Genomic DNA, 56,181 nt, shown 5'->3' on the forward strand with positions numbered 1-56,181 from the left:
GGTTGATGGAAGGGTCGGGCCCCGAGGTTGGCTTGTGCTTTGATACCGGCCACTTGCTGTTTGGTGGCGGCAACGTGATGGCGACCCTCAATCGGTGGGGCGACCGCGTGCATCACGTCCATTTCAAGGATATCCGTCCGGCGGTCGTACAGGATGTGCGCGAAAACAACCGCAGCTTCCTGGATGCTGTCGTCGCGGGCGCGTTCACCGTGCCTGGCGATGGTTGCATTGATTTTCAAGCCGTGGCGAATGCGTTGAAATCTACGGGGTATAGCGGCTGGATCGTGGTCGAGGCCGAACAGGACCCCGCCAAGGCCCCACCCCAAGAGTATTCCAAGATGGGCTACGACCACATTGTCGATGTCTGCGCTCAGGCAAGATTGGAGATCACCAACTAACAAACCGCCCCAAGGGGCAACACCAAGGCCATGAAGAAGGAGAAAATCATGGTAAGTCAAAGAATTGGATATGTCGGGTATTTTGACCGGGAATCCTGTGATCTGGACGAATTCAAGGTGTTGACCTCTCGGAAACTGACCTCGGACATGGTTCCGCAGGCCGCGATGATCGAAAAGAACGTCCCCGTCTATGACATGAATGCCCTGCGTCCCGCGCTGGAAGATACAGGGCAACGGCGCGCTTTGATGGCGGAATGGGGCCATGTGCTGAACCAATCCGCCGGGGTGATCGCGCTGAAAGGGGCCTATCAGGATCTGTCGGTGATCGACCGGGCGACCGAGGTTTTTCGGCAGATCATCGACGAGGAACGCCAAAGCGGCGAAGGCGAGGGTGATCATTTTGCCGCCTCGGGTGCGAATGACCGGATCTGGAATGCGCTGCAAAAGCACTGCCTGCGCGATCCGGAAGGTTTTTCAAAATACTTCGGCAACGCTGCTGTTGCCACCGCCGGCGAGGCATGGCTGGGGCCGAACTATCAGGTCACGGCTCAGGTCAATCAGGTCCGCCCCGGCGGTAATGCACAGCAGGCGCATAGGGACTACCATCTGGGCTTTCAGACCGCTGAAAGCGCTGCCCGGTACCCGGTGCATGCACATCTGCTGACGGCGGCGCTGACCTTGCAGGGGGCAGTGGCACATTGTGACATGCCGGTGGAAAGCGGGCCCACCAAACTGTTGCCGTTTTCACAGCTATATCCAGCCGGATATATTGGCTTTCACGACCCCGCGCACAGGGACCACTTTGAGAAGAGCTATGTTCAGGTGCCGTTGAACAAAGGCGACGCGGTGTTCTTCAACCCCGCACTGTTCCACTCGGCCGGCGAGAACCGCAGCGCGGATATCGACCGTATGGCGAACTTGCTGCAGATCTCATCCGCTTTTGGTCGTGCGATGGAGGCCATCGACCGCCGGTCCATGGCGCAGGCCGTACTGCCGTCACTGGTGGCCTTGAAGCGAAGCGGCGAGCTGACTGGGTCCGAGCTGGACGCGGCCATCGCGGCGACTGCCGAAGGCTATCCGTTTCCGACAAATCTGGACACAGATCCCCCGATTGGCGGTAATGCTCCGGAAAGCCAGGCGGATATCTTGCGGCGTGCGGTCGCCGAAGAATGGACGTCAGAGCAACTGACCTCGGCACTTTCGGCGTTGAAAACCCGACAATCCGCCTGATGTTACGAACCGGGCCAGCGCGCCCAGAAAGGAGGCCCCATGGCCAACCTGCTCAGGAAACCACGCGGCCCCTATGGCAAGGTGCATGACATCACCCCTGCCTCTGCGGGATGGCGCTATGTCGGGTTCGGTCTTTACCACCTACGCGCAGGCGACAGGGCGACCGAAGAAACCGGTGACAATGAGGTCATACTGGTCATGGTCGAGGGCAAGGCGCATATCACCGGGGCCGGGCAGGATTGGGGTGTGCTGGGTGACCGCATGGATGTCTTTGAAAAGACGCCGCCGCATTGTCTGTACCTGCCCAACGGAACCGATTGGCAGGCCGTGGCGGAAACCGATTGTGTTGTGGCCGTGTGTTCGGCCCCCGGCACAGGTGGCCACCCGGCGCGACGGATCGGGCCGGGTGGCATCACACTGACCGAACGCGGGAAGGGTGTGAATACCCGCTATATCAACAATATCGCGATGGAGGCCGAAGACGTCGCTGACAGCCTGCTGGTGACCGAGGTCTTCACGCCCAATGGCCACTGGTCCTCCTACCCCAGCCATCGCCATGATGAGGATGACTTTCCTCGCATAACCTATCTGGAAGAGACCTATTACCACCGTCTGAACCCCTCGAACGGGTTCGGCATTCAAAGAGTCTATACCGATGATGGCGATCTGGACGAGGCTATGGCTGTGTCGGATGGCGATGTCGTGATCGTCCCGCGCGGGCATCATCCCTGCGGTGCGCCCTATGGGTTTGAGATGTACTACCTGAACGTCATGGCCGGCCCATTGCGGAAATGGCGCTTTGTTGCCGCCCCCGAAGTTGAATGGATCATGGAGCGTGACGCATGAGCGCGAATTTTGCGAATTATCCCGGTCTTGCGGGAAAAACAGTTTTTATCACCGGCGGGGCCGGTGGGATCGGCGCCGAAACGGTTCGCGCCTTTGCCGCCCAGGGGGCCAGGGTCGGGTTTGTTGATCTGAACGCAGATGCGGGCCAAGCGCTGCTGGCAGAACTGGATGGGCAGCATGCCTTTGCCCAATGCGATTTGCGCGACATTGAGGCATTGCAGGCCGCCTTCGAGCGGCTTGTCGCCGCGCTGGGCGAGGCGGATGTTCTGGTCAACAACGCTGCCCATGACGAACGCCACGACTGGCGCGAGGTAACGCCGGAGTATTGGGATGACCGAATGGCAACCAATATCCGCCATATGTTCTTTGCCATCCAGTCGGTGGCCCCGGGCATGATCGCTAAGGGCAAGGGGGCCATCGTCAACCTAGGCTCGAATTCCTGGTGGGAATGCGGGGCGGGGTTCCCGGCCTATGCCACCGCCAAATCTGCCGTTCATGGCCTGACCCGCACCATGGCGCGCGAGCTGGGCGACCATCGCATCAGGGTGAACACGGTAGTTCCGGGCTGGATCATGACGGAGAGGCAAAAAGAGTTATGGGTGACACCCGAGGCGCTGGCCAAGCAGGTGGATCGTCAATGTCTGCCGGACCCGATTGAGCCGGTCTATGTGGCGCGCATGGTCCTGTTTCTGGCCTCGGACGACGCGGCCATGTGCAGCGCGGGGAACTTCATGGTCGAAGGCGGCTCGATCTGAGGTGATGCCGCTTGGCGATGCGCTCCCGGTCGACTGGTAGCATGACGACCTAGCGCTGCGGCGGGGCGCCAAAGGCACGGATCACGGTGCGGGCAGCAGCCTCAACCGGGTCGTGCGTTTCCTTCAGGATCGTGACGCGGTCAAACCGTTCAGGATCACGATTGACGGCTTCACGCATGGCATTTCCGAATGCCATACGCAGCTCGGTTCCTATGTTGAACTTGCAGATCGAGGTCTCGCGCGCCAGCTTCATACGCTGCTCTACCGGCACACCGGACCCGCCATGAATGACCAAAGGCACTTCGGTCACGGCATCGATTTCGGCGATACGCGCCTCATCCAGGCCACCTTCTTTGTTTTGCTGCAAGTGAACATTGCCAACCGAAATCGCCATCGCGTCGACGCCGCTTTCGCGTGCAAACTTCGCGGCTTCCTCGGGGTCGGTGCCATTTGAGCCTTCGCCACCGGAATACCCCACAAAGCCGATCTCCCCCTCGCATGAAATCCCTGCTGCATGGGCCATTTCGGCAATGGCCGCGGTCTCATCGATGTTTTGCTGCAGTGGCTTGCGCGACCCGTCGAACATCAGCGAGGTAAAGCCGCTGTCCAACGCGATTTTGCAGTCCTCGAACGTGTACCCATGGTCCAGGTGGGCGACGACGGGGACAGAGGCGTTTTCGGCCAGATAGCGGAACATCTTTCCCAGAATGGGCAGGGGTGTGTGCTCGCGACAACTGGGACCGGCCTGCAGGATCACGGGCGCGTTCTCAGCTTCGGCAGCGGCCACATAAGCGCGCATGTCTTCCCAGCCCAGGGTCACCAGACCACCGACGGCATAGCCCTGATCATAGGCAGGTTGCAGAACGTCTTTCAGTGTGGCGAGGGTCATTTGAATTTTGCAATCATGTCTTTGATGCCCGGTATGGTTTCGATCTGATAGGCATGGGTGGGCTGGAAATACTGGACCAGCGAGCGTTGGGTCAGGCCGCCGAGGATCGTGAAATAATACATCTCATACCCCGGCAGGACGCAGCAGGGGTGATAACCCTTGTCGATACAGACGGTCGATCCGTCCATGATATGATAGGCGTCGCCCGGTTCGTTATCCTCGCGCTGCAGCATCTGCAGGCCAGAGCCCCAGTTGGGTTTGAAACGGAAATTGTAGGTCTCGTCGTGCCGCGTCTCGTCGGGCAGACGGTTCGTGTCATGCTTGTGGCTGGGGAAGCCGGACCAGCCGCCTTGACCAACAGTGAACAGCTCACTGACCAGCAGGCGACCGACTTTGTCGTGCTGTTTCTGGCCCAGGATGTGCTTGATCTTGCGGTGGGTTTTGGTGTCGTCGCTGCCGTATTGTACCAGATCATGCTGGCGGACATCGAACGGGTCCAGAACCTTGTCGTATCTGGCGCCTGCGATGAAGACTTCGGTATGATCCGAGATGCAGACGATCTGCACCTTGGCGCCAACGGGTGCATAAACGCCCTCTGGCTCTCCATCCCAGACATCCTCTCCTCGGTTACCCAGCATGGCAAATTGCACGCTTTCGACATCCACATCGACCGAACCTGTGGCCGGGACGATGCAGGTCTCATACCCCGGCACTTGATATTCGAACGCTTCGCCCTGTTTCAGTTTGACGATGTTGAAATAGTTCAGGGGCACCATTGGGTCATCGACATCCACGATGGGTTTGTTCTGGTTGTCATAGGGGGCGATATGCATTGGGATCTCCTATGCCGTTGGGCCGGGATGGGTGGCCAGAAACGCGTCCAGCTGTTCGGTGGTCGGCATCGCGGGCGCGCAGCCGGGTTGAGACACGACGATCGAGGCGCAGGCCGAACCGCGCATCACCGCGTCCTTCAGCGAGTACCCCGCTGCAACCGAGGCCAGTAACCCGGCCATGAAACTGTCACCTGCGCCATTCGGCTTGACGGCAGTCACCGGATAGATGCCTGTCTGAAATTCCTGCCCGTCCATCAGCGTGATGGCGCCTTTTTCACCCATTTTATAGATCACCACGCGGCCTGGTTTGGCCGCCAGTTCCTGCGCCTTGGCAAACCCTTTGTTTATCCCGCCCGCCATGAAACCGAATTCTTCGTCATTGCCTACGATCAGATCACTGGCGTCACCGGCGCGGGACAGGACCTCGGACGCGACTTCGGTTGAGGGCCAACTGTAAGGGCGATAGTCTATGTCAAATATTACGGGCACACCGGCCTTACGGGCCGTGTCGATGGCCCGGAATGTGGCGCTGCGCGAAGGCTCGGCCGCAAAGACGGTTCCGGCCGAGATCACAGCCGAGAAGGAGCTGAAATCGACCTGGTCCATATCCTCTTCGGTGACTTGGAAATCGACTGCGCCATTGCGGTAGATGACATTCTGGAAATCTTCTGTCCGGCTTTCGTAGATTGCCAGCGACATGCGGTATTCGCCCCTTACAACCCGTATGTTGGACGTATCGACGCCGTAATGCGCCAGCCGATTCAGGCAGAACCGCGCGACCGCGTCGTCAGATACCGAGGTGATCAGCGACGCTCGACTGCCCAGCTTGACCAGACCCACACATATATTTGCCGATGAACCGCCCAGATCGGCCCGGAACGCGTCGGCATCCTCACTTTTCTCGCCGATGGGATCGGCAAACAGGTCCATGCCCGCACGACCCAAGACGCCAAAGCGGTTTCCTTTGATACCGTCCATCAAAGCGGTCACGTCATTTCCTCCGGCGAAAAGGGTCGGCAAGGTGTGTTGATCCTTGCGTTGAATCGATTCACACGATACTGATTTTGCAACCGGTTGCAAATGATATGTGCGAGGCCGCGGCAGATGCCTGAAATTGGAATTGGAATTGTTGGCGGCGGCTATATGGGCAAGGCCCACTCCGTCGCGATGTCAGCGGTAGGTGCGGTGTTCGACACCGCGCTGCGCCCGCGGCTTGAGGTGATCTGTGCCTCGACATCTGCAAGCGCGGAAGTCTATCGCGCCGCCTACGGGTTCCAGCGCGCCACCGATGACTGGCGCATGCTGGTCGAGGATCCAAAGGTCGAGGCCATTGTGATCGCCTCACCTCAATCGACACACCGTCAAATCGCTGAGGCGGCGTTTGCCCTTGGTAAACCGGTGCTGTGCGAAAAACCCTTGGGGGCGTCCTTGGACGACAGCCGCGCGATGGTGGCGGCAGCCGAGGCCACAGGTGCAATCAACATGGTCGGGTTCAACTATATCCGTACGCCCGCTAGCCAATATGCGCGTCAGCTTATTGCTGAAGGGGAAATCGGTCAGGTCACATGGTTCCGTGGCGAACATACCGAGGATTTCTATGCCGACCCCGAGGCCCCAGCAACCTGGCGCACTACGGGAATGGCCAATGGAACCATCGGCGATCTTGCTCCGCATATGGTGAATGGTGCGTTGGCGCTGATCGGGCCGATCACTCAGGTTATGGCCGATGTGGAGACGGTGCACCGGCATCGCCCCGGCGGCGAAGTTACCAATGATGATCACGCGCAGATGATGTGCCGTTTTGAAAGCGGGGTCATGGGCAACCTCTATTTCAGCCGTGTCGCAACGGGTCGCAAGATGGGCTACGCCTATGAAGTCTCGGGTACCAAAGGTGCGATCCGGTTCGATCAGGAGGACCAGAATGCCTTGTGGCTGTATCGCCGCGAAGGTCCCGAAGCTGCACGCGGTTTTACCAAGATCCTGACAGGCCCTGCGCACCCGGATTACGAACCTTTTTGCCAGGGTCCGGGGCACGGCACAGGATATCAGGATCAGATCATTATCGAGGCCAAGGATTTCCTGCAGGCCATCCATTCTGGGCAGAATATCTGGCCCACCTTCCGCGATGGGCACGAGGTGAACCGCGTTCTGGCGGCTGCATTGGCATCGTCAGACGGGCGGCAATGGACAGATATCAGCGATTTCTGAAAGCTCACCACCCAATTTCCAAAGAGAGACTAAGACCATGACTAAGCTGAAATGGGGCATGATCGGTGGCGGTGAAGGCAGCCAGATTGGCCCTGCGCACCGCCTTGGCGCACAGGCCGATGGGCTGTTTGAGTTCGCTGCCGGAGCGTTGGACCACCGCCCCGACGTGGGACGTGAATATGCACAGCGTTTGGGCGTTGCAACTGATCGCGCCTATGGCAACTGGCAAGAGATGCTAGCCGGTGAAAAAGACCGTAGCGACCGCATCGATCTGGTTACCATCGCGACACCGAACTCGACCCATTTTGAAATTGCCAAGGCCTATCTCGAGGCGGGTTTTAACGTTCTGTGCGAAAAGCCGATGACGATGACCGTGGACGAAGGCGAAGAGATCGTGCGCATCGCCGAAGCATCGGGCAAGCTATGCGCCGTGAATTATTGCTATTCGGCTTATCCGATGGTGCGCCAGGCACGTGCAATGGTGAGGGTCGGGGATATCGGCAAGGTGCGTCTGGTCGTGACGAATTTCAGCCACGGCCACCACGGGGATGCCACTGACGCCGACAATCCACGCGTGCGCTGGCGGTATGATCCGGCGATGGCCGGTGTCTCGGGGCAGTTCGCGGATTGCGGTATACACGCGCTGCATATGGCCAGCTTCATTTGCGATGATGAGGTCACGTCGCTGTCCGCCGACATGGCCTCGACCATCTCAAGCCGCGTGCTGGAGGATGATGCCATGGTCAACTTCCGGACAGAGCGTGGCACCGTCGGGCGCTTGTGGACTTCGTCCGTTGCGATCGGGCGCCAACATGGGTTCGACATTCAGGTCTTCGGTGAAACCGGCGGTCTGCGCTGGACCTCGGAACAGCCCAACCAGTTGCTCTATACACCGGTCGGCGGCCGCACACAGATCATTGAAAAGGGCGAAGGTGGCTTGTACGAGGACGCCCAGCGCCTGTCGCGGGTGGCCATCGCACATCCTGAAGGGTTTCCCTTGGCTGTGGCCAACATCTATTGCGATCTGGCCGATGCCATTCGTGGCGAAACCCGCGACGGGTTGCCAGGCGCAGCGGATGGGGTGCGGTCTATCGCAGCGGTCCATGCTGCCGTTGCGTCGGGCAATGAAGACGGAGCCTGGAAGGATGCGCGCCCCCCTATGTTCCGCTGACTAGGCGCGGGGGCGCAGCGTGCCCCTTTCGACTACGCGGCAGGGGAAAATGCGGGCCTCGGGATAACGCTCGGGGTCTTTCAGCATTTCTTCCAACAGATCCACAGACGAGGTGATGATTTGCTTGATCGGTTGGTGGATGGTTGTCAGATTTACGCTTTCCCAACGCGACATCTCCATGTCATTCAGGCCGATGATCCCGATATCCTTGCCCGGTTTAAGCCCGTGATCCGACAGGGCGGACAGCGCACCGACGGACAGAATGTCATCGCCGCAGAAATAGCTTTCGGCTGGTTGACCCTTTAGCAGATCCAGCATTTCCGCGCGCCCCGCCTCAAATGAATAGGCCCCGGCGAAAGAGTATGTGACCTCAAGACCAGGGTGCTTTTCGGCCTCTTCCATAAAGCCCTGATAGCGATCCATGGCCGAGGTCGCATCCTTTGGCCCGCCCAGATATCCAACACGCCGATAGCCCCGCGCCTGCAGCTCGCGGGCTGCCATGCGACCACATTCGACATTGTCGATCCCGACGACATGTACCTCTGGTGAGGTCGCCGAGCGCCCGAACGTATGCACAACCGGAACACCGGCATCGTGAAACGCCTTGGCGAAACTTGGCGGCAGGGTCGAAGAGGCCACGATGGCAGCGTCAACAGAATACTGGCGCAGCATCCGAACGGAATTGGCAGGCTCGGTCTCATCGGTCAGGTTCACGATCAACGGGCGCAAACCGCGTTCCTGCAAGGCGCGCGTGAATTGATCGAAGACTTCAAGGAAAATCGGGTTGTGAAAGTTGTTCGAGATCAACCCAATCAGTTTTGTCCGCCCCGTGGTCAGGGACGAGGCCAGGGCGTTTGGGCTGTAACCCAGTTCCGCCGCGGCCTTTTCCACCTTGCTTCGGGTTTTTGCCGAAACCGAGGCACCCTCGGTAAAGGTGCGCGACACGGCAGAGCGCGACACCCCGGCCAGAGCTGCGACGTCTTTTAGGGTGACGCTCATGTTTCGTACCTGCAGAAGAAAGGTGGGATGACAGACATTTTCATGTCGTGATACTAAGCCAGTTAGTCTGGTGGCTGCAATCGGTTGCAAATGATTGCTCGTTTGACGCGGGGCCCGGTTTATTGACCCCGAGCAGCTTCTCAACAGTCGATTCTTTCTGATGGGAGATCAGGTAAATCTGCTGCCGCGCACCGTAAATCGGTCCGCGATTTTACACATTTCCGCCCAAAATGATCGAAAATTCGCCCTAAGCGGGAATTTCTTTTCGTTTGTGGGGAGGTTTCGGCACCGCCTCATCAGTAACGATTTAGTTAACGGGGGTGTGTTCCTCGTGTCAGTGCGGGATTTCGCACTTTGGTAAAACAGTCTGGAGTTCAAGTAATGTTGAATGGAATTCGCAAAGTATTTCTGAAGCTGCGCAAAGACGAGCGCGGCGCGACCCTTGTTGAATATGGCATCGCGCTGTTTGTTGCGATTGTCGTCGGCGGGACAATTCTGACCAATTTGGCTGGCACGACCAGCAGCAACTTTAGTGATGCAAACTCGGCAGCCAAGCGGACAACAACCCCTTAAACGGCGGGCCGATTTTTCTAGCATTAAAAATCTGACTTCCCACTCGCAAGCGTGGGGCGTCAGTTTCCTACCAGACCACCTTTGATTTGCATAAGCGGTCTGTTTGGCCAGTCAGGCCCAATTAAGTAATTATCCTGAGTTTTCCCGGGAATTGGAGGATACCATGCGTATTAAATCATTTTTGATGACTTTCCTGGGAATAGGTTTGGCGGGTGGCGCAGTCATTCTGGCACAGGATCAGATCCGAAGGAATCAGTCAGCGGGTGAACCAACCATAGTTCGTGTTGTGGCCGTGGCCGAAGATATCGCGTTCGGAACGCCGATCGAAGGGCACAAGCTGACGACCATTGATTGGCCTACTGCATCTGTGCCTGCAGGTGTTTTTACAAGTTTTGATGATGTCCTGCCTGCCGCAGGCATAGAACCTCGCCGGGCCAAGCGCGCTTTGGCGCAGGGCGAAATTCTTTTGACCTCGAAAGTTTCCGATTTTGGTGAAAAAGTGACAATCGTTCAGACGATTGGCGAGAATAACCGCGCGATGGCGATCAATGTCGACGCGCAGACAGGGGTAGGCGGATTTGTTACGCCTGGCGACTTTGTCGACATTGTTCTGACCCGCGGCACCAATGATACACTGCGTGCAGTGACGATCCTGCAGAATATCCGGGTCATCGGCGTGGACCAAACCGCGGATGAAGAGCTTGACCAACCCGGCATTGCCCGCACGGTTACGATCGAGGTCACCCCGGATGAAGGTCAGAAGTTGGCTCTGGCGCAGAAGGCTGGGCAGCTCAGCCTGTCTCTGCGGTCTCTGCAAACAGAAGAGGATAAGCCGCTGGAAGCGGTTCGCCTCAGCGACATCCTCCTTGAAAAATCACCGCTAGAAGAGGGCACGCCCAGGCCGATTGTGAAAGTTCGCCGTGGGGCAACCGACGTTCAGGAAATTCAGGTCTTTGGGAACACCAGTGCAACAACTGAGCCGGTGAACTGAGGTCAGGTTGGTCTTTCGAGGGAGGTTGATATGACTTCGCTACGCAAAATCAGGGACAAAGAAGACGGCACAATTCTGGTTTTTGTCGGCATGTTCATGGTCGTCATGATCGGAATGGCTGCACTGACTTTTGATCTGGGGCGTATCGCCTCTACCCAAACTGACATGCAAGCCTATACCGACCACGTGGCGCTTGCCGCCGCAGGAGAGCTGGATGGCAATGCTGACGCCATTACACGTGCAACAGCTGCGGCATCCGGCATGATCGACGACGAACAGTTTTTCGCTGATGGCAGCCAAAGCCTTGGAACTTCTGCGGATTTTTCGCTTCGTTTTCTGACCGGATTGCCTGCTCCGGGGGCAGACCCAGACGATAACGACTCGGTTACGCCCTTTGTGACGACAGACCCGGCGCGTGCTGTCTTGGTCGAGGTGACCGCGACACCACGGACTGTTTTCCTGCCTTTTGGCCGATCGCTGGCCAGCTTGCTGGGCGTCGCCAGCCCGTCCGGAGAGGTGAATTCAGTCTCGATCGCTGGGTATTCAGCATATGCCTGTGACGTAACGCCGTTGATGTTCTGCATCCCGTCGGGCTGGACCTCCAGCGCCAATATCGGCGCTTCCATCAAATTGCGTACTGGCGGCAACAACTCGGCCTGGGGGCCGGGGAATTTCGGATTTCTGGATCCAACGGATATCGGGATCAATCCAAACGGGCCATGCGCCGGTCTGACTGGTTCAAAGCTGTATATCTGCCTCATTGCTGCGAATGGGAACCTGACCAAATGCGTGTCTCAGCGCGGTGTCGACACCGAACCCGGTCAGCGGAACGGGATTGGCAGCGCGATCTACAATTCGCGGTTCGATATGTTCCAGGCGACCATGAACCAACTGAAGAACGATCCAGACTATGCACCGGGCCCAAATGTGATCTCGGGCTGGGACCATACTGGTGGGGGATGTTTGAACAACAATCCGACCCTGTCGACCAATACTATTCCAATGCCGCCGGATGATTGCTTTGACCCGGTGAGTGGTCTTTGCAATGGCAGCCGTTTTGGCGATGGCAACTGGACGTCAGGGCAAGCAGCTTACAACCTTATGAATTATGGCGTTGGACCGGACGGTACGCTGACACCGCATGCGCAGGGTGCACCGACAGGAAACACCCGGTATCAGGTATATCTGGACGAGGTCAGCCGGGCCGGGTCAGGCGATATCGTCACCGGACGGGACGAGACCGGCCGCGCCCAATGTTCAAGCCAGCCCAGCACCGACCCCGACCGCCGGACATTTATCGCCGCAGCGATTGACTGCACCGCGAACCCGGTTTCCGGGCGGGCCACCGATGTGCCGGTGAAGGAGTTCGTAAAAGTCTTTCTGTTTCAGCCACTTGAAGAATCCACAGGCTCGGATTTCGACATCTTCGTCGAGGTGGTCAAACAGGTTGGCGGCGGAGTTGGTGGCAGTGCCGTTGATGGCATTTTCCGCGATGTCGTGAGGCTGTACCGATGAAGCCGCTGGGTCGCTTCCTCTCACGCTTTCAGCGCTGCGAGTCTGGCGCGCCGATGGTCGAGTTCGCCATGGTTCTGCCGGTTATCTTGCTGTTCTTTGTTGTGATCATCGAGGGCAGCCGGATCACCTGGATACATCAGGCGACATCTGCCGGCGTACGGGATGCGTCGCGCATGATCGCTCGCATCGCACCGCTGGATCTATGCAGCGCGGGCGGCGTCGCAAGCTATGATGCAATGGCCACAGATATTGTCGCCAACCGACTGGGCGGTGGGGCGCATTTGCCGGTCGGAACAACGCTGGTGGATGTAACCCCGACCTGCATCTCGCGGTCTGGCAGCTATCGTATTGACCCGACCTCAGTGGTCGAAGTGACCGCGAAAATCCAGATTGATTTTATCCTAGGCAATGTTCTGGGCCTGTTCGGCGGGGCTGTTAGCACGCTTGACACGGTGATTTCGGATCAGAGCCGGGTGTTCGGCGTATGACCCGGGTGTCGCATATCCTGCGGACCTTCCGGCGTCAGGAGCGTGGCGCCGCCCTGGTCGAATTGGGGATGGTCATTCCACTGTTCCTGTTGCTGATGTTCGGCATTGTGGATTATGGCCGGTTGTTCTGGTCGACAACCATGGCGCAGAAGGCGATGCAAAAAGCATCCAGGCTGGCAACTCTTGGGCCTCCGCTTTGCGGTGCGTTGCCGACCGAGCACACGCTGGCAAGCGGCGCTCCTACAAGTACGAAATTTGGGGTGCTCTGCCGCAGTGGCAATGTCTGTGCCGTGCCTGCCCTGCCTGCGCCCTGCCCTTTGAATACCGCGACGGATTACGGCGCACGTGTCTGGAATGATATCCGCATGTTGCTGCCACCGGGAACGACTGCCGCCAACGTACAGATCGGATATTCGCATGACGCGCGCCTTGGATTTTTAGGGGGGCCATATACGCCGGTCGTTACCGCCGAACTTGTTAACGTAAACTTTAACTTCATGATGCCAATCGCCGGTCTGGCCGCTCTTGCGTCGAACGGCACAACACCTGCGTCAAATACCCCCAACAGTATTTCTCTTCCCGCGATGAGCACATCGGTTCCCGCCGAAGATCTGGCGGCCGGGGCGAGTGAGTAAGGAGAAACATAATGAGTGCCAAGCAGATTTCAGTATTGTTGATTTCACCGGACGAGCAGATTTACTCGGCCATCGAAGGCTCTTTGCGGGGGCAGGCGAACTGCCGGTTCACCGGTCGTCAGGACACCGTTGCGGGGGTAAACGGCTCTGCGATCTCGCTGACTGCAGAGCATGATGTTGTTCTGTTCGATGTGGATGAGAATTCCGGGGACCTACTGCAAACCGCACGGAAAATCTGTGATGCCCGTATGCCAAATGCGATCATCATTGCGTTGGCCCACGAGGATCTGCCCTTGGAAAAGGCGCGCCAGCTGAAAAAGCTTGGTGTCGACGACGTTCTTCCGAGAAAGTGGATCGACGAGGAAATTGTGCCGCAGGTGGACGCAATCCGGGCCCGCCGTCAGGCGCAGTTGCCGGCCGTGTGGGGCGGTCAGGCAACCCTGGGCAAAGTAATCGCCGTGGCGAAATCCCGTGGTGGGGTTGGATCGTCTATCGTCGCTGCCAATCTGGCCAACGAGCTACAGGCCAAGGAAGGGTTCTTCAAGAAGAAAGCCGCCAACGAAGTCGCGGTTGTCGATTTGGATTTTCAGTTCGGATCTATTGCCGCCCTGATGGATGTTGAGGAAAGTGACGCCATGTGGCGGATGGCGATGGATGAGAGCATTCCCGATGGCGCCTTTCTGGAACAGGCCATGACCAAATCCCCCTGTGGGGTTGATGTTCTGGCTGCACCGTCGCGCTTTGGTCCTCTCAGTGCCATTAATGAAGAACAGATCTCGGCCATTTTGGACAGCCTTAAGCGCAGCCATGATTATGTGATTATTGATCTGCCGCGAGCTCTGGTCGAGTGGATCACGCCGGTGTTGTCGCAAGCCGACCGGCTGCTTTTGGTAACGGATGTCGCAGTGCCTTCGATCCGGTCAGCGCGGAAATTGATGGATTTCTATCACGCCGAAAACCCGGCCTTGGAAATCCAGCTGGTTGCGAGCCTGGAAAAGAAACCCCTGATCCCGGCCGCGCACCACCGCGCAGCGGCAAAGCTGTTGGAACAGGATTTCGCCCACTGGATCCCCAAGGATGAGCGAACCGTTCGTGAATGCGTGGATCGGGGCGTACCTCTGCAAGAGGTCTCAAACCGGGCGCCTCTGACACGGGCCATCCGCCGCATCGCGCAGGAAACCACAGTTTCTCTGCCGCCACGCGTGGGCAAACAGTAAATCGAAGTCCGAAGATGTGAAGATCAGTTAAGTAAAAGGTAAAGCAGAATGTTTCGTGAATTTGACAGAACGGGTCGCACAACATCCCAATCCCCAAAAGTTGTGCCGTTGGACACGAAACAGCCGAACGGAAATGTTGCTGATATCGAGGTCAAGAACGCCGAACGCCGTGCCATGGAGCGCGAGCGCGAGATGGACCGTATCGACCTCAAGGCCCGGATGCACAACTCGTTGCTTGATAAGCTGAATCTGGCTGTGATCGACAAGGTCGAAGAAGACACATTGCGGGGCGAAATCGGCAAACACGCAACTGATCTGTTGCGGTCCGAGGGCCGGGCCATGCGGTCTGAGGAAATCAAGCTTTTGGTCGAAGAACTGATGCACGAGGTGCTTGGGCTTGGGCCACTGGAGCCTTTGCTGGCCGACCCTTCGATCAACGATATTCTGGTGAACGGTCACAAGCAGATTTTCGTCGAACGTTCAGGTATTCTGGAAAAAACCTCGGCGCGTTTTCGGGATGAACGTCATTTGCTTCGGATCATCGACAAGATTGTCAGTCGTGTCGGCCGTCGTATTGATGAACGCCAACCCTGGGTGGATGCGCGGCTTGAGGATGGCAGCCGTGTAAACGCGATCATTCGGCCCTGCGCGCTGGACGGGCCGGCCTTGTCGATCCGTAAATTCGCGCGCGTACCGCTGACGATGGAGCGGTTAGTTAAGAACGATGCATTGAATGACAGTGCTGCGGCGTTGTTGCGCGGTCTGGTCGAGGCAAAGATGAATGTCCTGATTTCCGGAGGAACCGGATCAGGTAAAACGACAATGCTGAATGCCCTGTCTTCCTATATCGGCGGCAACGAACGGGTCGTGACCATCGAAGACGCTGCTGAACTGCAACTGCAGCAGGAACATGTTCTCCGCATGGAGACCCGCCCAGCCGGTTTGGACGGGACCGGCGCTGTGGCCCAGCGTGATCTTGTCCGCAACGCGCTGCGGATGCGCCCTGACCGTATTGTGGTCGGCGAGGTGCGCGGATCAGAGGCCTTCGACATGCTGCAGGCGATGAATACCGGCCATGACGGTTCGATGACGACCGTTCATGCCAACAGTCCCCGCGATGCGCTGTCTCGGGTCGAACAGATGGTACAGATGGGCGGGATGGAGCTGCCGCATTCGGCGATCCGGGCCACCATCGCTTCGGCCATCCACTTTGTGCTTCAGTTGAACCGACTGTCAGACGGGACGCGCCGGGTTACTTCGATCTCGGAAGTGACTGGAATGGAAGGCGACATCATCACCATGCAGGACATCTTTGTCTTCAAGCGCGAAGGCAAGGATGAAGACGGCAAGGTTCTGGGCCGGTTCATGCCCACGGGAATTCGGCCAAAATCCAGTGATGCACTGGCGGCTGCCGGGGTCGACCTGTCCACGGTCAAGTTCAACTAAGGAGGTCCGGGATGTTCGAGAAAATCAGGTCATATCTGACCAACCTGAACATCAACAACCTGATCGGCCCGGAAATGGAAGTTGCCGGGTTCGATGTCAGGTTTGTTCTGGCGCTTGCGGTTTTCCTGGGTGCGCTGATTGCTTTTGAAGGGCTGCGTCAGTTTATGCGGCGTGGCGAAAACCGCGAAGAGGCGATCAACCGCCGAATTCAGATGCTGTCCGAGGGGAAGTCGGGTGAGGATGTCCTCAGCCTGTTGAAACCGCAGGAAGCCAAGCCACTGTTGCGGAGTTTCCCGCTGGTGGGGGATTTGCCTCTGGCGTTGAAGGTTTCGGGCCTGAACATGGTTCCCGAAATGTTTCTGGCCGGTTGTGGCGCAGCCTTTCTGATCTCGGCCATTGGTGGGTCTATGGTGGCTGAACCGTTGAAAGTGGTCCCCACCTGCGCCCTTGTTTTCCTGATCGCGCCACTGGTTGCGTTGGGGGTGACGTTGCGCAAGCGCAAGGCGGCGTTGATCAAGCAGTTGCCCGATGCGCTGGACCTGATGTCCCGTGGATTGAAGGTGGGGCACCCACTGAACACAACCTTACAAAGTGTCGCCGAAGAAATGCCTGACCCAATTGGAACTGAGTTTGGGCTGGTCGTTGATCAGGTCTCTTATGGCGAAGAACTGACGACTGCGATCAAAAGCATGGCTGACCGCATCGATGAAGAAGATATCCAGTATCTAGCTGTTGCGCTGATGATGCAGCACGGCACAGGTGGTGACCTGGCCGGCATCTTGCGCACGCTGGCCCGCGTGATCCGAGCGCGAATGTCATTGCGTCGCAAGGTCAAGGCCATCTCGGCCGAAGGCCGCATGACGGCTTATATCCTGTCATCCATTCCCGTTGGCATTGCCGTGTTCATGACCATCATGACGCCGACATATTATGGCGATGTCGCGGACTCTCCGGCCTTTGTGCCAGTCATGAGCGTTATCGCAGTGACCATCGTCCTGAACGCGATTGTGATGTTCAAGCTTGTGAATTTCCGGATTTGAAGAGGCGTATTCGATGGAGTATTTGAGTTCGATTTTTGATAGCGAATTATCAACGCAGATCCTGGTTCTGGGTTGTGTGCTGATAGGTGCGGTCGTAGCGTTTCTTGGTATCTCGTCCTCGCTTAGCGAACGGTCCACAGCCGCAGAGCGCATGGTGTCAAGCCGACCACGTCAGGCTTTGTCACGGGCAGTTCCTGAAAAAGTCGAGGGCGAAGCGCCGACAGGGTTGAGTGCGGCCCTGATACCCAGCGATGCCAGTGTACGTTTCGAAGTTGGGCAGGTGTTGGCGCGTTCCGGATTTCGCAGCAAAAACGCAATCGTGAATTTCTATCTTATCCGTTTGGGGCTGGCGACGTTCCTGCCGCTGGCCTTCCTCTTCCTGATGTCCTGGCAACCGGCAAACAACTTGGGTGCGCGGATCGCGGAATATACGTCCAGCCTGAACGCGTTCGAGATTATCCGGAATGTCGGCGTATTGTGCGGGATCGGGTATCTCATACCGCAGTTATGGATGGGCGCCCGGATCAAAGAGCGCAAGCGCCTGATGGAAAATGCGTTTCCGAACATGCTGGATCTACTTCAGATCGGTATCGAGGCTGGCCTCGGTTTTGATCAGGCCTTGCTGAAAGTGGCGGTTGAAATGCAGCTTGTCGCGCCGGAAATGTCCGAAGAGATGCTGATTGCGCTTTCCGAGATTCAGGCAGGGCGCGACCGAGATACCGCGCTGATGCGTATGGCGCGTCGAACAGGTATCGAGGAAATGAGCTCATTCGTAAGCGTTGTGCTGCAATCGACCCGGTTTGGCGTTCCCCTGGCTGCCGCTTTGAACACCTATGCCGAAGAAATGCGTGAACTGCGCGAGGTGCGGGCACAGGAAAAGGCGAACAAGTTGCCTGTCCAAATGTCGGCGGTTATGGCCAGTTTTATGCTGCCTGCAATCGCTGGGCTGATCCTGGCCCCGATCGTGATCCGTTATATGGATGCGTTTGGCCCCTAAGACGCTGACATGGTCAGAACCAAAGCGCAGTAGCCGACCAGATTGCAAGGATCACCCCGGATGATCCGATAGCGATTCCAAGAGGAAATTCGCGCGACTGGGCGGTTGACTTGATATGCGGGGAAGTTTGTCGGGCGAGGCGCCGAAACAGCGACATTCCGATCAGCCCCGCTGCCATGCAGCCTGCCAGTATTAGCAGATAGGTCGATACGACCGGGACCGGAATTGCGGCAAATACGATTGGCAATATCTTGGCGTCGCCACCGCCCAGCCAACCCGCTGCAAACAGGCCGAAACAAATCGCAAAACACGCTGCGGCCACAAGAAGGCGCAGCAGCAGTTGGTTCCAATCCGGAAACGGCGCGGTCACAAGCACGACTGCACCGCCCAGCAGGCAGTACAGGTTAGGGATGCGCATTTGGGTGAAATCCGTCCAGGCGATCATTACGAACAGCGGTGTGAATACCCACAATGTCAGCCAGGACTGCCAGTCCAGTTCAGGCATCAGGCACGTGCCTGGCCAGGTTTCCCAAAAAGGGCCTCGCGCTCTTCTACCGATACCAAGCGCCGGGCCAGCATGTGGAAGGTGTCCAGCGCCGTTTTTGAATAGATATGCTTGAGATGCGTGCGAACTGTCGCTGGTCCGATCTCAAGTTCGGCACCAATGGACTGAGGCGACAACCCGCGTGAAACAAGAACGCAAACACGCCATTCGGCACGGGTCAGGCCCGTTGGGTTCTCGGTGCTGAGAATAGGTGCTTCACTGTATGATTTTCTGAGTGCGGTGACTGATTGCCGAGACAATGATTCAGTGATCAGTCCGGCTCGGCGGGCCTGATAGGTCTCGGATAGTTGCGGAGCCACCTGTTCAATAGCTTCGCGGTAACCGGGTTCGGAACTCTGCCCGAAATGAAGTTCCAGAAAGTCGATTTCGCCGCCGTTATGGTCCAGGCATATGAACAGAATGTCATCCAGCTTGCGGTGCGACATCCAATCTAACAAAACTGCGGAGATATCACTGGGGTCTGCCCCGTCATCTCGCAGACTAAACACCGAGGCGCGTTTTGGTTTGTTCCGAAACGGGCCGAGGGCGTCGTTGGCGAAAGAATGAAACAACGGTCTTTGGAATTTTGGATCCCGTGTGTCAGCCCGTGCGGCAACACGATGGGCCCCCTTGTTCAGCCACACACGGCTGATGACAGCACAATCGGCGCCAAATGCTTTGACGATACCTTCAAGCGCGGCATCAAGAACGACGCCTGCCTGGCTCCAATGAATGAAATTAATGATGGCTCTGGCATGAAGCGCGTTTGGCAACCACGCAGCGCTCTGAGCATTCCCCCGGACCATAGATAACAACCTGTACTCGAACAAACATAAACGCGCATTTGCAATATAAGAGTGCGCAACCTCCTACCGATTCTTTACATTCCTATAGTTCTATATAATCGTCTAAAACTCATCTAAAAAATCATTAACCTAATTATGTACGATCAATTCGTCGCGTTTCAGTAAACAAACTGCACAAAATCCGCGGACTATTTCCTTGACCTATTCGCGGAATACGGGACGAAGCGTAGTGGTTTATGCCTTTTTTGTAAGGTTATTGCGCTTGTTTGGTCGTCGGCTGGTCGGGCGGTTGCCTGTATTCACCGATGCAGCCGTGGAGGGATTAACCGTTTTTCAATTTGTCACAATTCTTGATTTGCACGACGCTTCGGGTTTGAGACCCAGGTTCAAACGGCTTGATTTGCAAGGGATGTCGGCTCGTCCCAGTGACCATCTGAGCTGTATCATACGGCCTGGGCTCTCCTTTAGATTTAGCAACGACTTCTTGCTTGCCGAGCAGAGCGGCACTGCCTGCATGGCGATCACCGGCATGTTTTCAAATAATACCTTTTAATTTCAATTATTAAGAAGCGGAATATGTTTGAAAATTTACAAGACTCCGTACCCAGGTGTTCATTTGTTTACATAACATAGCTGCTTTTTGAATAGGTTATTGAGAAATTTTCAGAACCCCCGCCATACTCGCGGTGCGTAAACCTGCGCAATCGTTTGCTGGAAGAGGAGCCAACAGACGTAAAACAGGGAACTGGGAGGAATGAATGACTAATAAATCTGTCACACGCCGCGGCGTGCTGAAGTCTGGTGCTGTTGCCGGTACCGGTCTGGCCCTACCTACGATTTTTACCGCATCGTCGGCTGCTGCATATACTAACGAACCTTCTGGGTCGTCTGTCACATTGGGTTTCAATGTTCCGCAGACCGGGCCTTATGCAGAAGAGGGTAATGATGAACTGCTGGCACAGCAGCTTGCAGTCGAGCATCTGAACGGTGAGGGAGATGGCGGTTGCCTGAACACCTTTACGTCCAAGGCCCTGAAAGGGAACGGGATTCTTGGTAAAAAGGTCGGGTTCGTAACCGGCGACACCCAGACCAAATCGGACGCCGCACGCGCATCGGCCAAGTCGATGATCGAAAAAGACGGTGCGATCATGATCAACGGCGGCTCGTCCTCGGGCGTGGCTGTCGCAGTTCAGGGTCTGTGTCAGGAAGCGGGCGTGATCTTCATGGCTGGCCTGACCCATGCCAACGACACGACCGGTAAGGACAAGAAGGCGAACGGTTTCCGCCATTTCTTCAATGCTTATATGTCGGGCGCTGCTCTGGCGCCGGTTCTTGCTGCCGAAATGGGCAGTGAACGCCGGGCCTATCATCTGACCGCTGACTACAACTGGGGCTGGACTCAGGAAGAGTCGATTGTGGCCTCGACCGAAGCCCTGGGATGGGAAACGGTCAACACGGTCAAAACACCGCTCGCGTCGACGGACTTCTCGTCCTATATCGCGCCGGTTCTGAACTCGGGCGCGGATGTGCTGGTTCTGAACCACTATGGCGGTAACATGGTGAACTCGCTGACTAATGCGATTCAGTTCGGCCTGCTCGACAAGGTGGCCAACGGCAAAGACTTTAAGATTGTCGTGCCGCTGTATTCCGAACTGATGGCTGCCGGTGCTGGCGAGAACATCAAGGGCGTGCTGGGTTCGATGAACTGGAACTGGCAGCTGCAAGACGAAGGCACCAAGGCCTTTGTGAAATCCTTTGGTGAGAAATACGGCAAGCCGCCGTCCAATTCGGCTCAGACCTGCTATGCACAGGTTCTGCTCTATGCAGATGCGTGCGAACGAGCGGGTACCTTCAACCCCTGTGGTGTCGCCGAAGCGCTGGAAGATTTCGAGTTCGACGGTCTGGGCAACGGGCCGACCTGGTATCGTGGTGCAGATCATCAGTGCTTTAAGGATGTGCTGGTGGTGCGGGGCAACGAGAACCCGACCAACGCCTATGACACGCTGGAGATCGTCGAGATCACCCCACGCGCGCAGGTCGAATACGATCCCGAGCACCCGATGTTTGCCGGTGGCGAACTGGGTAAATGCAATCCGGGCGCGTAACACAAGCGCGAGAATTTTCGACGAAAATTCTCTGACCTAGAAAACGGGCTCTCCCGCCTATGGGGGAGTCCACTGGACAGGCCAAAGGTGGGGACTATGGACGCCATTCTTCTGCAAATTCTGAACGGGTTGGACAAGGGGTCGGCTTATGCGCTGATCGCGCTTGGCCTGACGCTGATCTTCGGAACGCTTGGAGTTGTGAACTTTGCCCATGGGGCGCTGTTCATGATTGGTGCGTTCTGCGCCGTGTCTTTGCAAAAACTCTTTAACTTGAGCTACGTGACCCTTGATGAAAGTCAGAAAGATTTTCTGGGCAACCCGCTGAAGGTTGAAACCCCGTATATAGAGGCCTGGTTCGGCCCCGAGATTGGCGCGTCAATCATAGATTGGTCCGTTCCTCTGGCTGTCCTGTTCGCGATCCCGATCATGTTGTTTGTCGGCTACGTGATGGAGCGCGGGCTGATCAAACATTTTTACAAGCGCCCTCATGCGGATCAGATCCTTGTGACTTTTGGCCTGGCGATCGTGCTGCAGGAGATCATCAAATATTTCTTCGGTGCCAATCCGATCCAGACCCCGCCCCCCGATATGCTGAGTGGGTCTGTTGATCTTGGCATCATGGTTGGATTCGATCCCAACGCCATCATCTATCCGATCTGGCGGCTGGTCTATTTCGGGTTTGCTGTTGGCATTATCGGAGCGGTGTTCTCGTTCCTGCAATTCACAACCTTTGGCATGGTCGTGCGGGCTGGCATGGCAGATCGTGAAACGGTGGGCCTGCTGGGGATAAATATCGACAGGCGGTTTACCATCATGTTCGGGATTGCGGCCGCGGTCGCGGGTCTTGCCGGGGTGATGTACGGGCCGCTCAACCCCCCGAATTATCACATGGGCATGGACTTTCTGGTTCTCAGCTTTGTGGTTGTGGTTGTGGGGGGGATGGGCTCATTGCCGGGCGCGGTTTTGGCCGGGTTCCTGCTGGGCGTGCTCGAAAGCTTTGCGTCGACCACCTGGGCCACGACCACGATCCCCGGCATCAACCAGATCATCATCTACCTTGTCGCCATCATCGTGCTTTTGACCCGTCCACGCGGGTTGATGGGGCGCAAAGGCGTGATGGAGGAATAAGCCATGTTGGGACTGAACAAGAGAGATACCAGCCTGCTGATCATCGTCGCCATACTGACCCTGTTGGCGCCCTTTATCCTGAACCCGTTCCCCGAAGGCAGCGCCATGGCGCAGTTCAACGCGGGCTATCCCGATTTGATGCAGCGGTTCGTGATCTTTGGGATCTTTGCGATCGGCTTCAACATTCTGTTTGGATTGACCGGATACCTGTCCTTTGGCCATGCGGCCTTTCTTGGGGTGGGGTCGTATTCCGCAGTGTGGATGTTCAAACTGCTCAGCTATAACGTCGTTCCGGCCATCGCGCTCAGCGTTCTTGTCGCCGGGGTGTTTTCGCTGCTGATCGGATTTGTCAGCCTGCGTCGGTCGGGCATCTATTTCTCGATCCTGACGCTGGCTTTTGCACAGATGAGCTTTGCACTGGCCTATTCGGTGCTTTCGAACCCAAAATTCAACCTGACAAATGGTGAGACCGGCTTGCAGGTCTATGCGGACGATCCGCAGATCCTGCAATCGGCCAGCGCGCCGAACCTACCGCATCTGTTCGGCATTCCCATGCGCGCGACCTATACGTTGGATGTAGGTGCCTGGAGCTTTGACTTTAACGCGGGCTATTACCTGTGTGCGGTGATCATGATGGCGGTGTTCTATCTCTCTATTCGCATCTTCCGCTCGCCCTTTGGCATGATGCTGCGGGCGGTGAAATCCAACCAGCAGCGGATGAACTATACCGGCCTGAACTCCAAACCCTACACGCTGGCGGCCTTTGTGATCTCGGGCATGTATGCCGGTCTGGCGGGGGGGCTGATGGCCGCGATGGACCCGCTGGCGGGGGCCGAACGGATGCAATGGACCGCCTCGGGCGAGGTGGTTCTGATGACCATTCTGGGCGGTACAGGGACTCTGATCGGGCCGGTACTGGGAGCAGGCTTTATCAAGTATTTCGAAAACATCTTCTCGAAGATCAACGACAATGTTCTGCACAGCTGGTTCGCTTTCCTGCCCGATGGGCTTGAGGACGCGGTTGTGTTCCTGATCCATCCGTTCATCGGCAAGGGTTGGCATCTGACGCTGGGTATCCTGTTCATGCTGGTGGTGATCTATCTGCCGGGTGGGCTGGTTGAAGGTGGTCAGCGGCTGATGGGCTGGTTCAAGCGTAAGAAACCGGGCGCCGATGATGCCCCGAAGGGCAAAACCGAGCCAGCGGAATAAGGGGGCACCATGGCAATTCTACGAGTCAAAGACGTCAGCAAACGCTTCGGTGGCCTCAAGGCGCTGTCGGATGTGAACCTCAACGTCGAAGAAAACTCGGTCCACGCGATCATCGGCCCGAACGGTGCGGGCAAGTCAACCTTGCTGAACTGTTTGGTGGGAAAGCTGATGCCGGATACCGGTTCTGTTTTGTTCGACAACAATTCTGTTCTGGGGTTGGAACCCTATCAGATCAACCAGATGGGTATCAGCCGTGTGTTCCAGACGCCCGAGATTTTCGGCGATTTGACTGTGATGGAGAACATGTTGATCCCGATCTTTGCGATGCGGGACGGCGCGTTTCGGATGCACGCCTATGAAACCATCTCCAGTGAAAAGGCGATTGTCGAGCAGGCCGAGGCGATGCTGTTAGAGATGAACATGGCTGACAAACGCGAGATGCACGCGGCATCGCTGTCACGCGGGGACAAGCGACGACTTGAGATCGGCATGTGCCTCAGCCAGAACCCGCGCCTGCTTTTGCTGGACGAACCCACCGCCGGGATGGCCCGGGCAGATACCAACAACACGATCGACCTGCTCAAACAGATCAAGGACGAGCGTGACATTACCATCGCCATCATTGAACATGACATGCATGTGGTGTTCAGCCTGGCCGAGCGCATCACCGTTCTGGCGCAGGGAACACCTCTGGTCGAAGATACGCCAGAAAACATCCGCGGGCATCCCAAGGTTCGCGAAGCTTATCTGGGTGAGGCCGCGTAAGGAAAAGCAATGAACGAGAAACCTGACTTTTCGAAAAACGCCAATATGGCCAGCACCGCCCCTGCGTTTTTGTCGGTGTGGGACATGCATTCATACTATGGCGAAAGCTATATCGTGCAGGGCGTCAGCTTTAACGTGCACGAAGGTGAAATTCTGGCCCTGCTGGGCCGGAATGGTGCTGGCAAGACCTCGACGCTCAGATCCATCGCGCGGGTCAGTGACCCCGAGGTGCGTCATGGTGAAATCTGGCTGGATCACAAGCCGCTGCACAAAATGACCAGCTATGAGGCCGCCGCCGCAGGCCTTGGCCTTGTGCCAGAGGATCGCCGTATCATCCCCGGTCTGACGGTCGAAGAGAACCTGCAACTCGCCCAGATCGCTCCACCTGTCGGCTGGTCGCTGGAACGGCTTTATGAGCTGTTCCCAAGGCTGGGTGAGCGCCGCAAGCAAGAAGGAATTACCCTGTCTGGCGGAGAGCAGCAGATGCTGTCGATTGCGCGGGCTTTGGCACGGGACATCAAGGTGTTGCTTCTGGATGAACCCTATGAGGGGCTTGCCCCGGTGATTGTGGATGAGATCGAAAAGACTCTGCTTCACGTCAAACAGCAGGGTATGACCACGATCATTGTCGAGCAGAACGCGGTGCGCGCCCTGGAATTGGCGGACCGTGCGATCATTCTGGATACGGGCAGCATCGTGTTTGATGGAGCCGCCAGCGAGGTGTTAGAGAATCCACAGCTGCGCGAGGAATATCTGGCAATCTGAACATGCGGATTCAGCAATTGTTCTGAACCGTCGGGCGGGGTGTTCATCCCCGCCCTTTTTCGTTGTTCAGCTTTCGATTGGCGGTGTCCTGGGGCCGGGTCACCAACGGAAAATGACAATATTCAACGAATTTCTGGAATTTACGGATAGTTTATTATGTAATTTCAATACCCTATCTAGGGCTACGGGAAACCCCCTATATCTTTGATTGGAGCGATTCGTTAACTTCAAATCATCCAAGGAGTTTCCAAGGACCTACCACTTTTCCCCCTTGAGGGGCTGGCTACTTACCCCCTCGGCCGGCCCCTCACTAGTTGGGGGACATCAACCCAATTCCCCCAAAAGCTCACTTACAAGCGCAGGCACTTCGTGCCAGTCGGCGAAGTTACGGGTATGATACAGTTCAGAAACCGGGCTTTTCCGATAACCTTCCGTGAATAGCAAAAATGGCACCTGGGCCCGTTCAGCGGTTTCTGCATCGACCTCACTGTCACCCACGAACAGGCGCGGACCTATAGCGGCCACTGCTCTAAAACTTGCCTCAAGATGGGCTGGGTCTGGTTTGCGCGTGGCCAGGCTGTCACCACCCAGGGTGGCATCGAAATGATGGGTCAGGCCCATCGACTTCAGAACATGGTCAGCCGGTGCTTTGGGTTTGTTTGTACAAACACCCAGAACACATCCCATCTGGCGCAGCTGTTCAAGCGCTTCGGCCACGCCGGGGTAGACGACGGTTTTGTCGCTGGAGGCTGCGTTGTAGTGGGTCAGCGTCAGTTCCGATAGCTCGGCATGGCGATCCATAGGCAGGTCGCAATGAAACATCATGCGTTCTACCAATTTCGGGAGGCCATTGCCGACGAATTGTTTGATCGTGTCCTGGGGCAGGGGCGAGACACCAGTGTCCCGCAGCATTGCATTCGCAGCGGCGGTGATGTCCGGAAGGCTGTCGACCAGTGTTCCGTCCAAATCGAACATAATTGTAGCGCTCATTGAAATCCTTGCCTCTGAAGCTGCACCGCAAGTCCTAACTGGTGTGTTCAGGCAGTGCAATTCAACCCGGTTGCGAGAGTGGGATATTGAGGCTTGACATACCTGACTAAAATAATCAGATTATATTTCAAGCCATCAGCAACCCCAGAAACGGGCCAGCCAGATACCTGAAAAGTAAACCGATAAGGCGCATTGCCCGAAACCTTCCGGAGTGATCCTGATGAATGTTCAGAACCCGAATCCCAGCCAGTCTTTTGCCGTATCAATGCTGCCTGCACATAAGGCTGAAGATCTGACCAAAGGGGGCAATCTGGCCCATATCGAGCTGGGCGATCAGCTGTACACCTTGCGCATCACGCGCGCGGGCAAACTGATCTTGACGAAATGAGCGCGCCTGCAGCCCGGGGTGGCGCGACCGTTGGCCGTCTGTCCGACCTAAGCCCTGTCGAGGCCGGTGCGGTCATGTATCTGCGCCTCTGGGGGGACGGAATGCAAACGCGTATGGATGCGGCGCAGGACTTTCAAATCGCCCTGGGTACGGATCAGGGCCGGGCAGCGATGTTGACGCTGGACCGGCTGTGCTCGCTTTGTGCCCATCACGGGCGGCGCCCGCTGATCCGGCATGGGTTGGGCTGTGTCTGCCTTGGCGCGGATGAAAACTGTTTCGCCCAGATGATTGCGGCGGCATCAGAAGGCGCGCGCGAAGACGCTATGATGATGGCGTCCCTGATCGTCCGTCCCGATTTTGCCCCCGCATTGGCCGCTTTGTCTGAGGAATTAGGGCTGGCTTTGCGACGCATGACGGTCTCGATCCCGATGCCAACCCCAAGACATCAGAACCCCACTGCCACGCTGCACTAAGCAGCAGGGCAGGTGCAGAACCCCGGCGAATGCGCGCCGGGGTTCCGTGCCCTCAGCAGCAGCCGCACCCTGCGTGGTGATGGTCATGATCGCATGAGGGTGGCGGGCTGTAATCACCAACTTCTGCCAGCACATCCCGTAATGCCCACAGGATCATGTCCACATCTTCCGCCTCGATCGTCAGCGGCGGGCGAATTTTCAGGATGCTGTCCTTTGGGCCTTCGCTGCCAATAAGAATCCGGTGGTCGCGCATCCGGTTTTTGACATATTGGCAGATCTCACGGCCTTCAGAGCCATCGGGGTTGATCAGTTCGACTCCAACGAACAGGCCCATGCCGCGCACATCACCGACAGATCCGAAATCGGTCTCGATCTGACGCAGGCCTGTCATCAACCTGTCGCCCATCAGGCGGGCATTGTCCTGCAAGCCTTCATCATCGACGATATCCAGAACTTCTTTGCCGATGCGGCAGGACAGGGTCGATCCGCCAAAGGTCGAAAAGAACTCGATCCCGTTATCAAAGCTGCGGGCGATCTCTTTGGTAGTAACCAGAACGCCCAATGGATGACCGTTGCCAATGGGTTTGCCCATGACCACGATATCCGGCAGCGCGCCTTGATGCTCAAAGCCGAAATAATATTCGCCCAGACGCCCCAGACCTGTCTGCACCTCGTCGGCGATGCAGACACCACCAGCGGCGCGGATTTTCTCATAAACCGCGGGCAGATAGCCTTTGGGTGGTATGATCTGCCCGCCAACTGAAGGGAAGGTCTCGGCAATGAAACCGGCAACGCCCTGACCTTTGTCCTGTAGGGCTGCAATCGCTGGGTCCACTAGATCTGCAAACTTCTGGGCGCGATCGGGGTCGTCGCGCCGGAAAGACCCTCGGTAGTCATCCGCGACCTCAACCAGTTCCACCCAATCCGCCTGACCAACTCCGCCCGGTTTGTTGAACTTATAGGCCGAAATTGCCACGGCGGCGGTGGTATTGCCGTGATACCCGTGATCGGGCGTCACGATCCCTTTGGCGCCGGTATGGGCGCGGGCCAGCCGCAGGGCGAGCTCATTGGCTTCGGTGCCGGAATTCACAAAGAAGCAGACCTCGAGGTGATCGGGCAGCTTGGACAGAACCTTATCGGCAAAAGCCGTCTGGGCCGGATGCAGATACCGGGTGTTGGAATTCATCCGCTTGAGCTGATCTGCTGCGACAGCCTGAATGCGCGGGTGGGCGTGGCCCACATGGGGTACATTATTATACGCATCCAGATAAGGGCGACCCCATTCGTCAAACAGGTGATGCTTCCAACCGCGTACCAGCATGACTGGATCGTCATAGGTCAGGGACAGGTTGCCTCCGAAGTGGTCCTGCCGTCCCTGCAGGATCGCCTGTTTATCGGTCGGCCGATAGAACACCTTGTCATCGGGAAGGTTCAGCAGAGCCGCCGGATTCGGGCAGACGGCGTGCCACAGTTCAAGCTCGTCAGGGTCGCCAACACCCGGCCAGTTGGCCCGCATCCCGTTCGTAGTCAGGGCCAGCTGGAAATGTACATGTGGGGCCCAGCCCCCGTTCTGTGTGACATCCCCAAGCCGTGCAAACGCCGCTCCCTGTGCGACTGGATCGCCCGGGTTCAGCCTGTCGCAGACCTCGGGGTCCAAATGTCCGTAGAGTGTATAGAACGGATCGCCTTGGGGTGTTTCGTGATGCAGGATCACCACCCCGCCATAGTCAAGGTGACTGTCGCGATTCTCGACCGCCTCGACCCGGCCACTGATCGGGGCATTCAGGACAGTGCCGGCAGGCGCGAACACATCCACCGCCAGATGCACGGTGCGTCGGTCCGAAGCTTTCCATGGCCCTTTGCGGAACCCCGGCTCTGCGTAAATCAGGCGGGGTTCATTGTAATATCCCAACCAGAAGTCTGTGCCATTTTCCTCGCCAACACGTGCCGCCTCGGCCAGGGGCATGTGGAAAGGATTTTGCGGCCACACCGAGTTTTCGACCGATAGCGAGCCAATGGGCACATCTTTTAGTCCCTGTCCAAACATCTCGGCGAATTGACCACGATGCGCGGACAGATAGGCATGGATGCGTTCGGCCCCATCGGTGACCGGCAGACTACAGGCGACGCGCAGGCGCGCTGGCATCAATCCGCCGTTGACGCTTTGGTCCTCAAGAAACCGCCAGGCCGGCGCCTGACTGATAGTGACATAAGGATCATCCGGGTTTTCAAGGGCCATCAGGGTCGAGTTCACAACCGACACAGCCAGTCGCATCCGCAAGAGAGGCCAGATCAGTTCGACTTCGTCCGCGCGCAGGGGGTTTGCCGCCTGATAGCCGCGCACCAGTGCCGCCAATGCGCGATCGGGTTGCGGATGATCCAATACGATATAGGCCCCGGCAATCGCCAGATCGCAAACGCGTGGCGCGGCACACATATCGCCAAGGTCAATCAAGCCCGACACCCCCGGGCGCTGGCCAGGCTCTGCTTCGACCAGAACGTTATAATCATTGGCGTCATTATGAATCGCCTGACTGGGCAAGCCTGCCAACTTGTCTGATATCGCATTGAATTCGGAACATATCTCGGCCAGCACTGCCTGCCGTGCGGGGCTACTAACGGTGTCCAGATGCTGTTCGATCCACCCTGCCTGCGTCAGATTCCATTTGAAATCGCCCCGGGCCAAACCCTCATGAGTGAACCGCTCTAATGCACGGTCTGTAGCACCCAGAACGCGACCCAGCTTTAGGATCAACTCTTCGGATTTGGGTGCCGATTTCGCATAGCATTGCCCAGGCAGGCATTCCAGCAACCAAACAAGGCGCGGTACCCCCTCGTGATCTTCGATCCGGGGCAGATAATCCCCCTGCAAATCGGGAAACACTGTAGGAAATGGCAGCCCCGGTGCTTCTGAGGCGATATGTTCCAAGGCTTTGACCTGGAGGTCCACAAGCTCTGCTTCGCATCCGGGGCGCATGACTTTCAGAACATAATCCTGTCCGTTGGTTGCCCGGACCAGAAAATTAAGATCGTATTCGCCGTCCAATCGGGTCAGCCGCGCGTCCAGCCCCCAGTTTTGCCGCAAAGCATTAGCCCAAAATGCGATGATGTCGTTCATTTGAAACCCTGTCCCAGTAAACCGGGGTCCTTTTCATCTGGCTAAAAATATCTTCGGGAGTGAATTGGCCCTGCAGGCCAAGAGGGGGCAGACAGCCCCCTTTTCCCGTTACCCCAATGCGCGCAACCGTTTAATAAGCGAGGAAGTATCCCACCGATTCCCGCCCATTTTCTGCACATCCTTATAGAACTGATCAACCAAAGCCGTCACCGGCAGGGATGCCCCTGTTTCATCTGCGGTATCCAAGCAAATTCCCAGATCCTTGCGCATCCAGTCCACCGCGAAACCGTGCTCGAAATGATCGTCCAACATGGTTTCATAGCGGTTCGCCATCTGCCAACTGCCTGCGGCCCCCTGACTGATCACTTCCACAACCGCCCGGCCATCCAGCCCGGCTTTTTCGGCAAAATGCAGCGCCTCGCTGAGGCCCTGAACCAGTCCGGCAATGGCGATCTGGTTGCACATCTTGGTCATCTGACCGGCGCCACTGTCCCCAATGCGGCGACAGATTTTGGAATAGACCTGCATAATGGGCTCGGCCGCGTCATAGGCAGCCTGATCCCCCCCGCACATGATCGACAGAACGCCGTTTTCAGCCCCGGCCTGACCGCCCGAAACCGGCGCGTCCACAAAGGCAATCCCTGCGGCTTTGCCCGCGCCATAAAGCTCTCGGGTTACCTTTGCTGAGACGGTCGTATGGTCGACGAAAACCGCGCCGCTTGACATTGCGCCGAAGGCACCATCGTCGCCGGCGCAGACCATGCGAAGGTCATCATCATTGCCCACACAAGCCATGACAAACTCGGCTCGCTCAGCCGCCTCGCGCGGGGTAGCGGCCATTGAGCCGCCATATTGGGCGACCCAAGCCTCGGCCTTAGCGGTGGTTCGGTTGAAAACCGTGACCTCATGACCTGCAGCCTGCAGGTGGCCGGCCATTGGATATCCCATGACACCCAAACCAAGGAACGCAACTTTTGCCATTTGGTGAACCTCTCTGCTGTCCGGGTCCGGTCAGACGCCGCAAGCCGGATTGTTTGGCAGAGACAAAGCAAAGCTGAAGACAAAGGGCAACCCCGTGTCAGGGTTGTCGGCCCAAATCCTTCAGGATCGGACAATCAGGCCTGTCGTCGCCGGCGCAGGCGTCAATTAAATGACCCAACGTATCGCGCATCGCATTAAGGTCGGCAATCTTCGCTTCGATCTGGACCATATGCGCGCGGGCAACCTTCTTCACATCAGCACTTGCGCGGGTTTCATCCTCATACAAGGCCATCAGGGTCCGGCAATCTTCGATCGTAAATCCCAATGCGCGGGCCCGGCCTAAAAAGTTCAGTTTGTGCACATCCTGACTGCGGAACCGGCGATAGCCATTATCATCGCGCAGCGGTTTGATCAGTCCGATATCTTCGTAATAGCGGATGGTCTTGGCCGGGAGACCGGTTTGGTTGGAAACGTCGCCGATATTCATGACGTCACCATTTGTGGAGCCGCCGGGTGTGATCCCTCGGGCAGGCTGGCGCGAACCCTGCGAAGTCGCAACGCGTTGGTGACGACAAAGACGCTGGACAAAGCCATGGCTCCAGCCGCCAGAACCGGGGAAAGAAGCGGGCCGCCAAAAGGATACAGAATCCCGGCGGCGACAGGGATCAGCAAAACATTATATCCAAACGCCCAGCCCAGATTCTGTTGGATATTGCTCATGGTCCGGCGACTGATTTCGACTGCATTGGCAACCGCGCGCAGATCGCCCGACATCAGCACCACATCCGCCGTTTCAATCGCCACATCTGTACCCGTGCCGATAGCGATGCCGACATCCGCCGCAGCCAATGCCGGGGCGTCGTTAATCCCGTCACCGACAAAGGCCAGCTCTCCGAACTGGCCGCGCAGGGCGTTGATTGTAGCGAGCTTTCCGTCCGGCAGGACCTCGGCTGTGACATGATCGATGCCCAGCTTGTCTGCCAAAGCCTGCGCAGTCAGGGCGTTGTCCCCGGTGACCATCGCCAGCGTTAGGCCCATAGTGTGCAGCCGGTGCAAAGCTTCGATCGTGCCCGGTTTGACCGGATCCGAGACCGTAAGAAGTGCCGCAGCCTGACCGTTGATCGCGACGAATACGGGGGTTGCCCCTTCGGCGGCATGCTGGTCGGCCTGTTGGCTCAGCGCGGATAGATCAATGCCGTTCTGCGCCATTAATCTGGGTGAGCCGATCAGCAGATCGTGCCCATCGACAGACGCGCGGGCGCCCAGCCCAGTCAACGATTCAAAGCCGGCGATAGGGGGCAGGTCCGCCGGTCCGGCCCGCGTGATGGCCGTGGCAATCGGATGCTCGGATCGCGCCTCGACCGCAGCGGCCAGCCGTAAAACGGTATCGCGGTCAAACCCATTTATGGTCGTGACATTCGCCAGTTCAGGGCGCCCCAGTGTCAGAGTCCCGGTCTTGTCCAAAGCGATGATCTTGGCCTGTTGCAACTGCTGCAAAGCATCGCCTTTGCGGAACAGCACGCCCAGTTCAGCCGCGCGCCCCGTGCCCACCATGATCGACGTCGGAGTCGCCAGCCCCATGGCGCAGGGGCAGGCAATGATCAAAACCGAAACCCCTGCGACCAGCGCCATCGGCAAGGCAGGCGCAGGGCCAAAGATCAGCCAGATCGCAATGGTCAGTAGGGCAACGCCAATCACAACGGGAACAAACCACGCCGTGATCCGGTCGACTAGCCCCTGTATCGGCAACTTGGCACCCTGAGCTTGCTGAACCATCTGGATGACCTGCGCCAGCACCGTTTCGGACCCAACACGCGTGGCGCGCACGCGCAGCGCGCCCGTGCCGTTGACCGTGCCCCCTATCACCTGATCTTCGGCCGATTTCCCTATAGGAACGGGTTCGCCGGTAATCATGCTTTCATCCACGTATGAGGTGCCGTCCAACACCTGAGCATCGACTGGGACGCGCTCTCCGGGTCGGATCTGCAGCACATCGCCAACCAGTATTTCGGATATGGGTCGATCGACCGTGCCCCCGTCCTGTTCTAGCCGGGCTGTTTTCGGTTGAAGCCCGACCAGTTTGCGAATGGCGGCCCCGGTCCGGCCTTTTGCCCGCGCCTCCATCGCGCGACCCAGCAGGATAAGGACCACGATGACCGAGGCGGCCTCGTAATACACATTTGCACTGCCTTGTGGCAGAACCTGAGGCGCAAAGGTGGCCAGGACGGAATACAGATAGGCGGCACCGGTTCCCATCGCGACCAGAGCATTCATATCAGGTGTCCCGCGCAGCAAGGCCGGGATACCCTTGGCATAGAACACCCTTCCGGGGCCGATCAGCAGAACCGACGTCAGGACAAACTGGATGATATGGCTGGTCTGAATCCCGATTGTTGCCTGAACCCAGTGATGAAAGGCTGGGATCATGTGCCCGCCCATCTCGAGTATAAACACGGGCAAAGCCAGCGCCGCAGCGATCAGGGTGGTGCGGATCAGCGCAGAGGCTTCGCCCGGTTTCTCATCGTTGCTTTCGGCCATCCTGGAAGGGTGCGCCGGATAGCCCGCTTTAGTGCTTAGCTGCGCCAGCTTCACAGGATCAGTTGCCCCGTCGGCAAAACGAATGGTCGCGGTTTCAGTGGCCAGGTTGACCCGAGCACTTATGACGGCCGGATCTGCGCAGAGTGCTCGTTCAATCCTTGCGACGCAAGAAGCACAACTCATTCCGTCAATCTGCAGAACGGCTTCTGCCACTGACACCGGATAACCAGCTTTGTCCAGCGCGCCGGTCAGGTCGCTGATCGGCCCGTCATAAGTGACCTGTGCAGTCTCGGTTGGGAAGTTGACCGAAGCCTCGGTAACCCCGGGAACATTGCGCAACGCAGATTCCACGCGGCCTACGCAGGATGCGCAGCTCATTCCGGTGACCTTCAGTCTGATAGTATGTGAGTTGGCCAATCGACTCATCCTGTCCTGTTTCCAACCCTAGATGGGGGTTCCAGTCACAGGAAGGTCAAGGGCAGAGATCATGATTCAGGCACAATCTTTTGTTTCGAGGGCCGTACGGTTCTTAGTCTTGGGCCAGTTTTTCCAGCAGCAGCGAATTATAAAGCGCGGGCGGGGATGTCCGAACAGCTTCGGGAGATGCGAAAAACCCCAGCATAAGAAAGGCAATCGACAGAGCGAAACCAAACAGGACTATGAAGGCTCGGTGAAGCGTTAACGTTATCATGGTGTCAGTCCTTGAATCACAAGTTGGGGAATGCTTGGCACTGGGGCTTATTTCTTATTTTCCAGTTCCCGTTTCAGCCGGTCATTTTCCGCCTGAAGTTGGGCCAGCTGCTGGCCCAATTCGTTCAGGTGGGGGCGCAGCTCGGCCTCGGTGAATCGTGGGGTAATGTGACTTGGGCAATTCCAGTCCAGACCTTCGACCTTGATAATGACGGCGCGTTCGGCCGGGGTCTGGGTGCCTTCGGGGGAGAGGCTGGCAGCCGCCGCAGCGCCTTCGGCAATTTCGACACGCCCAAGTATTTTCAGGCGTCGCTGGTTGGCATAATCCATCAGGATCAGCGCAACCCGGTCATTGCCATCCAAATTCCCGCGCGAGATATACTGTTTGTTGCCCGAAAGATCAGCATACCCAATGGTCTGCGCATCAAGTACTCGTAAAAACCCCGCGGGTCCGCCGCGATACTGCACATATGGCCAGCCGGTCTCGGACACGGTTGATTGGTAGAACCCGTCGCGGGCCTCGATGAACTCTTTTTCGGCGGCTCTGATTTCGTGACCCTGCACAGGGCCGCTTTCCAGGAATTTCGCATAGGTTTTTGCCGATCCCATCCTTTCTTGATGGGTGAGAACGGCAGGCGTGAAGGTTAGTTTGGAAAAAGCACGTGGCATAATAGGTCCTTTCTACAGGCCCAGATCAGACAGGCCGGGATGGTCGTCAGGGCGCGGACCAAGAGGCCAAAGGAAAACCCGATCCTGTTGCCTGATCGGAAGGTCGTTCAGCGAGGCATGACGTTTGGCCATCCGACCATCCCTATCGAATTCCCAGTTCTCGTTACCATATGAGCGGAACCACTGGCCGCTGTCGCTCCGCCATTCATAGGCATAGCGCACGGCAATACGGTTTTCCGAATAGGCCCAGAGTTCTTTGATCAGCCGGTACTCCTGCTCATTTCTCCACTTGCGGGTCAAAAGCGCGTGAATTTCAGCATGGCCCGCGACAAACTCGGCCCGATTCCGCCATTGGCTGTCCTCGGTATAGGCGGGCGTCACGATATCCGGATCGCGGCTGTTCCAAGCATTTTCAGCCATGCGGACCTTTTGTGTAGCGGTCTCAGCAGTGAATGGCGGCAGAGGGGGGCGGCTCATGTCATGATCCTTCAGGTCAGCGATGCAGCGAGCAGCGCAAGGGTCAACAGAATTGGGATGTACTGGCGGTTGAAGGGGCTGGTACGGCGTTTCATGACGGCTCCATAGTTAACTGATCGGTACATCATGTTGTTAAGGTGTACTGATCGGTACCTATTTGCAAGGGGTGCCTGTAAAATATCTAAAATTTTTCTCTATCCAGGTGGAAAATAAAGAGAATTTTCTGAACATTGATGGCCCTTGCGGATTATGGAGGGTACAATTATGTACAGATCGGTACGTATAGGAGGCGAATCATGCGCCCAAACAAAAGGGATGAGCTGGTCCGCAAGGCCCTGAAGGTCTTTTATCGCGACGGTTTTCATGCGACCGGCATGGACAAGCTGGTGGCTGAGACGGGTGTGTCGAAGACTTCGATGTACAAACATTTCCGCACCAAGGAAGATCTGATACTGGCGGCTTTGCGCCTGCGGGACGAGAATTTCCGCAACTGGTTCATGCGTCGTGTCGAGGAATTGGCCGACACCCCTGCGGACCAGTTGATTTCAAGCTTTGATGCACTGGGCGAGTGGTTCGCCGAAGACGGGTTTCGCGGCTGCATGTTCATCAAGGCTGGCGCCGAGTTCCAGGAGAAAGAGCACCCGATCCACGTGCAGGCGGCGGAGCACAAGCGGTTGTTGTTGGAATATTTCACGGATCTGGCCCGCAAAGCCGGTGCCTTCGACCCTGAAAGCCTGGGATGTCAGATTCTTCTGCTGAAAGAAGGGGCAATCGTGACGGCGGTTCTGTTGAAAAGCTGTGATCCCGCGCAAGATGCCAAAGCTGCAGCGCGGGTCTTGCTGGAAAACGCGTTGGCCGCACCGATCCAGTGACCCGGCGAAATCTTCCAAAAGACGTTGCGTAGCGTTTCATCCAACGCATTGGATTACTTGGCGGTCCAACTTACGCTGGCGGCAAGTTGATCTTGGAGGATGCGCAATGTCTCTTATTACCCCTACATCCAGCTGGGTGTCCGAAGAGCACCAGATGTTTGCCGAAATGGCGAACCGTTTCATGCAGGACGAACTGGTGCCCAATATCGAGCGCTGGACCGAAAACGGGGTTGTTGATCGTGCGTTCTGGCGCAAGGCCGGTGACATGGGACTGATGGCTGGCGCGATCACCGAAGAACACGGCGGTGTCGGTGGTGGCATGGGATTTGATGCTCTGACCATGTACGCCCAGACCTCGCACGGAGATTCCGGTTGGGGCTATGCGATCCAGTCGATTGTCATCCACTATATCACCGCTTATGGCAGCGAAGATCAAAAGTTGAAATGGCTGCCGAAACTCGCCTCGGGCGAGATGGTTGGCGCGCTGGCCATGACAGAGCCCGGAACCGGTTCGGATGTGCAGTCGATCCGCACAACTGCGGAAAAGAACGGTAACTCCTACTGTCTGAACGGATCCAAGATCTTTATCACCAATGGGCAATCTGCGGACTTGATCCTTGTGGCCGCAAAGACCGACAAGACCCAAGGGTCGAAAGGGGTATCGTTGGTCGCGGTCGAAACGCAGGGCGCAGATGGGTTCCGCAAGGGGCGGAACCTCAAGAAACTGGGCATGAAGTCCAATGACACGGCCGAGCTGTTCTTTGAGGACGTCAAGGTCCCGATGACAAACCTGATTGGTGCGGAAGAGGGGCAGGGTTTTTACCAGATGATGCGGCAACTTCCCTGGGAACGCCTGACGATTGCAATCGGTGCCCTGGGTGCGATTGATTTCGCGATTGCCGAAACAGTGAAATACACGCAGGAGCGCAAAGCCTTCGGTCAGCGCGTAATGGATTTCCAGAATACCCGCTTCAAGCTTGCCGAGTGTAAAACCAAGGCCGAAGTGCTGCGCAGTTTTGTCAACGACTGTATTGCCCGGCTTGAGGCTGGAACTTTGGATGCATCGACCGCGTCGATGGCCAAATACTGGGGGTCTGAGGTGCAGAATGAGATCATGCACGAATGTCTGCAGCTGTTTGGTGGCTATGGGTTCATGATGGAATATCCGATTGCTCGGCTTTACGCGGATGCGCGGGTTCAGATGATCTATGGCGGGACAAATGAGATCATGAAGGAACTCATTGCTCGGTCGTTGGACACATAATCCTGTTCGGGACGCTCCCGCCCCGCAGTTTTCTAGGGTGGTCGGAATGGCCCGGTCACGAGATTTGGTCGACTTGGCCTTGCAGCCAAGAACAGAACGACTTCAGCGGCTCGGATGCCACCCGGGATTGCGGCCAGACCAGAAAGAAATCGCCCAGACTGACGCCCGGGCCTTTCCAGGCGGGAACAAGCCGCCCGGTTTTCAAGTCGTCTTCGACCAGATAGCTGGGCAGCAGCGCCACCCCAAGCCCATGAATTGTGGCTTGTCCCATAGTCGAGAATTGGTCGAACAACATGCCGCCAAGCCCTGATGCCACAAGCCCTTGTGCGGCAAACCATTGCTCCCAGGCGTCAGGGCGCGTTTCCAGGTGCAGCAGTGGGGCATTCATTAGCCAGTCAATCTGTTCCGGGTTTTTTGGCAGAATTTCCGGGGCGCAAACCGGTACAACGTTTTCACGCATGATCGGCAGGTAGTTGACGCCGTGCCAATCTCGACGTCCGAAATGAATCGCGGCGTCGAAATGTTCCGTTTCGAAATCGAAGGGGCGAAGCCGGGTGTTCAGATTGACGGTCACCTCGGGATGTCGGCGAGCAAAGTCCTGAAGACGCGGCGCCAGCCAATGCATCCCAAACGCCGGGAGGATCGACAGGTTCAGCGATCCTCCGGTCGGATTGGCTCTGAGTTTTAGGGAGGCCTGCGCCAGTTGGTGCAAGCTTTTGCGCGCGACCTGAACGTATTCTTTTGCCGCCGGGGTAAGCTGCAGCCGCATCTGGGTTCGCTGGATCAGTTCGATGCCCAGCTGTTCCTCCATCGACTTGAGCTGTCGGCTGATGGCGCTTTGGGTCAGCGAAAGCTCTTCCGCTGCCGCCGAAGCACTGCCAAGGCGGTCAACGGCCTCGAGTGCCAGCAGAGAGGGGATAGACGGCAGAAAACGACGGGGAGCGATCATATGATAATTCCTCATACCTTTCGGATGGAATATCACTGGCTTTCAGGGCCCGCCAGCCCGATACCAAATGAATATTTTGGTCAAGAGAGACGTTGGCAGTGTCCAGGGAAATCGCAGCAGATAGTTTTAGGCGTGCAGACAGGCTGCGCGGGATTGAGTTGTCAGAGATTGTTCAGATCTCTGAGCAGGCTGCGCGCCTTAAGGCGCAGGGTGTCGATGTGGTCGCGCTCAGTACTGGCGAGCCTGATTTTCCGACCCCTGAACATGTGGTCGAGGCGGCCCATAAAGCGGCGCTGGCCGGGCAAACACGGTACCCGGCGACGGCAGGGGCGCCGGACCTTCGGACGGCTATCGCCGTCGGGGCCAGTGTCCAGCCGGAAAACGTGATCGTCTCGACCGGGGCCAAACAGGTATTGTCCGGGGCGCTGATGGCCACGCTCGATCCCGGGGATGAAGTTATTACCGCGGCGCCGTTCTGGACCAGCTATGCGGATATGGTCAGGCTGTCCGGCGGTATTCCGGTTGTCCTGGACTGTCCGGTTTCTCAGGGGTTCAAGCTGACCCCAGCACAGCTTGAGGCCGCAATTACGCCGCGCACTCGCTGGCTTTTGCTGAACACGCCCTCAAACCCGACCGGCGCGGTCTATACTGAATCGGAAATGCAGGCCCTGGGTCGTGTTTTGGACAGGCATCCCAATGTTTGGGTGATCTCGGATGAGATTTACCAACACCTGACCTATGTTCCCTTCACGCCATTTGTTCAGGCCGTGCCGCATCTGGCGGATAGAGTGCTGACCGTAAATGGAGTTTCCAAGGCCTATTCGATGACCGGGTGGCGGATCGGTTGGGGAATCGGGCCATCACCCTTGATCAAGGCGATGACCGCTGTTCAGGGGCAGATTACATCAGGCGCATGTTCCATCGCGCAGGCGGCAGCATTGGCTGCGATTACCGGGCCGCAAACGCTTTTGGGCGAACGCCTGCAGGCGATGCGAGCACGCCGTGATCTTGTGGTTGCTAGGTTGAATGCCGCGGGTCTGGAGTGTGCCGTTCCGGATGGCGCGTTCTATGTCTTTCCCAAAACACCGGCTGAAATGCCGGTCGATCATGAATTCTGCCGGTATCTGCTGGACGAAGTCGGGGTGGCACTGGTGCCGGGGCGTGCCTTTGGTTTGCCGGGCCATCTGCGGCTTTCTTTTGCTTATGCCACCGAAAGCCTGCAAGAAGGGTTGCGGCGCATTTCTGTTGCGACCGCCAGATTGAAGTAGAGGGGCCGCCATGGATCGCGCTCAGATCGTTCATGAGAATTTCCTGACACGTGTGGCGCAGCACCACCTGCCTGACGGCGCCGCACCGCGACCGGGATTAAGCAACGCCGATGCGGTGTCGCTGTACCGGTCTCAGGTTCTCAGCCGGGCACTGGACCGTACCAGCCGCGCGATGCAGAAGGCGGGGCAGGGGTTCTATACCATCGGCTCGTCCGGGCATGAGGGCATGGCGGCTGTCGCCCATGCTCTGCGGCCCACAGACATCGCGTTTCTGCACTACCGGGATGCCGCCTTTCAGATCGCACGTTCGGAACAAGTGCCGGGCCAGCAAATCGCTTGGGATATGTTGCTGAGTTTCGCCTGCTCGAAAGAGGACCCGATCTCGGGCGGTCGGCATAAGGTACTGGGCTCGAAGGCACTGATGATCCCGCCGCAGACCTCGACCATCGCCAGTCATCTGCCGAAAGCTGTGGGTGCGGCCTATTCCCTGGGTGCAGCGCGGCGGCACCCGCCCGAACATCGCGAGCTGCCACAGGACGGGATCGCGATGTGTTCGTTCGGGGATGCGTCGGCCAATCATTCCACTGCGCAGGGGGCGATCAATACGGCGGGGTGGACCAGCATACAGTCGACCCCTTTGCCCCTGTTGTTCGTCTGTGAGGATAATGGGATCGGTATCTCGGTCAGAACGCCAAAGGGATGGATTCAAGCGTCGATGCAGCACCGGCCGGGGATCAAATATTTTCAGGCCAACGGTTTGGATATTTTCGAAACCTATGCGGTTGCGAAAGAGGCAGCGGAATACGTGCGCACTCGGCGCAAACCGGCTTTTCTGCATCTAAGAACCGTTCGGCTTTATGGCCATGCGGGGGCGGACGTCCCGACGACCTATATGGCGAAATCCGAGGTCGAAGCTGATGAGGCTAATGATCCGCTTCTGCATTCGGTGCGGCTGTTGGATCAGGCTGGGGCGTTATCGTCGGATCAGGCGCTAAAGATATATCAGGATACCTGCGCCCGCACCGACAGGATCGCGGCCGAGGCCGTGACCCGCCCGCATCTGACTACCGCTTCCGAGGTCATGGCCAGCCTGATCCCGCCCAAACGTGCCTGCAAACCCACCAATGGTCCGGGGGCCGAGGCCCGTGCAGCCGCTTTTGGCAGCGATATGCGCGCGATGGACGACCCCCAACCCATGAGCCGCCTTATCAACTGGGCGCTGACCGATCTGATGCTGAACCATGCCGAGATCGTCTGTATGGGCGAGGATGTCGGGCGCAAGGGTGGCGTCTATGGCGTGACCCAAAAGCTGCAACAGAGGTTCGGTCCGGATCGGGTGATCGACACGCTGTTGGATGAACAGTCCATTCTGGGGCTGGCCATCGGCATGGGACATAACGGTTTCGTCCCGATCCCGGAGATTCAGTTTCTGGCCTATCTGCATAATGCCGAGGATCAGATCCGGGGTGAGGCCGCGACCTTGCCGTTTTTCTCGAACGGGCAATTCACCAACCCGATGGTCCTGCGGATCGCGGGGCTGGGATATCAGAAGGGGTTTGGAGGGCATTTCCACAACGACAACTCGCTGGCAGTACTGCGCGATATTCCCGGTGTGATCATTGCCTGCCCTTCGACCGGTGCGGACGCGGTGCAGATGCTGCGCGAATGCGTAAGGTTGGCGCGCGAAGAACAACGCGTTGTAGTATTCCTGGAACCCATCGCGCTTTATCCGATGCGGGACTTGCATCAGGCGCAGGATGCCGGGTGGATGACGACCTACCCCTCACCGGATCGCAGCATTCGACTGGGTGAGGTTGGGGTGCAAGGCGATGGCACCGATCTGGCGATTGTGACCTATGGCAACGGCCACTACCTGTCGCAGCAAGCCTTGCCCGAACTTGAGGCCGCAGGGATCCGAACCCGGATTATCGACATGCGATGGTTGGCTCCATTACCTGCAGAAGCGTTGCGCGAGGCCACCAAAACCTGTGCGCATATTCTGGTCGTTGACGAATGCCGTCGGACCGGAAGCCAGTCAGAGGCGCTGACAACTTTCTTCGTCGAAGAAAGCCCCGACACCCTGATCGCCCGAGTAGTGGCAGAAGACAGCTTTATCGCGACCGGGTCTGCATATGCTGCGCCATTGCCGTCAAAGGATAATATTGTCGCCGCTGCGCTCAATCTGACTGGAAACCGCTCATGACCCGTACCGCCGTTGTGATCTGCCCGGGTCGGGGCACCTATAACAAGGCCGAGCTGGGTTATTTACACCGTCATCACGCAAGCCGGATGCAAATGTTTGGCAATTTTGACGCTATCCGTGCCAGTGCGGGGCAAGAGACGGTCACGGAGCTGGACGGTGCCGATCGGTTCACGGTCAGCAAGTATTCGCGTGGAGATGTGGCCTCACCTCTGATCTACGCGGCATCTCTGGCTGATGCTCAGGTGCTGGCCGATGACATTGAAGTGGTGGCTGTCACCGGCAACTCGATGGGCTGGTACATCGCCCTCGCCGTCGGAGGCGCGGTGTCGCCCGAGAATGGCTTTCGTGTGGTGAACACAATGGGGACGCTGATGCAGGACCACCTAATTGGTGGGCAGCTCGTATACCCGTTTTCAGACGATAGCTGGGTGGCTGATCCTCAGCGTAAGGCTGAGTTGCTGGCGGATGTGGCGCAGATCAACGCGCAAGACGGTCAGGTTCTGGCATTGTCGATTGATCTGGGCGGAATGCTGGTTCTAGCGGGTAACGAAGAGGGCTTGCGTGCGTTCGAGGCATCGTGGCCGAGTGTGCAAGACAGGTTCCCCATGAGGTTGGCAAATCACGCCGCATTTCACACCTACCTTCAAGCTCCGGTGGCTGCGGAAGGGCGCACGCAACTTGGTGCGGAGCTGTTCAAACAGCCTGACCGGCCTCTGATCGACGGGCGTGGCAAAATCTGGTGGCCGGGTGCGACGGACACGCAGGCACTGTGGGATTACACCCTGGGGCATCAGGTGACCGCGGCCTATGACTTCACCCGCGCAATCCAGACCGCCGCGCGCGAATTCGCGCCTGACCTGTTCATCGTGACAGGCCCCGGAGCGACTTTGGGCGGTGCCGTTGCGCAATCGCTGGTTCTGGCCGGGTGGCAGGGGATGTGCGATCGGGCAGCGTTTCAGTCGCAGCAAGAGGCGCGGCCTTTCCTGATCGCGATGGGGCGTGAGGATCAAAGGGCTCTTGTGACGACCTGATCCCGCGTCCTAATGGTTTTTGACACCGCAAGGAGCCCGCATTGAGCGACTACGATCAATCCCTTTGGCTAAACACCTGCCGCGAGCATGTGGAGAGCGCCCCGCTGACCAGCGATTTGTCTGTGGACCTTGCGGTGATCGGCTGCGGTTATACTGGCAGTTCCGCGGCTTTGACGGCCGCACGGGCCGGAGCCTCGGTCTGTGTCTTGGAGGCGCAGGAGATCGGGCATGGGGGATCCGGGCGCAATGTGGGGCTGGTCAATGCCGGACTCTGGGTGCGCCCTGCTGACATTTGCGCCCATCTGGGGGATGCGGACGGAACGCGTCTTATCGAAATCCTTGCGGCGGCCCCAAGTGAAGTATTCAGCGTGATCCAGACACATGGGATCGAGTGCGAGCCGATGCGCAAGGGCACGTTGCATTGTGCGCATTCTGGCTCTGGTCTTGCTGATTTGAAAATACGCCATGCACAGTTGCGTCAGGCAGGCGCTCCGGTCGAGTTGCTGTCGTCGGACAAGACGTACCAGCGCACGGGCAGCGCCACCTTTCGTGGAGCTCTGTTCGATCCGCGCGCCGGAACGATCCAGCCGATGGCATATGTGCGCGGTCTGGCCCGTGCGGCTGCCGCTGCGGGGGCACGCGTTCACACGCATAGCCCAGTGATGACGATGCGCCATGTCGATGGCCAGTGGCTGTTGGAAACCCCGCAGGCCACGGTGCGCGCCAAATCAGTGATCCAAGCCACCAACGCGTATCATCGGAACCTGCCCGATACGGCACCGGCCTATGTTCCTGTCTCGTATTTTCAATTCACTACTGCGCCGTTGTCCGACAATCTGCGCGCGAGTATTCTTCCCGGAGCCGAAGGATGTTGGGATACCGGCCTGATCATGACCTCTTTCCGAATGGATCACGAAGGGCGCTTTATCCTCGGCGCAATGGGCAATCTAGAACATGCGGGCAGCGCCGCGCACACCGGATGGATCAAGCGCAAACTGTCAGAGCTTTATCCTCAGCTTGCGGATCAACCCTTGCAGCAGGGATGGCATGGCCGCATTGCGATGACCTCGGACCACATTCCCAAGATCACTCGGATCGGACCGGATGCGGTTTCGATCCATGGCTATTCAGGCCGGGGTATCGGGCCGGGCACGGTGTTTGGCCGTATGGCGGCTGAGAGCCTTTTGGCCGGGGATCCAGCGTTGCTGCCAGTTCCCGCTGTGGCGGAACATACTGAACGCTGGACCCGCCTGCGTCACGCCTACTTTGAAACCGGTGCTGCACTGACCCATTTGATCAAGGCGCGCTGATGTCAGCTGCTATGGCTTCGATCCTTCTGCGCAGCCAACGATGCGCCGGGTCATTGGCCGACCTTTGGTGCCAGACCATGTAAAGCGGAACCGGGGTGCATTCGAAGGGCAAATGCGCACAGTCCAACCCGGCCAGAGGACCTTGTCTCATCAAGGCGGTATCGGTCGAGATCAACGAGCTGCCCCGCACAAAGGCCGGTATCGCGTTGAAATGGGGCAGGGTAACAATCGGCGCTCTGATCTGGCTTTGATCAACACCCCGCATGACGGCACGGGCGTTGCGACCATCGGAAAAGCGCACCTCGATATGGTCGCTCTCGCAGTAGGTCTGCCAACTGTTTGGCGGGGTGCAATGGCCGGCATCATAAAACATCATCAGCGGGCTTTCGAGCAGCCGTTTCTGGTAAATGTCCGGCCCATCCGGCGGCAGAGGGGTGACCATCAACTGACACCGGTCGCTGCGCAACAGGTCCGGATCGGGAACGCCCGATGGGATGAACTCCAACCGTAGCCGTGCACCCTCGGCGCGTGTGTCGCGCAACAGCCTTGGGAATATCACTTCGCGTGGCATGTCATTTGTGGCGATGCGAATGTCGATTTGTTCGGATAACGCGTCAAAGGGGCGACCGTCGGTCAAGGCACGCATCCCGTCCAGCACCGTTTGAATAGGGTCCTTCAGGGACAAGGCCCGTTCGGTCGGGGTCAGGCCCTGACCTGAACGTACAAACAACGGATCGCCCAGCACCTGCCGCAGTTTGGACAGCGTGTGGCTGATTGCCGATTGCGTGACCCCCAGCCGATCGGCTGCTTTCGAGACCGAGCTTTCCTCGAGTATTGTCAGAAAGACCCGCAGGACTTTGCCGTCCAAATCAGTGAAATCATTTTTATTCATATTATTTATGATTAAGTATGAATGGTATTGCTGTCTACCGGGCATTAAGGGTCAGACGGGCAAGGGGAGGCACGCTATGGGAATCCGTTTCTTTTCAGACCGGAACAGGCCAGTTCATATGGGCGGCTACCCGCTAGAGCGGTTGGCGCGGCAGGACACAATGCCGGACCTTTCGCAGGTGACGCCTATGGGCGATCTTAGCTTTCGCCGACCCGACAAACCCCAAAGCATCGTTAATGCGATGGGTGAATTTCAGGCTATGATGGATGCGATCCGCAACGGGCTGGTGAACACGGCAATGGCCGATATCCCGTCAGAGCCGCGCGAACGTGCCAACCATTTGAAGGCCTTTGGTTATTTCAACGATGCGTCGATGATCGGATGCGGTCCGCTGCCGTCCGACGCGCTGTTATCCGCGCCACGCCGTAATCCCGATATCGACCGGCTGTCAGATGCCTTAAGAACTCGGCAGACCAAGACACTGGCCTCGGGTATTGACGTCATCATGGCGGATTTGAAAGACAGTATCGAGGCTGCACCCAAACCGATTGACAGCCACCGCCATGCAATCGTGTTCCTATATGAACACAACCGTGACCCGGACCCGTCCGAGCCCGGAGCCGATTGGATCGTGGATGCGCAGGATCATCGCGCTTGTTTGTTGGCGACCGAAAATGCGGTGGTTATTGCCAACTACATCCGCCTGCTTGGCTTTGATGCGCGGGCGCATACGGCGATGTCGTCGGACGTTGATCTGGGCAAACTGGCGGTCGCTGCGGGTCTTGCCACGGTTGAAGGCGGAAAGCTTGTCGCCCCTTGGCTTGGGACTCGGTTCGGGCTGGCCGTAGTGACGACCGAGATGGAGATCGCCCATGACCGCCCGCTGTGCCCGATGGCCCAGCAACCGCGGATTCGCACACAAGGGCCGGCATGGTGGTTGGGGGCGGGTTTTGCCAAGAATGCGTTGAACCGAGACTCCTATGCCAAACGGCGCTATGTCGACGGCGCGCATCCCTTCGAAAAGCTTAAGCGTGTCGAAACGCCGACAACTTATATTGACGAGGAAAACGTTGCACGCGTCCCCAAACGGGCTGACATGTTTGCCCGGGCGCAATTCGGCGACATGGGTAAGACTCTGCAGGACGCCGCCAAGGGTGGGCATTATGTGCGCAAGGCGGCCCCCAGTTTCGCGCAACGGCGCGCGCTGGGCGCGTTTGTTCTGCTGCAGGATGGCGACAGTGCCCAGACCACGCCACCGACAGATGCCGCCCGGAACGCCGCCAATATCAAGGCCGCGACCTATTTTCTGGGTGCGGATGCCGTCGGTCTCAGCCGGTGCCCCGATTGGGCGTGGTATTCACATGATGCTGCCGGAGAAGAGATCACGCCGCCGCATGATCAAGCCATCAGCATGATCATTGATCAGGGTTACGAGACCATGGAAGGGTCCAGTGGTGACGACTGGATTGCAGTGGCCCAATCCATGCGCGCCTATCTGCGGTTCTCGCTTTTGGGTGGGGTCGTTGCACAGCAGATCCGCAACCTTGGGTACAAGGCAAAGGCCCATACGGTGATGGATGGCGAGGTGCTGCAGCCTCCGCTTTTGCTGTTGTCGGGACTGGGAGAGGTCAGCCGGATTGGCGAGGTCATCCTGAACCCCTATTTGGGCCCGCGTCTGAAATCCGGTGCGGTCACAACAGATATGCCTCTGGCTCATGACAAGCCGATAGATTTCGGACTGCAGAGTTTTTGTGAAAGCTGCAACAAATGCGCGCGAGAATGCCCCTCGGGGGCGATCACCGCCGGGCCAAAACTGATGTTCAACGGCTATGAAATCTGGAAATCCGACAGCCAGAAATGCGCCACTTACCGGGTGACAACATCGGGTGGTGCGATGTGCGGGCGGTGCATGAAGACCTGCCCATGGAATCTGGAAGGCATCTTCAAGGAACGTCCCTTCCGCTGGGCCGCGATGAACTTCCCCCAAGCCGCGCCAGCGCTGGCGAAACTGGACGATGCGGTGGGCAATGGCGGCTTGAACGACACCAAGAAATGGTGGTGGGATATCGAATTGCAGCCCGACGGCGCGTATCGCCCGACCCAGCATCCGCTGAACCGGCGCAACCTGCAGACGGACCTTGCCCTGAAATATGAGGATCAGACGCTGGCGGTCTATCCCGCCTATCTGGCCCCGCATCCCTGGCCCTATCCTTTTGCCATGGACCGCGAAGCCGGGATTGCAGCTTATGAAGCGATGGTCACGGCAGAGGAGTACAAGGCACGCAAGGCCGCCGGGGACATGTCTGTTGTTCACAGCTATACGATCGCCGGGGATGCCCCTGTCATGCGGGTCGAGCTGAGCATGGTCGACCGGATGACGGATGATGTGACCAAATATGAGTTCGCGACGCTGGATGGCGCGCCGCTGCCTCAGTGGACCGCAGGCGCCCATCTGGACGTGCTGGTCGCGCCAGAGTTCCTGCGGCAATATTCAATGTCCGGCAATCCGGCGAACGCAGCGACCTATCAGATCGGTGTCTTGCGCGAGGATAAGGGGCGGGGCGGCTCGGCCCTGTTGCATCGGATTTTTACCGAAGGGCGCAAGGTTTTCATCTCGAAACCGATCAACCATTTCGAACTGGATGAGACCGCCACCAGGACATTCCTGATGGGCGGCGGGATCGGTATCACGCCGATGATCGCTTTTGCCCACCGCCTGCACAGTCTGGGCAAACCCTTTGCGCTGCATTACTCGGCCAGTACCCGCGCCGGGGCGGGGTATCTGGACGATCTGGCCGCAATGCCCTGGGCCGATCACGTGCACTATCATTTCTCGGACGAAGGTACGCGCGCTGATTTACAGTCAATCCTGTCGGGATATCAGGCAGGTTGGCACGTCTATACCTGCGGCCCGGATCGGTACATGGAAGGCGTGATGCAGGCAGCGGAACGTCAGGGGTTCCCAGACGAGGCGCGGCATCTGGAGTATTTCTCCGTTCCCGAGCAGCCCGAATATGAGAACCATTCTTTCACGCTGAAACTGGCCAAATCGGGGCGAGAGCTGCAGGTTCCCGCCGACAAACACGCGGCGCAGGTGCTGAACGAAGCCGGAATTCAGGTCGACGTGAAATGTTCGGACGGAATTTGCGGCGTCTGTAAATGCGGTGTGATTTCGGGTGAAATCGAGCACAGGGATTTCGTGCTATCGAACAAGCAGCGCGAAGGCGCAATCATCCTGTGCCAAAGCCGTGCTGCGGACCCGGACGGGGTGGTCGAGATCGACCTCTGATCCGAGGTCTGGAAACGACATTTCGGGATCGAAAAATAGGTCGTTCTTGCCATGGACGCCAGTGTGTTGCTGCACTAACGTCCCTGCGAACCCCAGTGGATCCTGACCAACAGGCGCGAGGTAAAATCATGGATTATCACAGCCCTGCCAGCTTTGCCGAGGCGTCGGCTCTGGCAGAAAATGCAAATGGCGTTACACGGTTTCTTGCCGGTGGCACCGATGTTCTGGTGCAGTTGCGCTCGGAATTGGTGACGCCTGATACATTGATAGACATCAAGAAAATCAATGGCGTAAGCGATATCACCCGCAATGCTGACGGCAGCTGGACGCTGGGCGTGGCGGCGACGGGTGCGGAAATGAGCGAACATCCCGGGTTGGGCCGCGATTGGCCCGGCGTGGTCGAAGCGATGGATTTGATCGGATCGACTCAGGTGCAGGGGCGGGCGACGCTGACTGGCAACCTGTGCAATGGCTCGCCTGCGGCGGATTCGGTGCCAGCCATGGTGGCAGCGGGCGTGACCGTGACAGTAACCGGACCAGGTGGCATCCGTGAGGTTGCCGTCGAAGATATTCCGACCGGCCCGGGCAGAACGTCCTTGGCCAAGGGTGAACTGATCTCGGCGGTCAATATTCCTGCACGCGGCGAAAACGGAGGTGATGCCTATCTGCGGTTCATCCCCAGGACCGAGATGGATATTGCGGTGGTTGGCGTAGGTGTGAATCTCCGTCTGGACGGGGATACCATCACCGAGGTCCGCGTGTCGCTGGGCGCTGTGGCTCCGACTGTTCTGCTTGTCGAAGACTGCGCCAAGGCGATCATGGGCAGCACCCTTGACGATGCTGCATTGGACGCGCTTGCCGCTGCCGCATCTACTGCCTGTAACCCGATCGACGATAAGCGCGGCACAATCGCATTCCGTACCGAAGTGGCCGGGGTTCTGGCCAAACGCGCCGCGAAAATCGCCTATGCCCGCGCCAAGGGAGAGCAAGCATGAGCAAGTTCCACGTATCCACCACCGTCAATGGTGACACGGTCGAATACCTGTGTGACCCACGCGAGACCCTGCTGGACTGTCTGCGCGACAAGCTGAACCTGACCGGTGCGAAAGAAGGCTGCGGCACCGGCGATTGCGGTGCCTGCTCGGTAACTGTCGATGGCCGTTTGGTTTGTTCCTGCCTGATGCTTGGGATCGAAGCAGAGGGTAAACAGATCGAGACGGTCGAAGGTATTGCAGACGGGGACGTTCTGCATCCGCTGCAGAAGAAGATGATTGAATATGCTGCTCTTCAATGCGGTATCTGCACCCCCGGTATTCTGGTCGCGGCCAAATCGTTGCTGGAAAAGAACCCGAACCCGACCGAGGAAGAGACACGGTATTGGTTGGCTGGTAATCTCTGCCGCTGCACTGGGTATGACAAGATCATTCGCGCCGTGATGGATACAGCGGCTGAACTTCGGGAGGCTTCGTAATGGCACTCGACGATCGCAAATCTGAATTCACTTTCGTTGGCACCCGACCGAACCGCCCTGACGGGCTGGACAAGGTCACGGGGCGCGCGAAATTTGGCGCTGACGCCACCGCGCCGGGCATGTTGCACGGGGCTATTCTGCGCTCACCCCATGCCCATGCGCGGATCGTAAAGATCGACACCTCCAAGGCCCAAGCGCATAAAGACGTCAAAGCCGTTGTGACCCGTGACGATTTCGCTGAGGTGCCGTTTAAGCCCGGTCTTGAAGGTGAGTTCTGGAACGTGCTGGAAAACGTTATGGCAGGCGAGAAGGCCTTGTATGACGGCCACGCGGTGGCAGCTATTGCGGCAACTTCGGCGCTGTCGGCGCGTGACGCACTCAAACTGATTGAGGTCGAATATGAGGTGCTGCCCCATGTGACCGATGTCGACAAAGCGATGGCTCCGGACGCTCCGGTTATACGCGAGGGGGCGGCGGATTATTCCGTGCCCGAAGGAATGCACCCAAACGTCGTGCGCTATCACGAAAGCGGGCATGGCGATGTCGAGGTCGGTTTTGCCGAAGCGGATCTGGTCGTTGAAGACAGCTTTGTCACCGAGGCAACCCATCAGGGCTATATCGAACCTCATGCCTGTTTGGCGACGCTGGGAAATGACGGCAAGGGTGAGCTGTGGTGCACCACCCAAGGGCACTGGATCGCGCAGAAAACCTGTGCGGCTTTGCTGGGGATCGAAACATCGCAACTGCGGGTGACGGCGTCCGAGATTGGCGGCGGCTTTGGTGGCAAGACAACCGTATTCATCGAGCCGGTCGCGCTGGCGCTGAGCCGCAAGGCCAACCGCCCGGTCAAGCTGGTGATGACCCGATCCGAGGTATTCCGGGCCACCGGTCCGACGGCCTCCGCGTCGATGGATATCAAGATCGGGATGAAGAATGACGGCACGATCACCGCAGCGCAAGGCGTGTTCCGCCTGCAGGGTGGGGCCTTCCCCGGCGCGCCGGGTGATATGACGGCCATGTGTGCCTTTGCTCCTTATAACCTGACTAACGTCAAGCAGGTGGGCTATGATGTCATGGCCAACCGCCCGAAACAGGCCGCCTATCGCGCGCCCGGCGCGCCGATGGGGGCGTTTGCGGTTGAATCGGTGATTGACGAGCTGTGCAAGAAGCTGGGGCTGGACCCCGTGGATGTGCGCCTGAAAAACGCCGCCTACGAAGGTACCAAGGCCAGCTATGGCCCGCGCTACGAACGCATCGGTCTGGTCGAAACGCTTGAGGCCGCCAAGGCGCATCCGCACTATTCTGCGCCACTGAAACCAGGGCAGGGGCGTGGGATATCCTGTGGATTCTGGTTCAATCACGGGGGCGAGACATCCGTGTCGCTGGCCCTGTCCGAGGATGGTTCGGCCCAGCTGATGGTCGGCACGCCCGATATCGGCGGTTCGCGCGCGTCGATGGCGCTGATGGCAGCCGAGGTGTTGGGCATTCCCTACGAGAATATTCGCGTAACCATCGCGGACACGGCAACACTCGGCTATAACGACGTTTCGCACGGCTCGCGCGTGACTTATGCCTCAGGGCTGGCCACGATCAAGGCGGCCCGGCATGCGGTTGAAAAGCTGAGCGAACGCGCGGCGGCCAAGTGGGGCATCTCGGTAGATGCGGTGAAATGGGAAAACGGCTGCGCGGTGCCCTCGGGCCCCAATGCGGGCGATTTCGATCCGATGCCGCTGGCCGATATCACCGCCGATATGGGTGCGACCGGTGGTCCGATCTCGGGCCATTTCGAAGCGACCCCGGAAGGCGCAGGCGTGTCATTCGGCACACATATCGTCGATGCCGAGGTCGACCCGGAAACCGGCAAGACCAGCATCACCCGCTATACGGTCATTCAAGACGCCGGAAAGGCGATCCACCCGACCTATGTGGAAGGCCAGTATCAGGGTGGCGCGGCGCAGGGCATCGGTTGGGCGCTGAACGAGGAATATGTCTATGGCGAGGATGGTCGTCTGCAGAACTCGATCTTCCTCGATTATCGTATCCCGGTCGCCAGCGACTTGCCGATGATCGATACGGTGATCGTCGAAGTTCCCAACCCCGGCCACCCGTTTGGGGTGCGTGGTGTGGGTGAAACCGGCATTGTGCCGCCGCTGGCAGCCATCGCCAACGCGGTTTCGAACGCTGCAGGAGTGCGGATGAAGCAACTGCCAATGTCACCGCCGCGCATTTTGGCGGCGCTCAAGGACAATGGTTGAGGTCCACCTTTGGTCCGGCCTCCGGTCTCTGACCGGGGGTCAACAGGTGGTCGAGGTCGAGGCCAAAACCACCGGCGAGCTGCTGCGGGAACTTGCGCGGGTTCATCCGCAGCTTCAGGCGCCGATTGATGCCGGGGTTTCCATCTCAATCAACGGGCGCGTGATCGCCAGCGGGCTGACCGAACCGATCCCCGAGGGCAGCGAAGTGTATCTGATGCAAAGGCTGCGCGGCGGTTAGCCTTGGGGAGACCAAGGTTCGCGACCGACCATCCTGTCTGCTTCGGCGGTGATGTCGTTCATATGCGCCTCAAGGCTGAGGCGAAGGGCCTCGAGTTCTTCTTCACTGGCCTTGCGGGGAACGTTTTCGGTCCATTCCCGGCACAGAAACACGCCTTTGTTGCGCCAGGGGCGCGGCATCAGCAGGCGATCCCAGGTACCGGCCTCGCTGCCGTGGCGGGCGGAATAAGTGATACCGAAGACCCGCTTGCCCGAGGTGCGTGCCCAAACCAGAGGCACTGTCGACAGCACCCGTTCCGGACCGCGCGGGCCGTCAGCGGCGATACCGATGGAAATGCCCCGCTTGATCTTACCGATCACTTCGCGTGACACCGCGATGTTGTTGGCGTTTTTGCTGGTCATGGCGATGGTGTCCATGCCGAACAGTTTCTGCACCCGACCAACCATGCTGCCAGCGCGTGCCGAAGACGTGATCGAGCAGATGCTCCCCTTGTCCAGCGGGAAGAAATAGGGCGATTGCGCCAGCCGCTGATGCCAAAGGACAACGATGACCGGTTCGCCCTGATCGGCCAGCTGGTCCAGCTCTTCATAGCCGATGCGTTGCCATTGGGTGTTGCGGTTGACCATCCGAATATAGCTCGCGATGCGGCGGGCGGTCCAATTCAGGACGGCCTCGCTATCGGCGATTTTCTTGCGGATACTCACTAATGGTGACCCTCATATTAATCAAACCGTGTCTTATAGAACTCAACGCCATACGCAACTTGTTTGTCGTGCGCATAACTAAGGAGGAATCTGAAAAAGCCTCTTGAGTCCGCCGCGCGGCTGGCATATTTGAGGCGCACCTTAGGGGTATAGCTCAGTTGGTAGAGCGACGGTCTCCAAAACCGTAGGTCGCGGGTTCGAACCCTGCTGCCCCTGCCATTCTCTCCATTGCCAGAAGTTTGTGCCAGCTTGGGCGGAATGGGACACGCGTGACCGTTTGCGCAGCCTAGCTGTTACAACTTGGACCAGCAGAGCATTCGACCGATGCGATAAACCGTGTTCTGGTTGCTCAACAAATCACGGTCTAACCCAAAATCGGTGATATGCCACCGGCAAAAGCGGCCAAGATTGGGGCCGTCAGGGCGAAGCCGGCGCGGATGATGTCACCTGTTCCTTCTGTCAGCTTATGCGACGATCTCCAGTCATCAATGTCGAATGCCTGGTCTGTGCCGCCCTGATTTCGGGCAGCCAAAGCGAGGTTAGAAATTCTTCCGTCCAGAAGGACTGCCACGGGAAGAAAGTAGCTGAGCATTAGCAAGCAAAAATATGTGCCGGTGAACAAGGCCGATGCGTTGAGCAATGCGCTATAGGCGGCCCTTTCTGATTCAGCGATCATGGGCAAGGGCCAGTACATCCAGCTTGCGGCAAAGAACATGCCGAAGGTCAGCACCAGACTGGACAGGTAGAGTTGCTGCCGCATATGCCGCAGGTTTTGCGCCAGCTCAACTGCTGTTGCTTCGATGTCCTGAGATTCATGCCGTCCAAGACACAATATCATTCCGACAATCAGCGACCCGATCGCAAGGCCGGCCATTGCATTCACCAGGTCCAGAATACGGTTGAACAGTGAAAGAACAGGGGCCTGCCCGCATTTCCCAAACATCCAGCTATCTTCCGAACCGGAACATGCCGGTAAGGTGCCTTGCGACAATGCTGTTTCAAAAACGGCTTTGCCGATCTGGTGGTAAATCTGCGGGCTTTGGTCGGTCATATGCTTTTGAATGGTCGGCACGAGAGCCAGAAACACGATGGCGACTACAATCGCGATTGCCGCGATCCGGGTGTTTTTTTCGATCGGGCGTGACAGGGTCCGGAACAAGACTGCCACGGGCAACAAGGCCAGCGATAAAAAGAACCAGGACGCGGCAAGAAACCGAAACCGACCAACGGCTTCCTGCCAAGAGCTACCGCTCAACACAAAGTTCACTGGTACGTCCAGTTCATTGGCGATCATTTGGTTCTGGATCAGTTTATGGATTGCGAAAACACATACCGGCAGCAGGGCGATGGCAAAATAGCGCGGTTTTACTCGGCTTTTTGACACGTGATACCTTTCTAGCCCGGGCGTTGCACAGCACACAGTTTAGCACAAAACTCGTACATCGATGCCTGGAGTTTCAGGCGGGCTTTCTGATGGTGACAATCGAACGGCCGGTACGTTTGCCCATTTGCCCCAGCCAGACCGCCAGAAGTACAATACAGACACCGGCGATCTGCACAAAGGTCAGGTTTTGCCCAAGCATGACCCAACCAATCATTACGGCGGATAGCGGGCTGAGAAAGCCAAGTGCCGAGACCGCAGAGGGTTCGATCCGGGCGAGGCCTCGGAACCACAGGATATAGGTCAGGGCAGCCCCGATGACGCTCAGATATCCAATTCCGAGAAGGTTGTTTTTTTCAAGCGCTGGTAAGGCGGGCTCAAACATCAGTGCAAGCGGCACCAGCAACAGCCCGCCGGCGGTTAGTTGCCAAGCGGTAAATGTCAGCAGCGGCACTGGCGGTTGCCATTTGCGCGTCAGGACAGTTCCTGCTCCCATCGAAAGGGCGCCACCCAGTCCAGCGATCAGGCCAACCGTATCAAGATTGATAGCTGTTCCGAGGACAAGGCACCCGACGCCGATCACCCCCAGCAGCGCTGCGCCGACCGATCTCAGCCCAACCGGGGTGTTCAGCAGAAATGCCGACAGGAAGACTACAATAAGAGGTTGTACCGCGCCGACAGTGGCTGCGACCCCACCGGGGAGCCTGTAAGCCGCGACGAAAAGCAGGGTCCAGAACACGGTGAAATTGAGCGCGCCCAGAATGAATATGCGGCCCCACCAATGACCCCTTGGAAGTTGACGGGACAAAACTAGCAGCAGCAGCCCGGCAGGCAGCGCACGCAGCGCGGCCATCGTGATCGGATATCCGACGGGCAAAAATTCGGTCGTAACATAATAGGTGCTACCCCAGATCAAAGGGGCAACAGCAGTTAGGGCGATGTCGGTTTGGTGTCTCATGGCGAATCCCTTTATCTTGATGTCAAGATATATTGCAAAATCTTGACGTCAAGATAAAGTTGGGCTAGCCAGAACTCATGGATCATGTGGAGCGAATTATCGCGCAGTGGAACAGTGCCCGGCCCGACCTGGATGTGGGGCCAATGGAAACCGTTGGTCGACTGACGCGGTTGGCGGTTCAGTTGCGAAGGGCGATGGAGCATACTTGGGCTCTTCATG

At 57.8% G+C, this 56,181-nt stretch carries 54 protein-coding genes and 1 tRNA gene (2 of these 55 only partly in view); 36 read left to right on the plus strand and 19 right to left on the minus strand.

What is annotated here, in order from left to right; all coding sequences use genetic code 11:
* The 4 genes in view from iolE to AC2FIM_RS06755 are tightly spaced (at most 48 nt apart) and all read left to right on the plus strand, a layout consistent with a single transcriptional unit that may run on beyond the window.
* Nucleotides 1-398, plus strand: the final stretch of a protein-coding gene (gene iolE / locus AC2FIM_RS06740; protein WP_496707973.1) for a myo-inosose-2 dehydratase. The gene continues 502 nt to the left of window position 1, outside the view; only the last 398 of its 900 coding nucleotides appear in the window; its start codon lies beyond the left edge, outside the window; the stop codon is at nt 396-398.
* A gap of 48 nt (nt 399-446) precedes the next feature.
* Nucleotides 447-1,628, plus strand: a complete 1,182-nt coding sequence (locus AC2FIM_RS06745) for a phytanoyl-CoA dioxygenase family protein (protein ID WP_271948267.1) — start codon at nt 447-449, stop codon at nt 1,626-1,628.
* A 39-nt stretch (nt 1,629-1,667) separates the two neighbouring features.
* Nucleotides 1,668-2,474, plus strand: a complete 807-nt coding sequence (iolB, locus tag AC2FIM_RS06750) for a 5-deoxy-glucuronate isomerase (RefSeq protein ID WP_281972475.1) — start codon at nt 1,668-1,670, stop codon at nt 2,472-2,474.
* Nucleotides 2,471-3,229, plus strand: a complete 759-nt coding sequence (locus AC2FIM_RS06755) for an SDR family NAD(P)-dependent oxidoreductase (protein ID WP_142635718.1) — start codon at nt 2,471-2,473, stop codon at nt 3,227-3,229. Before iolB ends, AC2FIM_RS06755 begins: the two co-directional genes overlap by 4 nt.
* A 49-nt stretch (nt 3,230-3,278) precedes the next feature.
* Here AC2FIM_RS06755 and AC2FIM_RS06760 read toward each other — a convergent pair whose 3' ends face one another.
* Genes AC2FIM_RS06760 through iolC form a run of 3 tightly spaced genes read right to left on the minus strand, consistent with a single transcriptional unit; the run spans nt 3,279 to nt 5,929 of the window.
* Nucleotides 3,279-4,118: a class II fructose-bisphosphate aldolase gene (locus tag AC2FIM_RS06760; RefSeq protein ID WP_281995348.1), complete on the minus strand. Its 840-nt coding sequence runs from the start codon at nt 4,116-4,118 to the stop codon at nt 3,279-3,281.
* Nucleotides 4,115-4,951 carry a 5-deoxy-glucuronate isomerase gene (locus AC2FIM_RS06765; RefSeq protein ID WP_281995347.1) on the minus strand — a complete coding sequence of 279 codons (837 nt, stop codon included), beginning with the start codon at nt 4,949-4,951 and terminating at the stop codon, nt 4,115-4,117. The genes AC2FIM_RS06760 and AC2FIM_RS06765 overlap by 4 nt, the downstream gene beginning before the upstream one ends.
* 9 nt (nt 4,952-4,960) lie before the next feature.
* A complete protein-coding gene (gene iolC / locus AC2FIM_RS06770; RefSeq protein WP_496676777.1) occupies nt 4,961-5,929 on the minus strand; it encodes a 5-dehydro-2-deoxygluconokinase in 969 nt (322 codons plus the stop codon).
* Nucleotides 5,930-6,055: 126 nt separating this feature from the next.
* Here iolC and AC2FIM_RS06775 point away from each other — a divergent pair, with 126 nt between their 5' ends.
* Nucleotides 6,056-7,159 (plus strand): Gfo/Idh/MocA family protein, encoded by a 1,104-nt coding sequence (locus AC2FIM_RS06775; RefSeq protein WP_496706315.1) that lies wholly within the window; start codon nt 6,056-6,058, stop codon nt 7,157-7,159.
* Between the two features lie 37 nt (nt 7,160-7,196).
* A complete protein-coding gene (locus AC2FIM_RS06780) occupies nt 7,197-8,330 on the plus strand; it encodes a Gfo/Idh/MocA family protein (protein ID WP_271948257.1) in 1,134 nt (377 codons plus the stop codon).
* Here the strand turns inward: AC2FIM_RS06780 and AC2FIM_RS06785 are convergent, their stop codons facing one another.
* The gene (locus AC2FIM_RS06785) at nt 8,331-9,329 is read right to left on the minus strand and encodes a LacI family DNA-binding transcriptional regulator (RefSeq protein ID WP_496707968.1); all 999 of its coding nucleotides are present in this window, start codon (nt 9,327-9,329) and stop codon (nt 8,331-8,333) included.
* A 381-nt stretch (nt 9,330-9,710) separates the two neighbouring features.
* Here AC2FIM_RS06785 and AC2FIM_RS06790 point away from each other — a divergent pair, with 381 nt between their 5' ends.
* From AC2FIM_RS06790 to AC2FIM_RS06830, 9 genes are all read left to right on the plus strand, one after another.
* Entirely contained in the window at nt 9,711-9,902 is a 192-nt protein-coding gene (locus tag AC2FIM_RS06790; protein WP_496676410.1) for a Flp family type IVb pilin, read from the plus strand.
* Between the two features lie 163 nt (nt 9,903-10,065).
* Nucleotides 10,066-10,893 carry a Flp pilus assembly protein CpaB gene (gene cpaB / locus AC2FIM_RS06795; RefSeq protein ID WP_142635731.1) on the plus strand — a complete coding sequence of 276 codons (828 nt, stop codon included), beginning with the start codon at nt 10,066-10,068 and terminating at the stop codon, nt 10,891-10,893.
* Nucleotides 10,894-10,923: 30 nt separating this feature from the next.
* On the plus strand, nt 10,924-12,408 hold the full coding sequence (locus AC2FIM_RS06800) for a pilus assembly protein TadG-related protein (protein WP_496676407.1): 1,485 nt from the start codon (nt 10,924-10,926) through the stop codon (nt 12,406-12,408).
* Entirely contained in the window at nt 12,405-12,896 is a 492-nt protein-coding gene (locus AC2FIM_RS06805; RefSeq protein ID WP_271948250.1) for a TadE/TadG family type IV pilus assembly protein, read from the plus strand. Before AC2FIM_RS06800 ends, AC2FIM_RS06805 begins: the two co-directional genes overlap by 4 nt.
* Entirely contained in the window at nt 12,893-13,531 is a 639-nt protein-coding gene (locus tag AC2FIM_RS06810; protein ID WP_142635737.1) for a TadE/TadG family type IV pilus assembly protein, read from the plus strand. The genes AC2FIM_RS06805 and AC2FIM_RS06810 overlap by 4 nt, the downstream gene beginning before the upstream one ends.
* Before the next feature lie 11 nt (nt 13,532-13,542).
* Entirely contained in the window at nt 13,543-14,748 is a 1,206-nt protein-coding gene (locus AC2FIM_RS06815) for a CpaE/TadZ family protein (RefSeq protein WP_142635739.1), read from the plus strand.
* Between the two features lie 48 nt (nt 14,749-14,796).
* Entirely contained in the window at nt 14,797-16,194 is a 1,398-nt protein-coding gene (locus tag AC2FIM_RS06820) for a TadA family conjugal transfer-associated ATPase (protein WP_142635741.1), read from the plus strand.
* A gap of 11 nt (nt 16,195-16,205) precedes the next feature.
* Complete coding sequence (locus tag AC2FIM_RS06825; RefSeq protein ID WP_271948246.1) at nt 16,206-17,234, plus strand: type II secretion system F family protein; 1,029 nt, start codon at nt 16,206-16,208, stop codon at nt 17,232-17,234.
* Nucleotides 17,235-17,247: 13 nt separating this feature from the next.
* A complete protein-coding gene (locus tag AC2FIM_RS06830) occupies nt 17,248-18,231 on the plus strand; it encodes a type II secretion system F family protein (RefSeq protein ID WP_142635745.1) in 984 nt (327 codons plus the stop codon).
* A gap of 13 nt (nt 18,232-18,244) precedes the next feature.
* On the opposite strand, the gene AC2FIM_RS06835 is transcribed toward AC2FIM_RS06830, so the two are convergent.
* Together AC2FIM_RS06835 and AC2FIM_RS06840 are read right to left on the minus strand one after the other, a co-directional pair.
* Nucleotides 18,245-18,736 (minus strand): A24 family peptidase, encoded by a 492-nt coding sequence (locus tag AC2FIM_RS06835; RefSeq protein WP_142635747.1) that lies wholly within the window; start codon nt 18,734-18,736, stop codon nt 18,245-18,247.
* A complete protein-coding gene (locus tag AC2FIM_RS06840) occupies nt 18,736-19,581 on the minus strand; it encodes a helix-turn-helix transcriptional regulator (RefSeq protein ID WP_246097200.1) in 846 nt (281 codons plus the stop codon). The genes AC2FIM_RS06835 and AC2FIM_RS06840 overlap by 1 nt, the downstream gene beginning before the upstream one ends.
* 229 nt (nt 19,582-19,810) lie before the next feature.
* Between AC2FIM_RS06840 and AC2FIM_RS06845 the strand changes: the two genes are divergently transcribed.
* The 6 genes from AC2FIM_RS06845 to AC2FIM_RS06870 all read left to right on the plus strand — a co-directional run bounded on the left by AC2FIM_RS06845 (nt 19,811) and on the right by AC2FIM_RS06870 (nt 25,553).
* A complete protein-coding gene (locus tag AC2FIM_RS06845; protein WP_496707967.1) occupies nt 19,811-20,134 on the plus strand; it encodes a hypothetical protein in 324 nt (107 codons plus the stop codon).
* 205 nt (nt 20,135-20,339) lie between these two features.
* Nucleotides 20,340-21,686 carry a substrate-binding protein gene (locus tag AC2FIM_RS06850; protein WP_142635750.1) on the plus strand — a complete coding sequence of 449 codons (1,347 nt, stop codon included), beginning with the start codon at nt 20,340-20,342 and terminating at the stop codon, nt 21,684-21,686.
* A 96-nt stretch (nt 21,687-21,782) separates the two neighbouring features.
* Nucleotides 21,783-22,814: a branched-chain amino acid ABC transporter permease gene (locus AC2FIM_RS06855; RefSeq protein ID WP_142635752.1), complete on the plus strand. Its 1,032-nt coding sequence runs from the start codon at nt 21,783-21,785 to the stop codon at nt 22,812-22,814.
* A 3-nt stretch (nt 22,815-22,817) separates the two neighbouring features.
* The gene (locus AC2FIM_RS06860; RefSeq protein ID WP_142635754.1) at nt 22,818-24,023 is read left to right on the plus strand and encodes a branched-chain amino acid ABC transporter permease; all 1,206 of its coding nucleotides are present in this window, start codon (nt 22,818-22,820) and stop codon (nt 24,021-24,023) included.
* A 9-nt stretch (nt 24,024-24,032) separates the two neighbouring features.
* Nucleotides 24,033-24,788: an ABC transporter ATP-binding protein gene (locus tag AC2FIM_RS06865; RefSeq protein WP_142635756.1), complete on the plus strand. Its 756-nt coding sequence runs from the start codon at nt 24,033-24,035 to the stop codon at nt 24,786-24,788.
* A gap of 9 nt (nt 24,789-24,797) precedes the next feature.
* A complete protein-coding gene (locus AC2FIM_RS06870; protein WP_142635758.1) occupies nt 24,798-25,553 on the plus strand; it encodes an ABC transporter ATP-binding protein in 756 nt (251 codons plus the stop codon).
* Nucleotides 25,554-25,877: 324 nt separating this feature from the next.
* On the opposite strand, the gene gph is transcribed toward AC2FIM_RS06870, so the two are convergent.
* Nucleotides 25,878-26,543, minus strand: a complete 666-nt coding sequence (gene gph, locus AC2FIM_RS06875) for a phosphoglycolate phosphatase (protein ID WP_142635760.1) — start codon at nt 26,541-26,543, stop codon at nt 25,878-25,880.
* Between the two features lie 220 nt (nt 26,544-26,763).
* Between gph and hemP the strand changes: the two genes are divergently transcribed.
* Nucleotides 26,764-26,931, plus strand: coding sequence for a hemin uptake protein HemP (hemP, locus tag AC2FIM_RS06880; RefSeq protein ID WP_142635762.1), 168 nt, complete (start codon nt 26,764-26,766; stop codon nt 26,929-26,931).
* Entirely contained in the window at nt 26,928-27,404 is a 477-nt protein-coding gene (locus tag AC2FIM_RS06885; protein ID WP_142635764.1) for a hypothetical protein, read from the plus strand. The genes hemP and AC2FIM_RS06885 overlap by 4 nt, the downstream gene beginning before the upstream one ends.
* 52 nt (nt 27,405-27,456) lie before the next feature.
* On the opposite strand, the gene AC2FIM_RS06890 is transcribed toward AC2FIM_RS06885, so the two are convergent.
* From AC2FIM_RS06890 to AC2FIM_RS06920, 7 genes are all read right to left on the minus strand, one after another.
* The gene (locus AC2FIM_RS06890) at nt 27,457-30,522 is read right to left on the minus strand and encodes an aminotransferase class III-fold pyridoxal phosphate-dependent enzyme (protein WP_271948235.1); all 3,066 of its coding nucleotides are present in this window, start codon (nt 30,520-30,522) and stop codon (nt 27,457-27,459) included.
* Nucleotides 30,523-30,630: 108 nt separating this feature from the next.
* Entirely contained in the window at nt 30,631-31,503 is an 873-nt protein-coding gene (locus tag AC2FIM_RS06895) for an NAD(P)-dependent oxidoreductase (RefSeq protein WP_271948233.1), read from the minus strand.
* Nucleotides 31,504-31,600: 97 nt separating this feature from the next.
* Nucleotides 31,601-31,990, minus strand: a complete 390-nt coding sequence (gene cueR, locus AC2FIM_RS06900; RefSeq protein WP_271948231.1) for a Cu(I)-responsive transcriptional regulator — start codon at nt 31,988-31,990, stop codon at nt 31,601-31,603.
* A complete protein-coding gene (locus tag AC2FIM_RS06905; RefSeq protein ID WP_496707966.1) occupies nt 31,987-34,467 on the minus strand; it encodes a heavy metal translocating P-type ATPase in 2,481 nt (826 codons plus the stop codon). Before AC2FIM_RS06905 ends, cueR begins: the two co-directional genes overlap by 4 nt.
* A gap of 103 nt (nt 34,468-34,570) precedes the next feature.
* Nucleotides 34,571-34,732: a hypothetical protein gene (locus AC2FIM_RS06910; RefSeq protein ID WP_185956647.1), complete on the minus strand. Its 162-nt coding sequence runs from the start codon at nt 34,730-34,732 to the stop codon at nt 34,571-34,573.
* Between the two features lie 47 nt (nt 34,733-34,779).
* On the minus strand, nt 34,780-35,400 hold the full coding sequence (locus AC2FIM_RS06915; protein WP_142635772.1) for a pyridoxamine 5'-phosphate oxidase family protein: 621 nt from the start codon (nt 35,398-35,400) through the stop codon (nt 34,780-34,782).
* Between the two features lie 12 nt (nt 35,401-35,412).
* Nucleotides 35,413-35,877 carry a nuclear transport factor 2 family protein gene (locus tag AC2FIM_RS06920; protein ID WP_271948226.1) on the minus strand — a complete coding sequence of 155 codons (465 nt, stop codon included), beginning with the start codon at nt 35,875-35,877 and terminating at the stop codon, nt 35,413-35,415.
* Nucleotides 35,878-36,173: 296 nt separating this feature from the next.
* Between AC2FIM_RS06920 and AC2FIM_RS06925 the strand changes: the two genes are divergently transcribed.
* Nucleotides 36,174-36,749, plus strand: coding sequence for a TetR/AcrR family transcriptional regulator (locus AC2FIM_RS06925; protein WP_142635776.1), 576 nt, complete (start codon nt 36,174-36,176; stop codon nt 36,747-36,749).
* Nucleotides 36,750-36,855: 106 nt separating this feature from the next.
* Entirely contained in the window at nt 36,856-38,013 is a 1,158-nt protein-coding gene (locus AC2FIM_RS06930) for an acyl-CoA dehydrogenase family protein (protein WP_142635778.1), read from the plus strand.
* A gap of 55 nt (nt 38,014-38,068) precedes the next feature.
* Here AC2FIM_RS06930 and AC2FIM_RS06935 read toward each other — a convergent pair whose 3' ends face one another.
* Nucleotides 38,069-38,962, minus strand: coding sequence for a LysR substrate-binding domain-containing protein (locus AC2FIM_RS06935; protein ID WP_142635780.1), 894 nt, complete (start codon nt 38,960-38,962; stop codon nt 38,069-38,071).
* A gap of 98 nt (nt 38,963-39,060) precedes the next feature.
* Between AC2FIM_RS06935 and AC2FIM_RS06940 the strand changes: the two genes are divergently transcribed.
* Genes AC2FIM_RS06940 through AC2FIM_RS06955 form a run of 4 tightly spaced genes read left to right on the plus strand, consistent with a single transcriptional unit; the run spans nt 39,061 to nt 44,774 of the window.
* Nucleotides 39,061-40,230, plus strand: coding sequence for a pyridoxal phosphate-dependent aminotransferase (locus AC2FIM_RS06940; protein ID WP_271948660.1), 1,170 nt, complete (start codon nt 39,061-39,063; stop codon nt 40,228-40,230).
* A gap of 10 nt (nt 40,231-40,240) precedes the next feature.
* Complete coding sequence (locus AC2FIM_RS06945) at nt 40,241-42,433, plus strand: dehydrogenase E1 component subunit alpha/beta (RefSeq protein WP_271948221.1); 2,193 nt, start codon at nt 40,241-40,243, stop codon at nt 42,431-42,433.
* Nucleotides 42,430-43,464 (plus strand): ACP S-malonyltransferase, encoded by a 1,035-nt coding sequence (locus tag AC2FIM_RS06950; protein WP_496676382.1) that lies wholly within the window; start codon nt 42,430-42,432, stop codon nt 43,462-43,464. Before AC2FIM_RS06945 ends, AC2FIM_RS06950 begins: the two co-directional genes overlap by 4 nt.
* A 41-nt stretch (nt 43,465-43,505) precedes the next feature.
* The gene (locus tag AC2FIM_RS06955; RefSeq protein WP_496676379.1) at nt 43,506-44,774 is read left to right on the plus strand and encodes an NAD(P)/FAD-dependent oxidoreductase; all 1,269 of its coding nucleotides are present in this window, start codon (nt 43,506-43,508) and stop codon (nt 44,772-44,774) included.
* Here AC2FIM_RS06955 and AC2FIM_RS06960 read toward each other — a convergent pair.
* Nucleotides 44,761-45,666: a LysR family transcriptional regulator gene (locus tag AC2FIM_RS06960; protein ID WP_496676375.1), complete on the minus strand. Its 906-nt coding sequence runs from the start codon at nt 45,664-45,666 to the stop codon at nt 44,761-44,763. The genes AC2FIM_RS06955 and AC2FIM_RS06960 overlap by 14 nt on opposite strands.
* A 76-nt stretch (nt 45,667-45,742) precedes the next feature.
* Here AC2FIM_RS06960 and AC2FIM_RS06965 point away from each other — a divergent pair, with 76 nt between their 5' ends.
* The 5 genes from AC2FIM_RS06965 to AC2FIM_RS06985 all read left to right on the plus strand — a co-directional run bounded on the left by AC2FIM_RS06965 (nt 45,743) and on the right by AC2FIM_RS06985 (nt 52,919).
* A complete protein-coding gene (locus tag AC2FIM_RS06965; protein WP_496707965.1) occupies nt 45,743-48,955 on the plus strand; it encodes a reductive dehalogenase in 3,213 nt (1,070 codons plus the stop codon).
* A gap of 128 nt (nt 48,956-49,083) precedes the next feature.
* On the plus strand, nt 49,084-49,950 hold the full coding sequence (locus AC2FIM_RS06970) for an FAD binding domain-containing protein (RefSeq protein ID WP_496676369.1): 867 nt from the start codon (nt 49,084-49,086) through the stop codon (nt 49,948-49,950).
* On the plus strand, nt 49,947-50,426 hold the full coding sequence (locus AC2FIM_RS06975; protein ID WP_142635794.1) for a (2Fe-2S)-binding protein: 480 nt from the start codon (nt 49,947-49,949) through the stop codon (nt 50,424-50,426). The genes AC2FIM_RS06970 and AC2FIM_RS06975 overlap by 4 nt, the downstream gene beginning before the upstream one ends.
* Nucleotides 50,426-52,681, plus strand: a complete 2,256-nt coding sequence (locus AC2FIM_RS06980; protein WP_496676366.1) for a xanthine dehydrogenase family protein molybdopterin-binding subunit — start codon at nt 50,426-50,428, stop codon at nt 52,679-52,681. Before AC2FIM_RS06975 ends, AC2FIM_RS06980 begins: the two co-directional genes overlap by 1 nt.
* On the plus strand, nt 52,674-52,919 hold the full coding sequence (locus AC2FIM_RS06985; RefSeq protein WP_142635798.1) for a MoaD/ThiS family protein: 246 nt from the start codon (nt 52,674-52,676) through the stop codon (nt 52,917-52,919). Before AC2FIM_RS06980 ends, AC2FIM_RS06985 begins: the two co-directional genes overlap by 8 nt.
* Here the strand turns inward: AC2FIM_RS06985 and AC2FIM_RS06990 are convergent.
* A complete protein-coding gene (locus tag AC2FIM_RS06990) occupies nt 52,916-53,623 on the minus strand; it encodes a lysophospholipid acyltransferase family protein (RefSeq protein WP_496676363.1) in 708 nt (235 codons plus the stop codon). The two genes, AC2FIM_RS06985 and AC2FIM_RS06990, sit on opposite strands and share 4 nt — an antisense overlap.
* 143 nt (nt 53,624-53,766) lie before the next feature.
* On the opposite strand from AC2FIM_RS06990, the gene AC2FIM_RS06995 reads away from it, so the two are divergent.
* A tRNA-Trp gene (locus tag AC2FIM_RS06995) sits at nt 53,767-53,842 on the plus strand.
* A gap of 145 nt (nt 53,843-53,987) precedes the next feature.
* Here the strand turns inward: AC2FIM_RS06995 and AC2FIM_RS07000 are convergent.
* Together AC2FIM_RS07000 and AC2FIM_RS07005 are read right to left on the minus strand one after the other, a co-directional pair.
* Entirely contained in the window at nt 53,988-54,917 is a 930-nt protein-coding gene (locus tag AC2FIM_RS07000) for a hypothetical protein (RefSeq protein ID WP_496676360.1), read from the minus strand.
* Nucleotides 54,918-55,080: 163 nt separating this feature from the next.
* Complete coding sequence (locus AC2FIM_RS07005; protein ID WP_281995325.1) at nt 55,081-55,962, minus strand: EamA family transporter; 882 nt, start codon at nt 55,960-55,962, stop codon at nt 55,081-55,083.
* A gap of 77 nt (nt 55,963-56,039) precedes the next feature.
* Here AC2FIM_RS07005 and AC2FIM_RS07010 point away from each other — a divergent pair, with 77 nt between their 5' ends.
* Nucleotides 56,040-56,181 carry the 5' portion of a MarR family winged helix-turn-helix transcriptional regulator gene (locus tag AC2FIM_RS07010; RefSeq protein ID WP_496676356.1) on the plus strand. 341 nt of this gene lie beyond the right edge of the window, so the window shows 142 of its 483 coding nt (coding positions 1-142); its start codon is at nt 56,040-56,042; its stop codon lies beyond the right edge, outside the window.

Source organism: Ruegeria sp. CDSC052 (genome assembly GCF_059610685.1).

What these genes read in the sequence shown, in the direction of transcription:
- AC2FIM_RS06925 (WP_142635776.1), top strand. Translation starts at nt 36,174, where the DNA reads ATGCGCCCAAACAAAAGGGATGAGCTGGTCCGCAAGGCCCTGAAGGTC.
- AC2FIM_RS06970 (WP_496676369.1), top strand. Translation starts at nt 49,084, where the DNA reads ATGGATTATCACAGCCCTGCCAGCTTTGCCGAGGCGTCGGCTCTGGCA.
- cueR (WP_271948231.1), bottom strand. Translation starts at nt 31,990, where the DNA reads ATGAATATCGGCGACGTTTCCAACCAAACCGGTCTCCCGGCCAAGACC.
- AC2FIM_RS06930 (WP_142635778.1), top strand. Translation starts at nt 36,856, where the DNA reads ATGTCTCTTATTACCCCTACATCCAGCTGGGTGTCCGAAGAGCACCAG.
- AC2FIM_RS06835 (WP_142635747.1), bottom strand. Translation starts at nt 18,736, where the DNA reads ATGCCTGAACTGGACTGGCAGTCCTGGCTGACATTGTGGGTATTCACA.
- AC2FIM_RS06895 (WP_271948233.1), bottom strand. Translation starts at nt 31,503, where the DNA reads ATGGCAAAAGTTGCGTTCCTTGGTTTGGGTGTCATGGGATATCCAATG.
- AC2FIM_RS06785 (WP_496707968.1), bottom strand. Translation starts at nt 9,329, where the DNA reads ATGAGCGTCACCCTAAAAGACGTCGCAGCTCTGGCCGGGGTGTCGCGC.
- AC2FIM_RS06945 (WP_271948221.1), top strand. Translation starts at nt 40,241, where the DNA reads ATGGATCGCGCTCAGATCGTTCATGAGAATTTCCTGACACGTGTGGCG.
- AC2FIM_RS06965 (WP_496707965.1), top strand. Translation starts at nt 45,743, where the DNA reads ATGGGAATCCGTTTCTTTTCAGACCGGAACAGGCCAGTTCATATGGGC.
- AC2FIM_RS06830 (WP_142635745.1), top strand. Translation starts at nt 17,248, where the DNA reads ATGGAGTATTTGAGTTCGATTTTTGATAGCGAATTATCAACGCAGATC.
- AC2FIM_RS06855 (WP_142635752.1), top strand. Translation starts at nt 21,783, where the DNA reads ATGGACGCCATTCTTCTGCAAATTCTGAACGGGTTGGACAAGGGGTCG.
- AC2FIM_RS06985 (WP_142635798.1), top strand. Translation starts at nt 52,674, where the DNA reads ATGGTTGAGGTCCACCTTTGGTCCGGCCTCCGGTCTCTGACCGGGGGT.
- AC2FIM_RS06745 (WP_271948267.1), top strand. Translation starts at nt 447, where the DNA reads ATGGTAAGTCAAAGAATTGGATATGTCGGGTATTTTGACCGGGAATCC.
- AC2FIM_RS06840 (WP_246097200.1), bottom strand. Translation starts at nt 19,581, where the DNA reads ATGGTCCGGGGGAATGCTCAGAGCGCTGCGTGGTTGCCAAACGCGCTT.
- iolC (WP_496676777.1), bottom strand. Translation starts at nt 5,929, where the DNA reads ATGGACGGTATCAAAGGAAACCGCTTTGGCGTCTTGGGTCGTGCGGGC.
- AC2FIM_RS06915 (WP_142635772.1), bottom strand. Translation starts at nt 35,400, where the DNA reads ATGCCACGTGCTTTTTCCAAACTAACCTTCACGCCTGCCGTTCTCACC.
- AC2FIM_RS06910 (WP_185956647.1), bottom strand. Translation starts at nt 34,732, where the DNA reads ATGATAACGTTAACGCTTCACCGAGCCTTCATAGTCCTGTTTGGTTTC.
- AC2FIM_RS06755 (WP_142635718.1), top strand. Translation starts at nt 2,471, where the DNA reads ATGAGCGCGAATTTTGCGAATTATCCCGGTCTTGCGGGAAAAACAGTT.
- AC2FIM_RS06865 (WP_142635756.1), top strand. Translation starts at nt 24,033, where the DNA reads ATGGCAATTCTACGAGTCAAAGACGTCAGCAAACGCTTCGGTGGCCTC.
- AC2FIM_RS06790 (WP_496676410.1), top strand. Translation starts at nt 9,711, where the DNA reads ATGTTGAATGGAATTCGCAAAGTATTTCTGAAGCTGCGCAAAGACGAG.
- AC2FIM_RS06960 (WP_496676375.1), bottom strand. Translation starts at nt 45,666, where the DNA reads ATGAATAAAAATGATTTCACTGATTTGGACGGCAAAGTCCTGCGGGTC.
- AC2FIM_RS06810 (WP_142635737.1), top strand. Translation starts at nt 12,893, where the DNA reads ATGACCCGGGTGTCGCATATCCTGCGGACCTTCCGGCGTCAGGAGCGT.
- AC2FIM_RS06800 (WP_496676407.1), top strand. Translation starts at nt 10,924, where the DNA reads ATGACTTCGCTACGCAAAATCAGGGACAAAGAAGACGGCACAATTCTG.
- AC2FIM_RS06815 (WP_142635739.1), top strand. Translation starts at nt 13,543, where the DNA reads ATGAGTGCCAAGCAGATTTCAGTATTGTTGATTTCACCGGACGAGCAG.
- AC2FIM_RS06775 (WP_496706315.1), top strand. Translation starts at nt 6,056, where the DNA reads ATGCCTGAAATTGGAATTGGAATTGTTGGCGGCGGCTATATGGGCAAG.
- AC2FIM_RS06905 (WP_496707966.1), bottom strand. Translation starts at nt 34,467, where the DNA reads ATGAGTCGATTGGCCAACTCACATACTATCAGACTGAAGGTCACCGGA.
- AC2FIM_RS06850 (WP_142635750.1), top strand. Translation starts at nt 20,340, where the DNA reads ATGACTAATAAATCTGTCACACGCCGCGGCGTGCTGAAGTCTGGTGCT.
- AC2FIM_RS07000 (WP_496676360.1), bottom strand. Translation starts at nt 54,917, where the DNA reads ATGATCGCCAATGAACTGGACGTACCAGTGAACTTTGTGTTGAGCGGT.
- AC2FIM_RS06890 (WP_271948235.1), bottom strand. Translation starts at nt 30,522, where the DNA reads ATGAACGACATCATCGCATTTTGGGCTAATGCTTTGCGGCAAAACTGG.
- AC2FIM_RS06980 (WP_496676366.1), top strand. Translation starts at nt 50,426, where the DNA reads ATGGCACTCGACGATCGCAAATCTGAATTCACTTTCGTTGGCACCCGA.
- AC2FIM_RS06825 (WP_271948246.1), top strand. Translation starts at nt 16,206, where the DNA reads ATGTTCGAGAAAATCAGGTCATATCTGACCAACCTGAACATCAACAAC.
- AC2FIM_RS06885 (WP_142635764.1), top strand. Translation starts at nt 26,928, where the DNA reads ATGAGCGCGCCTGCAGCCCGGGGTGGCGCGACCGTTGGCCGTCTGTCC.
- AC2FIM_RS06920 (WP_271948226.1), bottom strand. Translation starts at nt 35,877, where the DNA reads ATGAGCCGCCCCCCTCTGCCGCCATTCACTGCTGAGACCGCTACACAA.
- hemP (WP_142635762.1), top strand. Translation starts at nt 26,764, where the DNA reads ATGAATGTTCAGAACCCGAATCCCAGCCAGTCTTTTGCCGTATCAATG.
- AC2FIM_RS06950 (WP_496676382.1), top strand. Translation starts at nt 42,430, where the DNA reads ATGACCCGTACCGCCGTTGTGATCTGCCCGGGTCGGGGCACCTATAAC.
- gph (WP_142635760.1), bottom strand. Translation starts at nt 26,543, where the DNA reads ATGAGCGCTACAATTATGTTCGATTTGGACGGAACACTGGTCGACAGC.
- AC2FIM_RS06805 (WP_271948250.1), top strand. Translation starts at nt 12,405, where the DNA reads ATGAAGCCGCTGGGTCGCTTCCTCTCACGCTTTCAGCGCTGCGAGTCT.
- AC2FIM_RS06780 (WP_271948257.1), top strand. Translation starts at nt 7,197, where the DNA reads ATGACTAAGCTGAAATGGGGCATGATCGGTGGCGGTGAAGGCAGCCAG.
- AC2FIM_RS06870 (WP_142635758.1), top strand. Translation starts at nt 24,798, where the DNA reads ATGAACGAGAAACCTGACTTTTCGAAAAACGCCAATATGGCCAGCACC.
- iolB (WP_281972475.1), top strand. Translation starts at nt 1,668, where the DNA reads ATGGCCAACCTGCTCAGGAAACCACGCGGCCCCTATGGCAAGGTGCAT.
- AC2FIM_RS06765 (WP_281995347.1), bottom strand. Translation starts at nt 4,951, where the DNA reads ATGCATATCGCCCCCTATGACAACCAGAACAAACCCATCGTGGATGTC.
- cpaB (WP_142635731.1), top strand. Translation starts at nt 10,066, where the DNA reads ATGCGTATTAAATCATTTTTGATGACTTTCCTGGGAATAGGTTTGGCG.
- AC2FIM_RS06820 (WP_142635741.1), top strand. Translation starts at nt 14,797, where the DNA reads ATGTTTCGTGAATTTGACAGAACGGGTCGCACAACATCCCAATCCCCA.
- AC2FIM_RS06935 (WP_142635780.1), bottom strand. Translation starts at nt 38,962, where the DNA reads ATGATCGCTCCCCGTCGTTTTCTGCCGTCTATCCCCTCTCTGCTGGCA.
- AC2FIM_RS06975 (WP_142635794.1), top strand. Translation starts at nt 49,947, where the DNA reads ATGAGCAAGTTCCACGTATCCACCACCGTCAATGGTGACACGGTCGAA.
- AC2FIM_RS06760 (WP_281995348.1), bottom strand. Translation starts at nt 4,118, where the DNA reads ATGACCCTCGCCACACTGAAAGACGTTCTGCAACCTGCCTATGATCAG.
- AC2FIM_RS06860 (WP_142635754.1), top strand. Translation starts at nt 22,818, where the DNA reads ATGTTGGGACTGAACAAGAGAGATACCAGCCTGCTGATCATCGTCGCC.
- AC2FIM_RS07005 (WP_281995325.1), bottom strand. Translation starts at nt 55,962, where the DNA reads ATGAGACACCAAACCGACATCGCCCTAACTGCTGTTGCCCCTTTGATC.